The sequence below is a fragment of the Cellvibrio sp. UBA7671 genome (assembly GCA_002483145.1).
Classification (GTDB): Bacteria; Pseudomonadota; Gammaproteobacteria; order Pseudomonadales; family Cellvibrionaceae; genus Cellvibrio; species Cellvibrio fibrivorans.
In genome coordinates, this window is record DLHJ01000014.1 from 749,417 (window position 1) to 807,087 (window position 57,671).

60 protein-coding genes (1 of these 60 cut by a window edge) are annotated in these 57,671 nt (G+C 47.9%); 21 read left to right on the plus strand and 39 right to left on the minus strand.

What is annotated here, in order from left to right:
- The 3 genes in view from B4E62_RS15185 to trmA are tightly spaced (at most 57 nt apart) and all read left to right on the plus strand, a layout consistent with a single transcriptional unit that may run on beyond the window.
- Positions 1-1,183, plus strand: the 3' portion of a protein-coding gene (locus B4E62_RS15185; RefSeq protein ID WP_331352628.1) for a two-component system sensor histidine kinase NtrB. The gene continues 224 nt to the left of window position 1, outside the view; only the last 1,183 of its 1,407 coding nucleotides appear in the window; the start codon falls outside the window, past its left edge; its stop codon occupies positions 1,181-1,183.
- Between the two features lie 39 nt (positions 1,184-1,222).
- Positions 1,223-1,954, plus strand: coding sequence for a hypothetical protein (locus tag B4E62_RS15190; RefSeq protein ID WP_331352629.1), 732 nt, complete (start codon positions 1,223-1,225; stop codon positions 1,952-1,954).
- 57 nt (positions 1,955-2,011) lie between these two features.
- Entirely contained in the window at positions 2,012-3,100 is a 1,089-nt protein-coding gene (gene trmA, locus B4E62_RS15195; RefSeq protein WP_331352630.1) for a tRNA (uridine(54)-C5)-methyltransferase TrmA, read from the plus strand.
- Between the two features lie 9 nt (positions 3,101-3,109).
- On the opposite strand, the gene B4E62_RS15200 is transcribed toward trmA, so the two are convergent.
- The 3 genes from B4E62_RS15200 to rmuC are packed head-to-tail and all read right to left on the minus strand — an operon-like array spanning position 3,110 to position 5,667.
- On the minus strand, positions 3,110-3,622 hold the full coding sequence (locus B4E62_RS15200; RefSeq protein WP_331352631.1) for a GNAT family N-acetyltransferase: 513 nt from the start codon (positions 3,620-3,622) through the stop codon (positions 3,110-3,112).
- A gap of 12 nt (positions 3,623-3,634) precedes the next feature.
- On the minus strand, positions 3,635-4,108 hold the full coding sequence (locus B4E62_RS15205; protein WP_331352632.1) for a DUF2489 domain-containing protein: 474 nt from the start codon (positions 4,106-4,108) through the stop codon (positions 3,635-3,637).
- Positions 4,109-4,131: 23 nt separating this feature from the next.
- Entirely contained in the window at positions 4,132-5,667 is a 1,536-nt protein-coding gene (gene rmuC / locus B4E62_RS15210) for a DNA recombination protein RmuC (protein WP_331352633.1), read from the minus strand.
- Between the two features lie 126 nt (positions 5,668-5,793).
- On the opposite strand from rmuC, the gene murI reads away from it, so the two are divergent.
- Complete coding sequence (murI, locus tag B4E62_RS15215) at positions 5,794-6,621, plus strand: glutamate racemase (RefSeq protein ID WP_331352634.1); 828 nt, start codon at positions 5,794-5,796, stop codon at positions 6,619-6,621.
- Here murI and B4E62_RS15220 read toward each other — a convergent pair.
- On the minus strand, positions 6,618-7,130 hold the full coding sequence (locus B4E62_RS15220; RefSeq protein ID WP_331352635.1) for a CBS domain-containing protein: 513 nt from the start codon (positions 7,128-7,130) through the stop codon (positions 6,618-6,620). The two genes, murI and B4E62_RS15220, sit on opposite strands and share 4 nt — an antisense overlap.
- A gap of 241 nt (positions 7,131-7,371) precedes the next feature.
- On the minus strand, positions 7,372-8,736 hold the full coding sequence (locus B4E62_RS15225; RefSeq protein WP_331352636.1) for an MFS transporter: 1,365 nt from the start codon (positions 8,734-8,736) through the stop codon (positions 7,372-7,374).
- A 346-nt stretch (positions 8,737-9,082) separates the two neighbouring features.
- Between B4E62_RS15225 and B4E62_RS15230 the strand changes: the two genes are divergently transcribed.
- From B4E62_RS15230 to B4E62_RS15240, 3 genes are all read left to right on the plus strand, one after another.
- The gene (locus B4E62_RS15230) at positions 9,083-11,803 is read left to right on the plus strand and encodes a PD-(D/E)XK nuclease family protein (RefSeq protein ID WP_331352637.1); all 2,721 of its coding nucleotides are present in this window, start codon (positions 9,083-9,085) and stop codon (positions 11,801-11,803) included.
- Positions 11,803-15,318: a UvrD-helicase domain-containing protein gene (locus B4E62_RS15235; RefSeq protein ID WP_331352638.1), complete on the plus strand. Its 3,516-nt coding sequence runs from the start codon at positions 11,803-11,805 to the stop codon at positions 15,316-15,318. Before B4E62_RS15230 ends, B4E62_RS15235 begins: the two co-directional genes overlap by 1 nt.
- Positions 15,319-15,422: 104 nt before the next feature.
- Positions 15,423-15,725 (plus strand): hypothetical protein, encoded by a 303-nt coding sequence (locus tag B4E62_RS15240; RefSeq protein ID WP_310069610.1) that lies wholly within the window; start codon positions 15,423-15,425, stop codon positions 15,723-15,725.
- Positions 15,726-15,740: 15 nt separating this feature from the next.
- Here B4E62_RS15240 and B4E62_RS15245 read toward each other — a convergent pair whose 3' ends face one another.
- The 14 genes from B4E62_RS15245 to B4E62_RS15310 form a co-directional block, all read right to left on the minus strand.
- Positions 15,741-16,739, minus strand: a complete 999-nt coding sequence (locus tag B4E62_RS15245; protein WP_331352639.1) for an NAD(P)/FAD-dependent oxidoreductase — start codon at positions 16,737-16,739, stop codon at positions 15,741-15,743.
- Positions 16,723-17,808: an ADP-ribosylglycohydrolase family protein gene (locus B4E62_RS15250; RefSeq protein WP_331352640.1), complete on the minus strand. Its 1,086-nt coding sequence runs from the start codon at positions 17,806-17,808 to the stop codon at positions 16,723-16,725. Before B4E62_RS15250 ends, B4E62_RS15245 begins: the two co-directional genes overlap by 17 nt.
- Complete coding sequence (locus B4E62_RS15255; protein ID WP_331352641.1) at positions 17,805-18,272, minus strand: DUF3429 domain-containing protein; 468 nt, start codon at positions 18,270-18,272, stop codon at positions 17,805-17,807. The genes B4E62_RS15250 and B4E62_RS15255 overlap by 4 nt, the downstream gene beginning before the upstream one ends.
- 199 nt (positions 18,273-18,471) lie before the next feature.
- Positions 18,472-18,921 carry a DUF3592 domain-containing protein gene (locus B4E62_RS15260; RefSeq protein WP_331352642.1) on the minus strand — a complete coding sequence of 150 codons (450 nt, stop codon included), beginning with the start codon at positions 18,919-18,921 and terminating at the stop codon, positions 18,472-18,474.
- A gap of 66 nt (positions 18,922-18,987) precedes the next feature.
- Positions 18,988-19,611, minus strand: coding sequence for a DJ-1/PfpI family protein (locus tag B4E62_RS15265; RefSeq protein WP_331352643.1), 624 nt, complete (start codon positions 19,609-19,611; stop codon positions 18,988-18,990).
- Positions 19,612-19,829: 218 nt separating this feature from the next.
- Entirely contained in the window at positions 19,830-21,299 is a 1,470-nt protein-coding gene (locus B4E62_RS15270; protein ID WP_331352644.1) for an inorganic phosphate transporter, read from the minus strand.
- A gap of 299 nt (positions 21,300-21,598) precedes the next feature.
- Complete coding sequence (locus tag B4E62_RS15275) at positions 21,599-22,789, minus strand: hypothetical protein (protein ID WP_331352645.1); 1,191 nt, start codon at positions 22,787-22,789, stop codon at positions 21,599-21,601.
- Between the two features lie 28 nt (positions 22,790-22,817).
- The gene (locus tag B4E62_RS15280) at positions 22,818-22,949 is read right to left on the minus strand and encodes a DUF3106 domain-containing protein (RefSeq protein ID WP_331352646.1); all 132 of its coding nucleotides are present in this window, start codon (positions 22,947-22,949) and stop codon (positions 22,818-22,820) included.
- A gap of 37 nt (positions 22,950-22,986) precedes the next feature.
- Complete coding sequence (locus B4E62_RS15285; RefSeq protein WP_331352647.1) at positions 22,987-23,355, minus strand: DUF3106 domain-containing protein; 369 nt, start codon at positions 23,353-23,355, stop codon at positions 22,987-22,989.
- Positions 23,352-23,648 carry a hypothetical protein gene (locus B4E62_RS15290; RefSeq protein ID WP_331352648.1) on the minus strand — a complete coding sequence of 99 codons (297 nt, stop codon included), beginning with the start codon at positions 23,646-23,648 and terminating at the stop codon, positions 23,352-23,354. The genes B4E62_RS15285 and B4E62_RS15290 overlap by 4 nt, the downstream gene beginning before the upstream one ends.
- A complete protein-coding gene (locus B4E62_RS15295) occupies positions 23,638-23,997 on the minus strand; it encodes a DUF3619 family protein (protein ID WP_310069589.1) in 360 nt (119 codons plus the stop codon). The genes B4E62_RS15290 and B4E62_RS15295 overlap by 11 nt, the downstream gene beginning before the upstream one ends.
- 5 nt (positions 23,998-24,002) lie before the next feature.
- The gene (locus B4E62_RS15300; RefSeq protein ID WP_331352649.1) at positions 24,003-24,356 is read right to left on the minus strand and encodes a sigma factor-like helix-turn-helix DNA-binding protein; all 354 of its coding nucleotides are present in this window, start codon (positions 24,354-24,356) and stop codon (positions 24,003-24,005) included.
- Between the two features lie 31 nt (positions 24,357-24,387).
- Entirely contained in the window at positions 24,388-24,549 is a 162-nt protein-coding gene (locus tag B4E62_RS15305; protein WP_331352650.1) for a hypothetical protein, read from the minus strand.
- 210 nt (positions 24,550-24,759) lie between these two features.
- A complete protein-coding gene (locus tag B4E62_RS15310) occupies positions 24,760-24,966 on the minus strand; it encodes a cold-shock protein (RefSeq protein ID WP_039913407.1) in 207 nt (68 codons plus the stop codon).
- 533 nt (positions 24,967-25,499) lie between these two features.
- On the opposite strand from B4E62_RS15310, the gene B4E62_RS15315 reads away from it, so the two are divergent.
- The 5 genes from B4E62_RS15315 to B4E62_RS15335 all read left to right on the plus strand — a co-directional run bounded on the left by B4E62_RS15315 (position 25,500) and on the right by B4E62_RS15335 (position 31,724).
- A complete protein-coding gene (locus tag B4E62_RS15315) occupies positions 25,500-28,988 on the plus strand; it encodes an acyl-[ACP]--phospholipid O-acyltransferase (RefSeq protein WP_331352651.1) in 3,489 nt (1,162 codons plus the stop codon).
- Between the two features lie 151 nt (positions 28,989-29,139).
- Positions 29,140-29,898: a fumarate/nitrate reduction transcriptional regulator Fnr gene (gene fnr, locus B4E62_RS15320; RefSeq protein WP_310069575.1), complete on the plus strand. Its 759-nt coding sequence runs from the start codon at positions 29,140-29,142 to the stop codon at positions 29,896-29,898.
- 20 nt (positions 29,899-29,918) lie between these two features.
- On the plus strand, positions 29,919-30,512 hold the full coding sequence (locus B4E62_RS15325) for a DUF4202 domain-containing protein (protein ID WP_310069573.1): 594 nt from the start codon (positions 29,919-29,921) through the stop codon (positions 30,510-30,512).
- A 71-nt stretch (positions 30,513-30,583) separates the two neighbouring features.
- Entirely contained in the window at positions 30,584-30,961 is a 378-nt protein-coding gene (locus B4E62_RS15330) for a SirB2 family protein (protein ID WP_331352652.1), read from the plus strand.
- 244 nt (positions 30,962-31,205) lie between these two features.
- Positions 31,206-31,724, plus strand: a complete 519-nt coding sequence (locus tag B4E62_RS15335) for a hypothetical protein (protein ID WP_331352653.1) — start codon at positions 31,206-31,208, stop codon at positions 31,722-31,724.
- A 100-nt stretch (positions 31,725-31,824) separates the two neighbouring features.
- Here B4E62_RS15335 and B4E62_RS15340 read toward each other — a convergent pair whose 3' ends face one another.
- The 3 genes from B4E62_RS15340 to B4E62_RS15350 all read right to left on the minus strand — a co-directional run bounded on the left by B4E62_RS15340 (position 31,825) and on the right by B4E62_RS15350 (position 33,680).
- Positions 31,825-32,163, minus strand: a complete 339-nt coding sequence (locus B4E62_RS15340) for a hypothetical protein (protein WP_310069564.1) — start codon at positions 32,161-32,163, stop codon at positions 31,825-31,827.
- 65 nt (positions 32,164-32,228) lie between these two features.
- Positions 32,229-33,251, minus strand: coding sequence for a rhodanese-related sulfurtransferase (locus tag B4E62_RS15345; protein ID WP_310069563.1), 1,023 nt, complete (start codon positions 33,249-33,251; stop codon positions 32,229-32,231).
- A gap of 105 nt (positions 33,252-33,356) precedes the next feature.
- Entirely contained in the window at positions 33,357-33,680 is a 324-nt protein-coding gene (locus B4E62_RS15350) for a BolA family protein (protein WP_331352654.1), read from the minus strand.
- Between the two features lie 195 nt (positions 33,681-33,875).
- On the opposite strand from B4E62_RS15350, the gene B4E62_RS15355 reads away from it, so the two are divergent.
- Positions 33,876-34,079 (plus strand): hypothetical protein, encoded by a 204-nt coding sequence (locus B4E62_RS15355; protein WP_310069556.1) that lies wholly within the window; start codon positions 33,876-33,878, stop codon positions 34,077-34,079.
- Between the two features lie 98 nt (positions 34,080-34,177).
- Here the strand turns inward: B4E62_RS15355 and galK are convergent, their stop codons facing one another.
- The 3 genes from galK to B4E62_RS15370 form a co-directional block, all read right to left on the minus strand.
- Positions 34,178-35,329, minus strand: coding sequence for a galactokinase (gene galK / locus B4E62_RS15360; RefSeq protein ID WP_331352655.1), 1,152 nt, complete (start codon positions 35,327-35,329; stop codon positions 34,178-34,180).
- A 7-nt stretch (positions 35,330-35,336) separates the two neighbouring features.
- Positions 35,337-36,392, minus strand: coding sequence for a UDP-glucose--hexose-1-phosphate uridylyltransferase (locus B4E62_RS15365; protein ID WP_331352656.1), 1,056 nt, complete (start codon positions 36,390-36,392; stop codon positions 35,337-35,339).
- Positions 36,393-36,581: 189 nt separating this feature from the next.
- Complete coding sequence (locus B4E62_RS15370; protein WP_310069543.1) at positions 36,582-36,953, minus strand: diacylglycerol kinase; 372 nt, start codon at positions 36,951-36,953, stop codon at positions 36,582-36,584.
- 143 nt (positions 36,954-37,096) lie between these two features.
- On the opposite strand from B4E62_RS15370, the gene B4E62_RS15375 reads away from it, so the two are divergent.
- On the plus strand, positions 37,097-37,639 hold the full coding sequence (locus B4E62_RS15375) for a phosphatase PAP2 family protein (RefSeq protein ID WP_310069539.1): 543 nt from the start codon (positions 37,097-37,099) through the stop codon (positions 37,637-37,639).
- A 66-nt stretch (positions 37,640-37,705) separates the two neighbouring features.
- Positions 37,706-38,767, plus strand: a complete 1,062-nt coding sequence (locus tag B4E62_RS15380) for an MJ1255/VC2487 family glycosyltransferase (RefSeq protein ID WP_310069536.1) — start codon at positions 37,706-37,708, stop codon at positions 38,765-38,767.
- 19 nt (positions 38,768-38,786) lie between these two features.
- Here the strand turns inward: B4E62_RS15380 and arfB are convergent, their stop codons facing one another.
- The 5 genes from arfB to rpoE all read right to left on the minus strand — a co-directional run bounded on the left by arfB (position 38,787) and on the right by rpoE (position 42,332).
- On the minus strand, positions 38,787-39,203 hold the full coding sequence (arfB, locus tag B4E62_RS15385) for an alternative ribosome rescue aminoacyl-tRNA hydrolase ArfB (protein WP_310069533.1): 417 nt from the start codon (positions 39,201-39,203) through the stop codon (positions 38,787-38,789).
- A gap of 1 nt (position 39,204) precedes the next feature.
- Positions 39,205-39,678 carry a SoxR reducing system RseC family protein gene (locus B4E62_RS15390; RefSeq protein ID WP_331352657.1) on the minus strand — a complete coding sequence of 158 codons (474 nt, stop codon included), beginning with the start codon at positions 39,676-39,678 and terminating at the stop codon, positions 39,205-39,207.
- 42 nt (positions 39,679-39,720) lie between these two features.
- Positions 39,721-40,722 (minus strand): MucB/RseB C-terminal domain-containing protein, encoded by a 1,002-nt coding sequence (locus tag B4E62_RS15395; protein WP_331352658.1) that lies wholly within the window; start codon positions 40,720-40,722, stop codon positions 39,721-39,723.
- Positions 40,723-40,795: 73 nt separating this feature from the next.
- Complete coding sequence (locus tag B4E62_RS15400; protein ID WP_331352659.1) at positions 40,796-41,527, minus strand: sigma-E factor negative regulatory protein; 732 nt, start codon at positions 41,525-41,527, stop codon at positions 40,796-40,798.
- A 217-nt stretch (positions 41,528-41,744) separates the two neighbouring features.
- Positions 41,745-42,332 carry an RNA polymerase sigma factor RpoE gene (gene rpoE, locus B4E62_RS15405; protein WP_310069525.1) on the minus strand — a complete coding sequence of 196 codons (588 nt, stop codon included), beginning with the start codon at positions 42,330-42,332 and terminating at the stop codon, positions 41,745-41,747.
- A gap of 340 nt (positions 42,333-42,672) precedes the next feature.
- Between rpoE and nadB the strand changes: the two genes are divergently transcribed.
- Positions 42,673-44,298, plus strand: coding sequence for an L-aspartate oxidase (nadB, locus tag B4E62_RS15410; protein ID WP_310069523.1), 1,626 nt, complete (start codon positions 42,673-42,675; stop codon positions 44,296-44,298).
- A gap of 8 nt (positions 44,299-44,306) precedes the next feature.
- On the opposite strand, the gene B4E62_RS15415 is transcribed toward nadB, so the two are convergent.
- From B4E62_RS15415 to B4E62_RS15425, 3 genes are all read right to left on the minus strand, one after another.
- Positions 44,307-44,813, minus strand: a complete 507-nt coding sequence (locus B4E62_RS15415) for a protein YgfX (RefSeq protein ID WP_310069518.1) — start codon at positions 44,811-44,813, stop codon at positions 44,307-44,309.
- The gene (locus tag B4E62_RS15420) at positions 44,782-44,994 is read right to left on the minus strand and encodes a succinate dehydrogenase assembly factor 2 (RefSeq protein ID WP_310071304.1); all 213 of its coding nucleotides are present in this window, start codon (positions 44,992-44,994) and stop codon (positions 44,782-44,784) included. The genes B4E62_RS15415 and B4E62_RS15420 overlap by 32 nt, the downstream gene beginning before the upstream one ends.
- A gap of 93 nt (positions 44,995-45,087) precedes the next feature.
- Positions 45,088-46,395 (minus strand): GGDEF domain-containing protein, encoded by a 1,308-nt coding sequence (locus B4E62_RS15425; RefSeq protein ID WP_310069516.1) that lies wholly within the window; start codon positions 46,393-46,395, stop codon positions 45,088-45,090.
- 128 nt (positions 46,396-46,523) lie between these two features.
- Here B4E62_RS15425 and B4E62_RS15430 point away from each other — a divergent pair, with 128 nt between their 5' ends.
- Both B4E62_RS15430 and B4E62_RS15435 read left to right on the plus strand, forming a co-directional pair.
- Positions 46,524-47,486: a hypothetical protein gene (locus tag B4E62_RS15430; protein ID WP_310069513.1), complete on the plus strand. Its 963-nt coding sequence runs from the start codon at positions 46,524-46,526 to the stop codon at positions 47,484-47,486.
- Positions 47,487-47,505: 19 nt separating this feature from the next.
- Positions 47,506-48,342 (plus strand): HDOD domain-containing protein, encoded by an 837-nt coding sequence (locus tag B4E62_RS15435; RefSeq protein WP_331352660.1) that lies wholly within the window; start codon positions 47,506-47,508, stop codon positions 48,340-48,342.
- Positions 48,343-48,429: 87 nt separating this feature from the next.
- Here the strand turns inward: B4E62_RS15435 and B4E62_RS15440 are convergent, their stop codons facing one another.
- From B4E62_RS15440 to B4E62_RS15455, 4 genes are all read right to left on the minus strand, one after another.
- On the minus strand, positions 48,430-48,936 hold the full coding sequence (locus tag B4E62_RS15440; RefSeq protein ID WP_331352661.1) for a hypothetical protein: 507 nt from the start codon (positions 48,934-48,936) through the stop codon (positions 48,430-48,432).
- Between the two features lie 122 nt (positions 48,937-49,058).
- Positions 49,059-49,313, minus strand: coding sequence for a hypothetical protein (locus B4E62_RS15445; protein WP_331352662.1), 255 nt, complete (start codon positions 49,311-49,313; stop codon positions 49,059-49,061).
- Positions 49,297-49,770, minus strand: coding sequence for a hypothetical protein (locus B4E62_RS15450; protein WP_331352663.1), 474 nt, complete (start codon positions 49,768-49,770; stop codon positions 49,297-49,299). Before B4E62_RS15450 ends, B4E62_RS15445 begins: the two co-directional genes overlap by 17 nt.
- 141 nt (positions 49,771-49,911) lie before the next feature.
- Positions 49,912-50,427, minus strand: coding sequence for a hypothetical protein (locus B4E62_RS15455; RefSeq protein ID WP_331352664.1), 516 nt, complete (start codon positions 50,425-50,427; stop codon positions 49,912-49,914).
- On the opposite strand from B4E62_RS15455, the gene B4E62_RS15460 reads away from it, so the two are divergent.
- Positions 50,426-50,605 (plus strand): hypothetical protein, encoded by a 180-nt coding sequence (locus tag B4E62_RS15460; RefSeq protein WP_331352665.1) that lies wholly within the window; start codon positions 50,426-50,428, stop codon positions 50,603-50,605. The two genes, B4E62_RS15455 and B4E62_RS15460, sit on opposite strands and share 2 nt — an antisense overlap.
- Positions 50,606-50,623: 18 nt before the next feature.
- On the opposite strand, the gene B4E62_RS15465 is transcribed toward B4E62_RS15460, so the two are convergent.
- Together B4E62_RS15465 and B4E62_RS15470 are read right to left on the minus strand one after the other, a co-directional pair.
- Positions 50,624-50,902, minus strand: a complete 279-nt coding sequence (locus B4E62_RS15465) for a hypothetical protein (protein WP_331352666.1) — start codon at positions 50,900-50,902, stop codon at positions 50,624-50,626.
- Between the two features lie 390 nt (positions 50,903-51,292).
- Positions 51,293-53,218, minus strand: a complete 1,926-nt coding sequence (locus B4E62_RS15470) for a cellulase family glycosylhydrolase (RefSeq protein ID WP_331352667.1) — start codon at positions 53,216-53,218, stop codon at positions 51,293-51,295.
- A 767-nt stretch (positions 53,219-53,985) separates the two neighbouring features.
- Between B4E62_RS15470 and B4E62_RS15475 the strand changes: the two genes are divergently transcribed.
- A complete protein-coding gene (locus B4E62_RS15475; RefSeq protein WP_331352668.1) occupies positions 53,986-55,446 on the plus strand; it encodes a pectinesterase family protein in 1,461 nt (486 codons plus the stop codon).
- Positions 55,447-55,516: 70 nt separating this feature from the next.
- Positions 55,517-57,547 (plus strand): pectate lyase, encoded by a 2,031-nt coding sequence (gene pelA / locus B4E62_RS15480; RefSeq protein WP_331352669.1) that lies wholly within the window; start codon positions 55,517-55,519, stop codon positions 57,545-57,547.
- Positions 57,548-57,671 lie beyond the last annotated feature (124 nt).

Below are 57,671 nucleotides of genomic sequence, written 5' to 3' on the forward strand. Positions count from 1 at the left end.
ATTGATCGATGAAGTCGCGCGGCACGAGCAGACCGGACGCCAATTGCGCGAGACTAAACTTTATTTACAAAGCATGATCAACTCCATGCCGTCGATTATTATTGGTGTAACCGCAAATGGTGATGTAACCCATTGGAACGCAGCTGCCGAAAACACCTTTGAAATTTTTTCCAATGAAGCGCTCGACCGAAAAATAATGGATTTGTTACCGCTCTTCCCCGTCACACTTAACGCAATAAAAAATTCCATCCGCAGCGGAGAGCCTCACTCAATACAACACACACAGAACGATGAAGACGAAAAAAAACGTTACTTTGAAATTACCATTTATCCATTAATTTCCAGCACCCAACAAGGCGCCGTTATTCGTGTGGACGATGTGACCCTGAAAGTCACCATTGAAAACCTGATGATACAAAATGAGAAAATGTATTCACTGGGCGAGGTAGCAGCAGGCATCGCACACGAAATCAATAATCCACTCAGTGTGATTTTGCAAAACGTGCAAAATATTGCACGTCGAACAGACGCCAACTTTCCCGTCAATCAAACTCGCGCAACGGAATTAGGAATTGATTTTCCGCAAGTAAATACCTATCTACACGCACGCGAAATTCCCCAGATGCTAGACTCCATTCGCGAAGCGGGCGAACGCTCCGCCACTATCGTGCGCAATATGCTGGAGTTTTCCCACAATTCACAGCGTAAAACCAGCTTGGTCGATATCAAACATCTCATCGAACAAACTATCGCACTGAACCGCAGTAGCTACCCCAAGCCGCAAAGTGAGCATGCATTGCAGATCATCACTGAATTTGCCGACCCAATGCCGCCCCTGCATGCTTCTGCCCCCGAACTGCAGCAGGTATTGCTAAATCTGTTGCGCAATGCAAAACAAGCGCTCGCAAGCAGCGCGATAGAACAACCTTGTATTTGGATTAGGACCTATCCACAAAACCACCATCTTGTGATCGAGGTTCAGGACAACGGCCCCGGCATGGCCGATACTATTCGCCAACACATCTTTGAACCCTTTTTTACCACCAAGGAATTGGGTTCAGGAACAGGCTTGGGGTTATCTGTTTCTTATTTCATTATCACCGAGCGCCACCAGGGAACGATTGATGTAAAAACTGCGCCCGGCAAAGGCAGCAATTTTATTATCCAATTGCCTTTGCAGTAGCAATCCATCACACAACTTATCGTTTACCAGGAAATAATAATGATCAACGCACACTATTTTTACCTTGCAGCATTGAGTGCTGTATTCATGAGTGGCTGCGCAACCCCCCCCACAATCCCGGATGCCACCAGCATTGAAAAAGCAGCAACCCGTGTACTGAGCGAAACAGTTTATTTTTCTACACTGTTTTCCAGCTGCGCAGCCTTGGGGGGCGATACCGAGCTGGATGCAATCGACATTCAACAAAATTGGATAAACACAAACGCAAATTTGGTCGCTGCCGCCGATAGCTATTACAGCCAACAGCAAGCCAACAATACATTTACTTATGATGGCAAAACACTAGCGCCTGTCACTATTCGCCTTGTGATGGATGCGCGCAACCGTGCAACCAATGAATTAGCGTTAGCGCAACGCAGCCCGGTCAATAAACAAAAAACCTGCCAATTTCGCCTGGCGCAAATCAACGGCAACAAACTCCCATTGGCAAATGATCCACTGATCGCGCCCTACCAGGCCGAGCTGCTTACCCATGTACCGCTCGACCTCAATATTGCCGATGCACCACAACTTGCTGGCGGACTATCAGGCGCATCTCAAGGTGCAACTTATTTCACCATTGCCAAAGCGCATGAATCCAGCTGCACCGCCGCTTATACACTGAGCATTGCCAATCAATGGCCGAAGGAAGCTTATGCCAATTTCTGTGGTGAAAAAGCCGTGGACATCATCACCTGTGAATGGGGCAAATGTGAGACGAAGAAGTTATAATGGGCCATACCAAGCCGCAGCCACCTGCGGCTTGTTTCTTATTTTATGAGCCCCAGTATGACGCCCACAGATTTCTCCACCGCCAGCTACCAGCAGCAACTCGCCGAAAAACTTACAAAAATCCAGCAGGATTTTGCCGAATTCTCGCTCCCGGAAATCAGCGTTTTCAGCTCCCCCGAAAAACATTACCGCATGCGCGCAGAGTTTCGCGTATGGCATCAACAAGAACGCACCGAATATGTGATGTTCACCCAGGACGAATTCAAACGCCCCTACCCGATCCATGAATTTCCCGTTGGTTCTGCATTGATGAACCAATTAATGACGCGCGTATTGCAGGAAATTAATAGCGATGATTTGTTGCGCCGCAAACTCTACCAAGTCGATTTTTTAACTACCCAAAGTGGCGAAGCACTGGTGACTTTGATTTATCACAAACCGCTGGATGAAGCCTGGGTAGCCAAAGCACAATCACTGAAACAGTCGCTGGGAATCGATATTATCGGCCGCAGTCGTAAGCAGCGGTTATTGGTTGAACGCGACCATGTTATTGAACGTCTGAGCGTTGCAGGTCGCGAATATGCTTATCAACAAGTGGAGGCCAGTTTCACCCAGCCCAACGCAAAAATTTGCGAAGCTATGCTGACATGGGCGGTCGAAAATAGCAGAGGCTTGAGCGGGGATTTATTAGAGCTCTATTGCGGTAACGGCAACTTTACCTTGCCTCTTTCACAAAATTTCAGCAAGGTTTTGGCTACCGAAGTATCCAAAACTTCTGTGGAGTCAGCGCAATATAATATTGCTGCAAATCAGATCGACAACATCCAGATTGCCCGCATGTCGAGCGAGGAATTTTCCCAGGCGATGGATGGCGTGCGCGAGTTTAATCGCCTGCGCCATGTCAATTTAGCGGATTACAATTTTTCTACCATTTTTGTCGATCCACCACGCGCCGGGCTTGATCCACACACCACCAGTATTACCCAGCGCTTTGATAATATCCTGTATATTTCCTGCAACCCGGAAACACTGCGCGAAAATTTAAAAACAATTACTCAAACGCACAGCATCAAAGCCTTTGCAATTTTTGATCAGTTCCCCTACACACACCATGTGGAATGTGGTGTGGTGTTGCAGAAAAAATAATTGGAAAAATTAACCAGCAAGCTCGCGCGTCATATAAATTGCAGGACCAGAATAGGATGCAAGGTTGTGTTGCTGGATCTTATCCAGCTGATCGCATTCATTAAAACCTAATTTCTGCCAAAAGGATTTGGAGTTTTGCACCGATACCAAAGCCGCCGCGCGCAGTTCACGCTGCTGCGCCTCCTTCAAAGCATGATTCACCAACAGCGGCCCCAAGCCGCAACCTGCGGCCGATTTGCTAATGGCGAGGTCGTGCAAATACAACGCGGTTGATTCAGGCTTGTGCGCAAACTCACTCCCCCAAGGTGATACCTCACCCAGCGCTGAATGATAACCAACCAGATAACCACAGACTTCACCCGCGCGCTCGACGACCCAGGAAGTATCCGGTGTTTGCGCAAAGCGGGCGAGAATCACCTCGTCAGTTTCGAGAATTTCATCGATATAAGCTTCGGCCTGAATACGAATCACATCCGCAATATCGCTCAATCGCATAGCGCGACAAATAAATTCTACCGTCATGTTCAAATAGCCCTAAAAATCCCGCCCCTGAATGCGCTTGGCGGCATCCATCACAAAATCATTGAACGTGGCTTCGTGACGCAAACGTTCCAGATCAAATTTTTTCTGCTCAGAATCGGAAAGATTTTGCCAAGATTCCAAATAAGGAATGTGACTGGTTTTTTCACGCAACTGATAAAAAGCGGAAAATTCAATTTTTATATCGGCATTGACATCAAGTGAATCTAACAGACCGGAAATACGAATACTGGCTTCAGTCAGCGTCAATTCGTCTTTGTGAACTGCCTGTGCAAGAATTTGGATACTTTTATTGACCCATTCGCGCCGTTCAACTTGCGCTTTTTGATTGGCGGCTTCCAGCGCTTGTAGTTTCACTGCGCGGTCTTTTTTCTGAAGATATACTTTATAAACCAACCGGCCGGCGATGGCCGTCAAGACCAGAATAATTAACGCACCCAAAATAATTAATATCGACAACAGACTCATTGTTACTACGCTCTCAAAAAGTGTTAACGCCCACCTGCATCATCTGGGTGATCCATATCCAATAAAAGCTCTTCGGTCTCAATCTCAGCACCTGCATTTTCCAATAAATGGCCAGCAATGGATTTTTTGGTTTTTGCGCCCAAGCGGCGAATATCATCGACACGCTTTACCAGATTGCCGCGCCCGGTTTGTAAACGATCACGCGCTTTGCTGTAAGCCTCCTGGGTTTTATTGAGCGAGTTGCCAATCGCATCCAGAGATTCCAACAGCAATACAAATTGGTCATGCAAGGCGCCCGCTTCTTTAGCGATACGCTCGGCGTTTTTGTTTTGCTTTTCGTAGCGCCAAATATTCTCGACTGTGCGCAAAGTTGCCAATAACGTTGTCGGGCTTACTAAAATGATATGGCGGTCATAGGCCTCGCGGTATAAACCCGGCTCATGCTGCAAGGCAAACATAAACGCTGCCTCAATCGGGATAAAAATAAATACAAAGTCGAGCGCTTTAATACCGTCTAACTTTTCGTAATCCTTAATGCTTAAACTTTTGATATGGCTGCGCAACGAATTTACATGGGCATTCAGATAATATTTACGCTCGGTTTCATCATCAGAACTGCAGAATTTTTCATAATCAACCAGCGAGCACTTTGCATCGATAACAATGTCTTTATTTTCTGGCAAATGAATAATTACATCTGGCATCAAACGCGAGCCATCACTGCCAGTGAAATTTACTTGCGTGTCGTATTCGCGACCTTTTTGCAAACCGGATTCCTCCAGCAAACGCTCCAACACTACTTCACCCCAATTCCCCTGGGCTTTGCTATTGCCTTTGAGTGCTTGCGCCAGATTAACCGCGTCTTCGCCGATTTTTTGCGCCTGCTTTTGCAGCTCTACCACTTGCCCAGAAAGGCGATTACGCTCCGCATTTTCTTTTTCGTACACGTCCTCTACTTTTTTGCGGAACTCTGTGAGCTGTAGTTTCAGGGGATCGAGCGTATTGTCGAGCAGACTTTTGCTATTCAAATTAAATTGCTGCTGCTTGTTCTCAAAAATCTTGTTGGCAAGGTTTTCAAACTCTTTAGCCAATTCCACTTTGGCATTTTGCAAAAGCGCCAACTGCTCAGCGAAATTTTTGCGTTCCTGCTCCAAACGGGTTTTGAGTTCGGTGTTTTCTTTAGCAAGATGTGTAAGCTGCTCATCTTTACGCAGAGATTGTTGTTGCAGCTCATCAAAGTGACGGGTTTTCTCTCGCAGGCCGGCTGCATCCTGCTGGGAAACACCCAGAGATTGCTGTAATTCATTTGCATGTTGCAGGGTGGATTGCAACTGGGTTTTGATGTCTGCCACCTGCAATTTGAGCTGATTGCCCTCTTGTTGCAGTGCCGCTTCGCGCAGCGCATGGCTGTGCTGTAATTGCTGCAGGGCGGATTCAAGCTCGTGAGTTTTGGCAAACACGGCTTGATCGAGGCGACGACCAACAATCCAATACACAATAAGGGCGCCGATAGCCAAGCCAGCCAGGGCGGCAATAAGAGTTAATACCGATGGATTCACAAGAAAACTCCAGAATGTAAAACGCAGCTAGGCATTATCAGCCATGGCCGTTAAAATCGCGGCCATTTTAGCAACATATCGCCGTATTCAGGCCATTGATTTAACTCATCGCTGATTAACTCACTTATGACCAATTCCACCCAATCCTTTCAAGCTCCCCGCATTCTGGTATTCGATTCCGGTGTCGGCGGCTTGAGTGTCGCCCGCGAAATCCAGCAACGCTTGCCGCTGAATCCGCTGATCTACGCCTCGGATAATGCGTTTTTTCCTTACGGCACCAAAGGTGAAGCTGAACTGATTGAACGAGTGGATCTGGTTATCAACGAACTTTTGCTAGGCTGTCCGGCCGATATCCTCGTTATCGCCTGCAATACCGCCAGCACCCTCACCCTGCCCCATTTGCGCAGCAAGTTGAATGTGCCAATTGTCGGGGTTGTACCGGCAATCAAACCGGCGGCGCTGATGAGCAAAACCGGGGTGATCGGCCTACTCGCCACACCAGCAACAGTTGCGCGCCCCTACACCCATGAATTAATCCGCGAGTATGCGGCTAATTGCCAGGTAATTTCTTTGGGCAGTAGCGAACTGGTACAAATCGCCGAACAAAAATTGCGCGGCGAAGCGATTGATGTAAATGCTATTGGCAGGATCGCGCAGGAATTGATGCGCGCAGATCAAGCAGAACAAATGGATGTATTGGTACTAGCCTGCACCCATTTCCCGCTATTAAAAGATGAATTGGCGCAATACCTGCCCACGCAACTGAAGTTGATTGATTCAGGGGCAGCGATTGCAAGACGGGTAGAGTTTTTGCTCGCCGATGCTGCAGAGCCACCGGCAGATTATCTACCCGAACATCTTGCGGTATTTACCAAAGCTACCGAAGCAGCAGAACGTTTAGCGCCAGCGTTAACCGGTTTTGGAATTCGCCAACAGGCTTATCTCGATATCTAAACCACCAGACGCAACTCATGCCCGTCAGGCTGCAAGTTGCGCAAAATATCCATACTGGTAATCACGCCCAAGGCTATTTTCTTTTCCGTCACTACTACACGGTGAATATTGTTTTTCACCATCACCGCAGCAACTTCTGCCACAGAGGCCTCTGGACTCACGGTAATAATTTCGTGCTGCATAATCTGGTGCACCGTGCAGTTATATTCTGCGCGATTACTCCAGTCGCGCAGGCTGGCTTCATCCAAATCAATTTCACAACTTTCGCGGTAGTAATTGCGCAGCGCTTCGCGGCGGTTGTCTTCATTCATACTGCTGAATTTGAAAATATCCGAAACAGTCACCACACCAACCAATTCATGGTCCGATGCGATCACCGGAGCACCAGATATACCGTGTTTAATAAAAAATTCCGCGAGCCGGTGAATAGTCCAACCTTCATAAGCACTCAGCAGGGTTTTGCTCATAATGGCTTGGGCATTAAGGTTATTTTTATGGGTTATCGACATATCGGATTCCTCTTTTCGAGTTTCGTCTGCAGGTTTCAGGATTCTTTGCAGAAAATTGGAAATGCCCTTTAAGTATTAACGCAGGCGATAAATTCGACACCAATTGACGAGCAAAACTCGCGCATCAATTAGACTTTTTCTGCATTAAAACTATCGATTGATAAATATCGATGCATCTCAGACCAATAAAAAAGCCGCTGGATTTATCAATCCAGCGGCTTTCGTCAATCCAATCAATTTGTTATAGATCGGTAATTGGTTTGTACTTGGGCACGAGGGTTTTCATCACACCCCATGCAAGCAGATAAGCGACCGCACAGACTGCAAACATAATCGCGTAGCCAGTATGGATATTGCCTTGGGCACCGTAGTAGTCAAACAACCAGCCGCCGGTCTTAGACAAGAAAACACCGCCCAGACCGCCCGCCATTCCGCCGATACCTACCACTGAACCCACCGCTTTTTTGGGGAACATATCAGACACAGTGGTAAAGATATTTGCTGACCAAGCCTGATGCGCAGAGGCGCCTATACCAATCAGGATGACCGGCACCCAGAAACCGTAATGACCTAAAGGCTGCGCAAGCAATACCACCAATGGGAAGAGTGCAATTACAAACATAGCGCGCATGCGGCCGTCGTAAGCGTTGTAGCCTTTGTTCATAAAATAAGTTGGGAACCAGCCGCCACCGATACTGCCGAACATGGTCAAGCTATACAGCACGGTTAATGGCAGCATTAGCTGGGTGCCGGTCAATCCGTATTGTTCGCCCAAATATTTTGGCAACCAGAATAAGAAGAACCACCAAACACCGTCAGTCATAAACTTGCCGAACGCAAATGCCCAGGTTTGGCGATAGCCGAGCAATTTAAACCAGGAGGTTTTTAACTCTTCTTCAACAGGCACAACCGGCGCTTCACCCGGATTGGTATTGATGTAATCCAACTCTGCCTGACTCAGGCGTTTTTGTTTTGTCGGAATTTCGTAATAAATCTGCCAGAGCACCATCCACACAAAACCAATGGCGCCAATCACAATAAACGCGGTTTGCCAGCCCCAATTAACCGCAATCCAGGGCACAGTCAAAGGCGCAAGAATCGCACCTACGTTGGCACCCGAATTGAAAATACCCGTCGCAAAAGAACGCTCTTTTTTAGGGAAGTATTCAGCGGTGGCTTTGATCGCCGCAGGGAAGTTACCCGCCTCACCTATCGCCAGCACGGCGCGGGAAATCATAAAACCGATAATTGAAACCGGGATCGCAGCTATACCTGCAATCGCCAACACATTGTTAGTGAAGTGGCCGATAGGCACCGCATAGGCATGCATGATCGCGCCAATAGACCAGATCACAATCGCCACTATGTAGCCCAGCTTGGTACCCAGTTTGTCGATAACACGACCAGCGAAGAGCATGGAAATGGCGTATACGAATTGGAAAACCGCCGTGATATTGGCGTAGTCGCTGTTAGTCCAGCCGAACTCTTTGGATAGAGCGGGAGCTAAAAGGCTGAGAACCTGGCGGTCGAGATAGTTAACAGTGGTTGCAAAAAACAGGAGGGCACAAATCGTCCACCGGTAATTACCAATAGTTTGATGGTTCATAGGGTCACTTGTTTATAGTTATGGAATACAAAGGGAATCATAGACGCACTTTTGAATATCACTCAAAAAGTGGCAGCCTAACGAAACACTCACCTAATGTATTGACCTTATTTGCCTGTGTTCTTTTGCCTGAAGGCGCGCCCTTTGGGCTATTTTTAATTGTGGGCGGGAAAAGTAGCATGTTTCATCTGGCCAGACAAGCCAAGTAGCCCGCTAAACCCTTGTGCGACAAAGGTTTATAACCAAATCAGCACCTTAACTTTGATGCGCACAAGCACTGTTTCCGGTGCCATAATACCCAACACTTTTGACTGGCAACGATTACAAGGCAATTGCAGACATCATCATGGTTGATACCTGGTTCGATATAAAGCCCCACATTTCCGCTATCGAGAGCGGTGAATTGATCATCACCGCCAACAATCGCCTGCGCAACCATATGCTGCGCGCTTATGGCCAACGGCAGACAGATGCGGCCGGCGTTTGGGCGAGTCCGCGTATTTATTCATTAAGCCAATGGATTGAAATGAATTGGGATGTATTGCAGCGGCGCGCTTATGCCCCGGCGGCACAGCGGATTATCAATAACCTGCAACGCCAAACCCTGTGGGAAAAGATTATTGGCGAATCCTCTCTAGCCGCCGCTCTCTTGCAACCGGAACCCCTGGCACAAGCTGCCGATAGCGCACTGCGCAACCTTGAACTCTGGCAACTCAATGAAGAGCAAGTCAGTGCCGCCGAGCCACTGTTAAATGCGCAGAGCAATACTTACTGCTGGCTTACCTGGCTGGGTGAGTTTCGCGCGCGTTTGGCGCAGCTGGGATTTATTACACAAGAAAGTGCAAATCAAATATTGATCGATGCATTTAAAAATTTGCAGCTCGATCAAGAAGCCATTATCCATCTCACCGGATTTGACGATATTCCGCCCCAGCATCAGGATTTAATTAACAGCGCCTGTCACGAATTGCGCAATATCAAACTGGATAACCAACAGACTCAACTAATTCGTACCGAGACACAAAACAGCGAAGCAGAAATCCGCGCAGCGGCGCTCTGGAGCAAAATCCAGCTGGAGCAAAATCCGGCGGCGATGATTGGGATTATCGTGCCGAACCTCGGCCAATGCCGCGATCAAGTCGAGCGCATTTTTGTTGAAGTGTTTGAACCACTCGCCGCCCTGCCGTATCGCCCTCGTTACACATTGCCATTTAACTTTTCTGCCGGTACACCACTGGGCGCCACGCCCATTATTACGGCTACGCTGGATTTATTGGAGCTGCAAAAATCTTCCTGGGACTTGGAGGCGATTTGCAATTTATTGCTTTCACCTTTTTTTGGCGATGCCGATAGCGAATTAGTCTTGCGCACACATTTAATCCAAACACTGCGCAAACTCGGAAAATTTACTATCAGCTTGAGCGACTTGCGCTACCACTGCCAAAAACTGAAAAGCAAATTAGGTATCGCCGAAAGCGATAACAATCTGATTACACGGTTGGTGCAACTGGAAAACTATCGACGCCAGAGTTTTGGCAATCACAGCGCACAACACTGGTGTGATTTTTTTCAACAGCATTTGCAATTACTTGGCTGGCCGGGCACACGGCAGTTGGATAGTCAGGAGTACCAGCAACTCACCCTGTGGAACCAGGTGCTGGAAAACTTTTTGCAACTGGACGGCACCGGCATTCAATTTAATTATCCCGGTGCGATACAACAACTGCGCAGCATCGCCGGAAAAACACCCTTCCAGGCACAGACCCCCAATTCACCGATACAAATCCTCGGCGCACTCGAAGGTGCCGGTTTGCAATTCAGTCACTGCTGGGTGATGGGCTTGCACCATCGCCAATGGCCGCCAGTGCCGGCCCCCAATCCACTATTGCCAACCAACTTGCAGCGCACACAAAAAATGCCGCACGCAAGTGCAGAACGGGAATTGCAATTTGCACGCGCACTCACAGAACACTATCGCCAATGCGCGCCTGTAGTTGTATTCAGTTCAGCCCACAGCGATGACGACAGCGAACTCAGCCCAAGCGCATTGATTCGACATCTACCACTCACAGCAATTGACTCTTTAATGAGTAACGATCAAAGCATTAGCGCACAAAATTATCAGGCACTCGCAGCTGCCAGTCATTTGGAAATAGTTTCCACTGCGCAAGCACCGCAATTATTAATTGCGCAGGAGCCAGTGCGCGGCGGTGCCAGTTTATTTAAAGAACAAGCCGCCTGCCCGTTTAATGCGTTTGCACGATTACGTTTGGGCGCAACCAGTATCGATGAGCCGGTTGCCGGTTTATCTGCCATTGAACGCGGCAATCTATTGCACGATGCACTTGCGATTATTTGGAAACAACTGAAAGATCAAAACACTTTGCTTTCATTAGATGAAACAGCATTAACAACGCTAATCACTACAACAACTCAAACCGTGGTAGATGCGCTCAAACAAAAACGCGGCACCAGCATAGGTGTTTTTTATGCACAGCTGGAACAGGAACGGCTTGCTCAATTAATAGCAGACTGGCTCGCGCAGGAAAAAACGCGCCCCGCATTTTCTGTCGTCGCCATTGAAGAAGAGGTACAAATTGAATTTGCAGGTTTGCCACTGCGTTTACGCATTGACCGTATAGATCAACTCGCTAACGGCGATTTACTCCTGATCGATTACAAAACCGGCCAACCGAAATTACAAAGTTGGCAAGGCGAGCGCATGGATGAACCCCAGCTACCGCTCTATGCAGTTACTGCCACCAGTCCCGTTGCGGCTATCGCGTTTGCGCAGATTAATGCTAAAGCAATGAAGTGGATCGGCACGGGCGAATTAAACACGAATCACGATGGCATTTATCCAAGCAAACAGCCCTGGGGAGAACAATTGCAAGAGTGGCAAATGTATTTACAACAATTGGCTGCTGATTTTATCCAGGGCGATGTACGTGTCGATATGAAAAACCCCACCACTGCGCAATACGCGGAAGATTTGCTCCCACTTAATCGCCTGCAAGAACAGGATGCGCTTGATGCATTTATTCGCCGCATGCAGGGAGCTGTGTAATGTCTGAATTAATTGCAATACAACCTATCGATCAGCACGTCCGTATTGAAGCGCTTGATCCACAAACCTCTTTTGCTGTATCTGCACCAGCAGGCTCTGGTAAAACCGGTTTGCTAACGCAGCGCGTATTAACCCTGCTCGCTTATTGCGATGAGCCGGAAGAAGTATTGGCGATTACGTTTACGCGCAAAGCCGCCGGAGAAATGCAAGACCGGATTATGCATGCGCTCTGGCAAGCAGCCGATCAGCCGAAACCGCAAGACCCGCACGCGCAGCGCACCTGGCAACTTGCGCAAAATGTATTAGAGCGCGACCGCGAATTGCAATGGAATTTGTTGCAAAGCCCGCAGCGTTTGCGGGTGCAGACTATCGATAGTTTATGCCGCTCTATTACCAAACAATTACCGCTTGCCAGTGGCATAGGCGCGCAGCCAGATACACTGGAAGATGCCGAGCAAGCCTATCGTTTAGCCGTGCGTGAATTATTTAATCTGCTCGAACAGGAATCGCCTCTTCGCGACGATTTAACCCGCCTGCTGCGCCACTTGGATAACAACCTGCAAGCGGTGGAAGAATTATTAATTAGCCTACTCGCCAAACGTGAACAATGGCTCAGCGTGTTATTACAGGCACGTCATGAAGACGCACGCGCTTATCTTGAACAAGTCTTGCGCGATGTAATCTGCGAGCATTTGGATTTGGTTGAAGCCGCGTTATTAATTCACAGCAGCGAGTTATGCAGCATAGCCGACGCCGCCGCAACCAATTTGCAGGAGGAAGGCGAACGCAAAAATCGCATTCACGAATTGCTCGGTATCAGTGCGCTGCCCGACGCCGAACCCGAATCGCTTAATGAATGGCTGGCGATTGCCGATCTATTGCTAACTAACGGTGGCACCTGGCGCGCACGATTAACCAAAGCCGAAGGGTTTCCAGCGGGAAAAGAAAACGCTGAATTAAAAAATCGTTTTAGCGAATTAATCGCAGCGATTAGCGACACAGCGCCGGAAGCAGAACAACTACTCCAAGAACTCCGCTCACTGCCATCGGCCAATTACGCCGAGCACCAGTGGCAATTGCTCGACAGCCTGACCAGCATATTGCCGATACTCGTTGCGCAATTAACCATCGTATTTAAACAACAAAGCGCCACTGACTACACAGCGATTAGCCAAGCGGCATTGCTTGCGTTGGGTGATGAAGATTCGCCCACTGATTTGGCATTGCAGCTGGACTATCGCATCCGCCATATTCTCGTCGATGAATTCCAGGATACCGCCAGCCCGCAATTAGAGCTGCTGCGAAAACTCACCAGCGGTTGGCAGGCAGGCGATGGTCGCACGCTATTTATTGTGGGCGACGGCATGCAATCCTGTTACGGCTTCCGCAGTGCCAATGTGGGTTTATTTTTGGATGCACGCCAGCAAGGCATAGGTTCAGTCGATTTAACGGCGCTGGATCTGCGCGTCAATTTCCGCTCACAAGCGGGTGTAGTGCATTGGGTTAATAGTATTTTTCAAAACGCGTTTCCGGCACAAGATGATATAAGCCGCGGTGCGGTAAGTTATTCCCCGTCTGTCGCCTTTAAACCAGCAATTGATGGTGATGCGGTAAATTTTTATGCGTGCACTTACTCTACCGAAAAATCGGCAGAAAAAAATAATGATGGCGACGACGATGATGTTCCATCGCGCATACATGCCCAGCAACAAGAGGCCGAAAAAGTCGTTGAGTTAGTACAAAAAGCGCGCTATGACAATCCCAATGGTAGCGTTGCAATTCTGGTGCGCACGCGCAATCACCTCGCACGCATTTTACCTGCGCTGACAGCTGCCGGTTTGCACTATCAGGCCACTGAAATTGATCGCCTCGCCAGCCGCATGGCGATTATGGATTTACTCTCGCTCACCCGCGCACTGCTAAATCCAGCGGATCGCATTGCATGGTTATCAGTCTTGCGCGCGCCCTGGTGTGGCTTGGACAATAGCGACCTGCACAGCATCACCACGGCAAATCTCGCCGAACAAAACCCGCGCGTTAAAGAAACGGCATTTGCCGTGCTTTGGCCACAACTTGCATTGCATGAGCAGATTAGTGGAGTAAGCGAGAGTGGAAAAATAATTCTAGCAAGAGTGGTCCCAATTCTTAAACACGCATTGCAAGAGCGCTACCGCAAACCACTGCGCCAATGGGTTGAAGGAATCTGGTTTGCTTTAGGTGGACCTGCAACCTTGCTAGACGCCAATGACCGCGACAATATCAACAGCTTTTTTGCACTGCTCGACAAACATCAACAAGGCGGCAGCATTCGTGATTGGCAAGCGTTTAACAATGCGATCGAACGTTTATTTGCTGCACCGCGTGCCGATGCCGACCCCAAACTACAAGTGATGACCATCCACAAATCCAAGGGTTTGGAATTTGATACGGTTATTATTCCTGGCCTCGATCGCAGTGCGCGCAAAGACGACAAACAATTATTGCTCTGGCAAGAGCGCATTAACCATCACGGCGAGAAACAATTATTACTCGGCTCGCTTGCTGCCACCGGCAAAGAAGAAGACGGCCTCTACACGTTTATGCGCCGCGAGGCGGATAAACAGCAAGCATTTGAATCGACACGCCTGTTATATGTAGGCTGCACCCGTGCGATTAAACGTTTGCATTTACTCGCGTGCATCAATACCAAAGAAGATGAATTAGTCGCACCTGCCAAAGTATCGCTGCTGCACAGTATTTGGCCGTTTGTAGAAGACAACGCAATTAATGTATCCAGCAATAACGCTAACAATCGCAACAATTCATCTACTCTGGAAAATACCAAGCCAGGGTTACAACATATTTTGCGTTTACCCGCACATTGGCAAGCACCTGTACTAACCGATGTCACCTTGCTCAAAGATTATCGCGGCCACGAATTTAGCATGAGCGAAAGTGACAACCCGCTCAATATTCCTGAAGTTGAAACCACCGGTGCCCGCCTCGCTCGCCATACCGGCACGGTCATTCATAATGCTTTGCAAGCGCTGGTCGAAAACAAACTGGTCACCAATCGCGATTGCATCGCCGCCGATATTTTTATCAAGCAGCAACATACGTTCTGGAAAATCCAACTGCAACAACTCGGCTGGAGTGGCGACAATCTCAACCGTGCATTACAAAAAATCGCCACAGCGATCACTAATACATTAACCAGCGAAAAAGGCCGCTGGTTGCTTAACAGCGACCATGAACAAAGCGACTGTGAATTATCGCTCATGCAAAAAGACAAACAGGATGTGCGCGAACATATAATCGACCGCACATTTGTTGCCGATGGTGTGCGCTGGATTGTGGATTACAAAAGCAGCGAACCCGAAGCCGGACAAAGCTTGGAAGATTTAGTTACGCGAGAGTTTGTAACCTACAAGGAGCAGTTGCAGCGCTATGAGAAGGTGATGGGCGCAGTTGAATCCCTACCGATTAAAACGGCGTTGTATTTGGTAAGTGTTGCGCAATTAGTAGTAGCCAACTAAAAATTTACCACGTTCTGGCTCGGGTAAATTTTCAATAGATTGACGCATATCAACTCAGCAAAACTCACACCTGATTTAATGGTTCCACCCACAAGGAGCCAACTATGAGAGCGCGAATCTACAAAAAAATGGCCGGAACCTCCGCCGTATTTATCCCCGCCGATTTCAACCACGCATCCCCCGTTGAACGCGATGGCCTAACCTGGACAGATACCGAACTCAACATGCCGGAAACCCCACAAACCTTGCAGTGGAAACCACCACTCGATAGTTCATTAGCATTAGAAGGTCTAGAAGAATACGACCCACCTACTCCGGGTGATGCCCGCTACATAAACAAGCTGGGGATTGGATTTGTATATATTGGAAAAATTCGGGGATGGGTAGCGCTAACGGATTTTGTTTAAATAAACATAAAAAAATCACCTAAATTCAAGCAACGCAATCGCCGCCGCTACACCAGAGCAATAGGCACCTTCGATACGCGCATCGGTAAGCCAATCGCCTGCCAGCGCTAAACCTTGTTCAGGCCATACAGCAGCAGCGCGAGCATCATGCTCCGTAGCTCGCGCAAAACGCCAGCGATGCACATAGCGCACATGGACAGGCGGCAGTTGCTGACCGGGCAACCAATTTGAGAGCACGCGCATAAATTCTTCCAACATCATCGCTTGAACAATTTCCGGTGAAGCTTCCAGATGCGCGCGCGACCATTCAGCCGTGGCGTGCAGCACATAACATTCGCCCGTTTCGCGCTCGGGTTTGCGATTATTGTGAGCAATCCAACACAGGAATCCCTCATTCACAAACGCTGCAGCAAACGGCAAATTTAATGGGTACTCGACATCCAACAACATTGCCCAGCAAGGTTCCATAATCGCGCTGGCTGCGAGTGCGTGGGCAGCGCTACCCACTGGAAGTAACGCCTGACTTTGTGGCGCAGGTAATGCAAGAATGAGATTATGGGCTCGCCATTGCGAATGGTTTGTTTCGATTGCCCAACCAGACTCGCTGTACTGCACTTGCTTCACCTGGGTGTGATAAGAAACCTCAAGCCCCGCCGCTCTATGTACCAACGGCGATTTCATCTGCGGCACGCCGACATAGCGCTCGCGCGAGCGACTTACACTGAGCTGTTCTCCGTCCCACACTGCGATAGGTTCGCGCCAGGGTGCGACCAAACCTTCATCCAACCAATGTTGAACCTGCGCGCGAAATTCAGGTGAGCGAGCCGTAAAATATTGCGCACCGTGATCCCAACAGCCGTCTTCTTTTGTGCGCGTTGCCATACGCCCGCCTGGGCCGCCGGATTTTTCCAGCACACATACACGCTTGCCCAACGCACTGGCTCGCGCAGCTGCTGCCAGACCGGCCATGCCTGCACCGACAACAACCAGATCACACTCATTTATTGCTTTCAAACAAACACTCTCCACGAATTGCAGCCGCATCAGTCAGTTGTGCAAACACATTATCCAAACCATTGGCAGTAGCCAAACCCAGTATCACACCCAGCACCGCGCCCCTGTGACAATTATCGCCGCCAAGATTGGCATTGGCGATTAACCCTTGCTTTGGATCAGCACAATATTTCCACGCGAGATATAACACACCTGGCCAGGAATCTTCGATGTAACAAGCGCGCGAAAACTTGCCACCGACAACCCGATTATCATCGTGATATTGTTGCGCGAGCTTCTGCACATCAATACCCGCCGCTTGTTTTGCCGTTGCAGCAATCAACCCGCGCCCATCCTCTGTAGTACGAAATAAAAGCGCATCGATTAGCGCGACGTAAGCGTCGCAAATTTTTCCCAAGTGCTCATCGGGATGAGTGAAAAAGATATGCGTGCGACATAGATCTTGCACACGGCTTAACGAGCGGTCATGCAACAGTTCCGCAATCGCGATAGGCGCAACCGTCACCAACCCACCGACAGACGCGGTATCGTGAGTCACAGCACCGCATTTTTCCGCTGGGCGTCCTTTGGCAAAATTGGCAACAAATCCACGGTGATAGGATTCGGCGTAAGTATCCGGGTGCTGCGGTGTTTCAGCGGTCATAAAGGCGATGTAATCGCGCAAAAAAATCGCGGGATCATAGCGCCCTTGGTTATGCTGAATCCCCCGCATCACCATACGCATGCAATGCAGGTTAAGCGTATTCTCTCCCGCCGCCATACCGCGATGATAATGCTGATTGGCAACACCCCAATACTGGCGCTTGCCTTTCAAAATAATATCGCCCACCACTTGCGGGCCATTGCTCGCGTGCTGCGCACCGCGACCACCCGCATTGGTGGAATGCAAATTCATAATGGAGGAAGGATGAAACGCTGGAGCCGCTTCGAATCTGTTGATGCCACCGGGAAATGCGGCGTATATATCCTGAGGGTTGTAAAACCAATGCACTGGCATTGCTAGCGAATCAGCAATAAAACTGAGTTGGAACGCAGCGCTCACACGGGCGCTGATGAGCTGATGACTCATTCAAAAACTCCTGCAAACAACAATGCGGGAGCCGCGCCTACTGTAAGTACCACACGCAACTGCCAAAACCACCGCGCGATGAGCCGCACGCGCCACAAGAAAATAAAATCCAACAACAATTGCAGCACTAGCAGCGCCGCAAATCCTATCAATGCCATTTGCCGATCAAGCGTTAGTAGAAACCAGGCAAGCAAACAAGGCATCAGGCTCCAACCGAATAAAAAACCGCGCGAGGCTAAACCAACTAATCCTTGCGGCGCATTCAAGGCAATGCCCCACCAAATTGCGCCCACAAAGGCGAGTATTAGCGCGGCATAATTCACCAGATGCGCTAGCGCCGAGACAACCCAATCACCGGTCGCCCACAGCTCCGCAAACGCCAGCCCCCAAAAGGGCAAAAGCCCTAACAGGCCACCGATAACAGCGACAGGATTTGCACTCAATTGCGATTCGTTTGTATTCACTGCCCCACCTGGTATGCAAATTACATCAGTGCTTTATTCGAAGGGAGGCGGAATTGAGATCAGGTCAGGTGTAAAACAATGATGGGAGAGCTACTAAAGTGCAGAATTGATTACCATACCTGGTGCTCTTAATTTTTTTAATATCAAACACGTTTAACATCTTGGTAAATGGCAGAATTCGGAATTAAAAATAATAATGCTAAATCTTTCGCCAAAGATACAAACCCAGCACTACAAACCCGCAAGAAAATAACAATCCGAAAAAATGGCCTTTAGCAAAACCAACTGCTATTACAGAATTTGCGTAATTATCCGGATCAACATAGACAGTAACGCGATCGCCAATACGCAAAACTGACGCAGGTTTGTTGATGCCGTAACCGACGGTAGTATTGCGGTATTCGTTGCCGTTAATTTCGTATTTATATTCCAACCAACGGTTAGTGACGTTGTATGGTGTTGCCAAGACGCGGTTCATATCCTCACTGCCGTTGGTGACAATTCCCTGATGGGTTTCCCAACTGGCAGCGGCCACACTGCTAATGATATTTTTCATAGTGGTCAGCAAAAGTAAGGCAGCGGCGAGTATGCATAAACCGAAGAATAAATTGCGAAAGCGTTGATAGTTTTTTTCCATTTTATCGTTCATTAAAGAAGCCTTTTCTCATTACAAAAATGTGGATGTAACCAGTAACTACAAAACAGGGATAGCAACCTATTTACTCGATGCGACCACCCCGTCGCGCGTCCAATCAAATTCCATTTGCCGCGCAGTGCGTTCAGCAAGAGATAAACCCGCGATGCGTGAAACCAGATGGAGGCTCATATCAATACCCGCTGATATTCCTGCCGATGTCACTACAGATCCTTCATCCACCCAACGCACATTGCTGATCACATCCAGTGAGGGGAATGCATTTTTTAAATCATCTTGATCTTCCCAATGTGTTGTCGCTTTATGCGTAGTCAGCAAACACGCTTTGGCAAGCAGAAATGCGCCTGTGCATACAGAAGCAGTGACCTGGGTGCAACTTGCAGCGCGATTGATCCAGTCATGTACCTGAGGCTTTTCCAGCTCTGCGGTAACTACACCGCCGGGAATAATGAGCAAATCCAGTGATGGGTGTGAATTGAATTGAAAATCAGGAACAAACTTGAGCCCTGCCCTTGCACGCACAGGGTCAGGTTTTTCTGAAATGGTATACACATTGAAAACGGGGGGATCCACAATGTTTTCCCGCGCGGCAACACGGGTTGCAGTGGTAAACACTTCGTAAGGGCCAGCAAAGTCCAGCACTTCAATTTCCGGGAATAAAAAAATGCCGACGTTATAGTTCATTGCAAAATCCTCTTTTACAAACCAAGGCATTAAGAGTGCGCCACAAGAACTACGCAGTTTGCGCAATGCTGAATGTACCATAACGGGTTAAACAATCACCATCTGGTCACTGTTTTAGCAGAACAAGAAGTAAGGGGAGGGAAAATGCGAGAAACCCGCTCCCGCATTGTGCGGGAGCAAGCATTAAAGCAGAAGCGCCTTGTAGTAGCGCAATACAATTAAATAAACAGCGTACCTATGTAGAACAATCCGCCTGACAACAAAATGGTAGCAGGTAAGGTGAACAGCCATGCCAGCAGGATTGTGCGCACGGTTGAAAATTGCAAACCTGTGCGATTGGCAACCATTGTGCCGGCCACTGCCGATGAGAGTACATGCGTGGTAGATACCGGCATGCCCGTCACACTTGCGACCCCAATTGCTGTCGCAGCGGTAATTTGCGCTGACATTCCCTGTGAATAGGTCATACCACTTTTACCAATTTTTTCACCAACGGTGTACACAATGCGCTTCCAGCCCATCATAGTGCCAAGACCCAAGGCCAAGGCAACAGCGATAATTACCCACATAGGTGCATATTCAGTTGTCGCAGTCAGATCTTTGCGCAGGTTTTTCAGGTCGCCTTTTTTCTTGTCGGAAATCGTATCCAGCTTGGACACTTTTTTCGCGGTGTCATCAATACAGAGCAATAAACGACGCACACTGCGGCGCTGTTCCAAATTCAAATCAGAATAATGATTTACACCTTTTAATTGACTCTCCAGTGTGTTGATCACTACCAGCGATTCTTTGCCGTTACATTTGAAACTGTCAGCAACCACTTCACCTTCTTTTTTGGTGAAATCGACCAACCCATTCAAATTGTTTTCATTGGCATTATAAAAATTACGCAGGTGGGTTGCGGCATCGCGCGTGCGTTCAATTTGATAGGTACTGCTATCCAGATTCAGCACAAATTGCGCCGGGGTCAGGCCTATTAATACCAACATGATCAGGCCGATACCTTTTTGTCCGTCGTTGGAGCCATGCACAAAACTCACGCCCATCGCCGAGGCAACCAGGGTTACGCGTGTCCAAAATGGAGGGTGTTTTTTTCCGTCAATCTGCTCGCGCTCTTGCGGAGTTTTATGGATTTTGGGGCCGGTAAATATTTTTTTCAGCAGCAGCAATACCAGTGCCGCCACGCCAAAACCCACCAGTGGTGAAATCAATAGCGACAACATGATATCGATAGCTTTTTTGACATTCACACCTTCGCTAATCGGGATATCGGTAATCAATGCATTGGCAAGACATACACCCAAGAGCGAGCCGATCAAGGTGTGCGAGCTGGATGCCGGAATACCGAAATACCAAGTGCCGAGGTTCCATACGATCGCTGCCGTCAAGAGCGAGAAGACCAGCACCATACCGTGCACTGAGGTGATATTGAGCAGCATATCGACCGGCAATAAATGCACAATCGCATAGGCAACCCCCAAGCCACCCAGTATCACACCAAGGAAATTGAAGATACCTGAGGCGACAACCGCCATATGGGGCGACATGGCTTTGGTATAGATAACCGTGGCAACTGCGTTGGCGGTATCGTGAAAGCCATTGATGAACTCGTAGGCCAACACAAAAAGAACAGCAAAAAACAGGCTAAGACCCATCGCAAAACTGAGTCCAGTGAACATATCGATCATAGGTAATCCACTTGATTGACTAGAAAAGTAAATGCAACAGCATCGTCCTTGTCATTGCACAGAGCGAAATTTCCAGCAACGGCTTACAGCCTTACATCTGCCTGGATAACTCGCATGGGATACACAAAATAGAAGCGCCCCCGAGGGGGCGCCCTATGTGACAATTATATTTCAAAGAGAGTGGCGAGCGACAGCTAGACAAGCCAGGGGGAAATCTGCATCCAGGGGGATAACTGAACTATTTCTTCCAGTTTCGGATGGCAAGTGAGAAAACACCTTATTTGGCCGTCACAGCCAGCTCACATCTGTGCGATTCCGCTGCCCCATGCCTTGCGTAGCAACCGACCGCAGCCGACCGATTCCAACGCCGGACGTCCGATTACTGTCTCTTGACGGGCCACTATGCCGTAAAGGGATTTATCGGCGCTGATCCAGGGATAAAAACCGAAGGCACCGGGGCTGCTGAAGGCCCCATCACCTACGACAGGATCATCCTCCACCCAGTGACCGTAGGAGTAATGCCAATGCTCAGCGCTGTAATCGATGTCGCCGCTGCTACCGCTGATAGGCGTTGCTATAGCATCGCAGGTTTTATTGGTAGCTGCCGGATCAACCCAGGCACAGACAGGATCAGCCCCCAGATATCGACCTAACTCAAGATCCTGATTGAGCATCGCGCGCAAAAATTCTGCATAGGTGGTGGGCGACATATTTGCCCCGCCCGCCAACGATGGGAAATCATAGGTGAGCGTGGAAAAACGATTGGTAATGCGACGAATTTCATCGGCAAGAAAAATGCCGTTGAGCAAGCCGTCGTCATCGCGATATTCACCTAAACCAAGGTTGACGGCGTACGCCTGCATATGGCCGCCGTTATAGGAAAACTTATTGGCACTCGCGGGATTGTAGTTGGCAATGGAGCCAGTAAAACAGTCAGCGACTGTATGCTTCAAGCACAGCGGTGTTTCTTCCTGATCATAGCCACTGGTGAAATTTAAAAACTGTCTGCGCGCGATGCTGCGCCCACCAATATCGATACTACCCCCACTCAATACTGCATAACCGTCGCGCTGCATTGCATATGCACCGAATACCCATTTAGATGCAGAAGCAACCCCCATGGGAACATTGGGGCCAATGCCTTCCGCCGTCTCTGCTTGAGGATTTTGCGGTGCGTTGCGTCCACCCCACCCCGCTGCAAGGGCACCAGTTTTATCGCCGATTTGCCAATAAAATATATCGATACTCTTACAGATAGAATTATCAGCAACTGTTGTATTCACTGCGGTAACTCGCTGCTCCAGAGTCACTATTGAAACTGAACTAGTGGCGAGCGATGAAAAATTATTGGCTGAGGATGAATGATTAACTGAGGATGGATTGGAAATAAGTGACGCGCTGCTTGCTCCGGGCCCACCGCCACCAGATCCGCCTCCACACGCAATTAGTGCCGAACTGAATAGCACCGCAATAAAATTAGCAACACGCATAAAAACTCCTCATCTTACAGTCTGCTATTTACTCTTCATTTTGCTGGCGACGCATAAAACGTTCACGGGCTTTGGCGCGTTGCTCTGGTGTCATATTGCGGAAGCGGTCGCGCAATTTTTCACGCTGCTCAGGCGATAGTGATTGCCAACGTTCGCGCATGGCGGTGCGCTGCGCTTCCGGCAGATTATTAAACCACTCAACACGCTGTTTCAGTTTGGCTTTTTCTGCCGCAGGCAGCGCTTGATATTCGCGATAACGCGCGCAATTGCGCTTTTCTCTCAGGTGACAGATTTTGCCACCGATTAAACCGCTCTCTCAATACAGCCTGTTCCGCCGGCGTCATGTGTTTAAATTTCTCTGCCTGCGTGACTAATTTTTCACGCAGCTCGGGGCTGAGCTCAGGCCATTGGTCTTTCACATTTAACAATAGCGCCTGCTGTTCACTGGTTAAATCTGACCAGAGTTTATCCTTGGCAACACCAATCGATGGCATAGTGGCAAGCCAACCTAACAACAGAATCACTACTGATTTTTTTATCAAAAAACCACTTTTGATGTTACTCATGGTTGCACCTCATCAGCTTGAACTGCTGCTTTTTCGTCACGTAATTTATTTGCACTCACACCGTCAACCGATGTTGCTTTGGCAGATATTTTTTCCATTTCGGTTTCGGTAATCTCGCTAACGGTCATCAACATTTCTGGTTCCATCAACTCACCTTGCGCATCGCTAAATTCCACCAAATACTGCAACAACTCCGCCGACGGCGGTGTATTCTCTTCTGTTGCATGTGCGTCAAATGGCAAAATCAGCAGCAAACCAATGATCCACTGACGATGTAAACAGTTATGTTTCACTACTAGTGTCCTCAGTAGTTTCACCCAGCACTTGCAGCATTTCCATATCCTCCAACAATTGGGGATCAACACTTAAATAACTGAACTCATCACCAAACTCCAAAGCAGATTGATCATTCCAATATCCCGGCAACACCACCGCAGCAGCAATACTTGCCGCAGCCGCTATACCAGCCAGAGCATTCAGCGGTGTTGATATCGATCTCTTACTCGCCAACGCTTGTTGACGCGCCTGCAAAAGCGAAGCGTGCGCTTCAGCATCAAGTGATTGCAAACTCACATCCAAAGCATCTGCAATTTTTATTGCCAACTGCTCATCCGCATTGGGGATTTGATCTTCCGGTTTCATAGCAATCACTCACCGAGTAGTAATTGTGTACGCATAAATTGCAGCGCACGAAAATAATGGGTTTTTACACTTCCCTCGCTACAGGCCATCACACTAGCCGTAGACGCCACATCAAATCCTTCCCAAGCGCGCAATAAAAATACTTGCCGCTGGCGCAAAGGCATCATCGCCAACGCATCAAGCACGCGGTTAATATCTTGTGCGCGCGCAACAATCTCTGCAGGATTTTCATTCTTGTCATCGACAATTGTATCGATAACACTCTCGCTCTCGTCTTCTACAACATTTGCGGGCACCTGCCAAAACCAACGACGCTGTTTGGTTTGCGCGCGATGCCAATCCAATATTTTGTGCTGCAAAATGCGCTGGAATAAAAGCGGCCATTCAGCGCTATCGCGCGCGATAGGATTGCACCAGATGCAACATCGCCTCTTGCACTATATCCAGCGCATCAGCCGACTTTTTTGTCGTTAACAAAGCACTGCGATAGGCACGCGCCTCTACGCTCGCTAAAAATGCATCCAGTGCGCTCTCGGCTGGCGATGAACTCATAAGCGGAAGAATCTTGGCCGGCATCTAATGACTCAATAGGTCGATAGTGATAAACGTGTGTTCACTGGGTATAACGGCGAAGTGGAAAATTGGTTGACAGGATTATTCATTATTTTTTGGCATGGATCGCTCAAAAACGGCGGGCAATAAAAAAACCGCCACAGTTGCCTGGGCGGTTTTTCTATCACTACTGGTTTGACTACAACCAGATTAGAGACCAATTACGTTTTCAGCCTGTGGGCCTTTTTGGCCTGGCTTAACGTCGAACTCTACTTTTTGGCCTTCAGCCAGGGTTTTGAAACCTGAACCGGTGATAGCGCTGTAGTGAACGAATACGTCTTGACCTGCTTCACTCGCGATGAAACCAAAACCTTTAGATTCGTTGAACCATTTAACAGTACCAGTACTTCTAGCCATAATAAACCTCGATGCTCTTTGTAAATAATAAAATGAATACCCCAAGGTGGAGCTGTGCTGGCGGATTCAGATGTTACTTATGAAGAACAAAACGTGGTGCTAATAGATGTACTGCTAGAACAACGAGGTGACTTGCCATAAATAATGCTGTGAACAGACCAACAGGCCAAATATATTCTGCGTGTCGTTCGGTGTAAAGGCTTTGTTGCAAGGCGATATAGGTGATTTTTAGTTATAAGGGCTTTAGTGTGCGGCAATTTGCCACTCCCGTAAATGGAGGTCACTCGCTAAGATGACTCCATACCATCACCTCGTTGACATACCGTCTTTCACTTAACCGGGCAACTGGTTAATCTCCTTCGGGCTGGCTCGCCGGCCCATTTTTGTCTCCACCTCACTGCCCTATTTAACAGTACCAAGTCGCGCAAAATGCGACTTTCGGTAGAGTCTGCATACACCCTTACCAATCTAATTGCGTTTAGAATGCGCTCGGGCAAAGTAGCGCCACCAATAACAGGTAAAGGAAGCAATCCATGCAACAGGTTCATAGAGTCACCGGGGCTATCCCCTTTTTCATTGCCGTTTTTCTCAATGCGTTTGTCGATCTTGGCCATAAGATCGTTGTGCAAAATACCGTTTTCAAACTCTACAACGGCAATGAGCAAATTTTGCTCACCGCGGTAGTCAACGCCATGATGTTACTCCCCTTCATTCTGTTGCTTAGCCCTGCCGGTTTTTTATCGGATGTTATGCGTAAAACCCGCGTGATGCGCGCCATGGCCTGGTTTGCCCTGGCATTGACCCTGCTGATTACTGCCTTTTACTACCTGGGCTGGTTTTGGGCCGCGTTTGCAATGACGCTTTTACTCGCCGCTCAAGCCGCGATTTATTCACCCGCCAAATTTGGATACATCAAAGAATTATTTGGTAAAGAAAGCCTCGCGCAAGCGAACGGTGCCGTTGGTGCACTTTCGATGATTGCGATCCTTTCCGGTATCGCTGTGTTTTCGATTTTCTTTGAAATGTACTATCCGAAAGGTGCCGGTACAGAAAAAGACGTGATTCAAGCAATTGCTCCACTCGGCTGGTTACTGGTGTTAAGTGCAATCATCGAAGTGGTAATGATTTATCGCCTTCCCGAACAGCCCACACCGCAAACAACTGCCCACTTTTCAACCAAAGCTTACTTAACAGGAAAATTATTTGCGGAAGATATGGCGCCAGTAATGCGCCAACGAGTGATCCGTTTATCGGTTGTTGGCCTCGCAATTTTCTGGGGCGTAGGTCAAGTGATGCTTGCCGCCTTCCCCGCTTTCATCAAAGAAGAATTGCACATGGATAATGCCATGATCGTGCAAGGCATTCTCGCGTGCAGCGGTATTGGTATCGCACTGGGTTCGATTATCGCCGGGCGCTTCTCGCGTAATTATATTGAAACGGGTTTGCTGCCTTTAGGCGCATTGGGTTTTGCTCTGGGTTTATTGTGTTTGCCTCACTTGCATTCCTACACCGCATTTGTGATTGCTTTTTTGTTTATTGGTTTTAGTGGCGGTGTTTTTACTGTTCCACTGAATGCGCTGATCCAATTTCACGCCGGCGAGCACGAATTGGGCCGCACCCTCGCCGCCAACAATTGGGTACAGAATGTGGTGATGCTGGTTTTTCTCGGCGTAACCGTTGGTTTTTCTTTTGTAGGATTTAGCAGTAAAACCCTGCTGGAAATTATTGCGGTTATCACTTTGATCGGCTGTTGCTACACAATTTATGAATTGCCGCAAAGCCTGGTGCGCTTTGTTTTTTCGCGCGTTGTTTCGCAGCGCTACCGCGTATTAGTACAAGGGATGAAAAATATCCCTGCAAAAGGCGGTGTATTGTTGCTTGGCAACCATGTGAGTTGGATTGACTGGGCGGTATTACAACTCGCCAGCCCGCGCCCGGTTCGTTTTGTTATGTTGCGTGCGATTTACCAACGCTGGTATTTGAAGTGGTTTTTCGATTTATTTGGCTGCATCCCGATTGAATCCGGTGCACAGAGCCGCAACGCATTGGATACGGTTGCAGCAAGTTTAAACAACGGCGATGTGGTGTGTTTATTCCCTGAAGGTGCGATTAGCCGCACCGGTCATTTAGGTGAGTTCCGTCGCGGTTACGAACGTGCCTGTGAAAAAGCCAATGACGATGTCGTTATCGTGCCCTTTTATTTACGCGGTTTATGGGGCAGCCAATTTTCGCGTTCATCTGCCCACTTAAAAAATAAAAACCGCCCGTTACTAAAGCGCGATTTGATTGTCGCCTTTGGAAAGCCGCTGCCGAAAGAAACCAAAGCGGATGTGTTAAAGCGCCGCGTGTTGGATTTATCGATTCGCTCATGGCAAGAATATGTAGACAGTTTGGACACCATTGGCCGCTGCTGGATTGACGCTGCTAAAAAAATGGGTAACCAAATGGCAATTATCGACACCATGGGTACAGAGCTGAGCGCACATCGTGCGCTGGCCGGTGCCAGTGCCATCGCCAGCCGTATCGCCAAATTACCCGACCAGAATATCGGTGTACTTTTGCCGACCAGTGCTGCTGGTGTGCTCACCAACCTCGCGGTAATTCTGACCGGAAAAACCCTGATCAATTTAAATTACACAGCAAGTCAAAGTGCTTTTGCATCGGCACTTACGCAAGCAAATATAAAAACCGTATTTACCTCTGCACGCTTTTTGAAAAAACTGGAGGACAAAGGCATTCCTGCGCACAGTTTATTGCAAGGCGTTAATGTGGTTGCGATGGAAGATTTTGCAGGCAGCATTTCTACCGCCGAAAAAATTGCCCGTTTATTATTGATCAAAATACTACCTGCATTTGTGTTAAAAACACTCTGGGCGCGGAAACAAAAAGCAAATGATATCGCCGTTATTTTATTTTCCAGTGGTAGCGAAGGTATTCCCAAAGGTGTACAGATTAGCCACAAAAATATTATCGCCAACGTTAAACAAATTACCGATGTATTAAACGTAGAAGAAAAAGATGTAGTAATGGCAAACCTACCGCTGTTCCACGCATTTGGTCTAACAGTGACACAGTTTATGCCGCTGCTCGAGGCTGTACCTATGGTATGTCACGCTGACCCGACGGATGCATTGGGCAGCGCCAAAGCCATCGCACAAAACCGTGTAACCGTTTTATTCGGTACATCTACTTTCCTGCGTTTATATTGTCGCAACCACAAAATCCATCCACTCATGTTAGAGAGTTTGCGTTTGGTGGTTGCTGGTGCAGAAAAACTGCAAGAAGAAGTGCGCACCGCATTTAATCTGAAATTTAATTTGTCGATTTATGAAGGGTATGGCGCAACCGAAACCACCCCCGTCGCTAGCGTCAATCTGCCCGATAAAATCGATACCCATTACTGGCAAGTGCAAGCAGGCAACCGACCCGGTTCCGTGGGCATGCCCCTGCCCGGCTCCAGTTGTATGATTGTTGATCCGGTTACATTTAAGGAATTGCCCACCGGTGAAGCAGGCATGATTTTAATTGGTGGTGCGCAAGTGATGGTTGGCTATTTAAACAATCCAGAAAAAACGGCCAGTGCTATTAAAGAAATACAGGATATGCGCTGGTATGTAACGGGCGATAAAGGTGTGATTGACGAAGACGGCTTCTTGTTTATTCAGGATCGCTACTCGCGCTTTGCTAAAATCGGTGGCGAGATGGTCAGCCTCACTCTCGTTGAAAGTGCATTGAAAAAAGCCATCAACAACGATGCTATCGATGTGATTGTAGTTGCGATTGATGATGCCAAAAAAGGTGAACGCTTGATCGCCATCACCAACGCCGAAGTGGCAAAAGATGAAGTTCGCACTGAAGTATTGCAGCAAGGTCTAAATGCGCTCGCGATTCCCGGAGACTGGATGCAAGTAGAAGCAATGCCATTATTAGGCTCAGGCAAAACGGATTTCAGTTTGGCGAAGAAGATGGCGAGGGAGTGGAGTGAGGTAGGTACAGCGGCAGCTACCGAGACCACAGCGTAATTACTATTGGTGTGCTTGGGCGAACAATCGCTCAAGCACACATTCAAAATCAACTATTTACCGCCCCAACCAAAGCTGCAACAATCGCGTTATCAAGCCATCCCTGCACAAATCCTATCAGGGGTAACCGTTCCCTTGAGGTTCCCGCACCATGACCGTCAACCAAACCATTGTAAAAACACAGGATTCCAGTTGCCCTCACGATAAAAAAGTGAGCTGCGGTAACTGCCGATTGAATACCATCTGCCTGCCTATCAGTTTGCATATAGAGGATATTGATCGACTCAACAACATCATCCAACGCGGCAAACCGCTGCAAAAAGGCGATTATTTGTATCGTGCCAACGACCCCTTTGACTCTGTGTATGCCATTCGCTCAGGGGCGGTAAAAGCCATGACTCTCAGCGACAATGGCGAAGAACAAGTCACCGGGTTCTATTTACCGGGCGAAGTTGTGGGTATGGATGGCATTGCCGACAACCGCTATACCAACTCCGTTGTTGCACTGGAAACAGCATCAGTATGCGAAATCCCGTTTAATCGTATGGAAGAATTAAGCCTGCAAATTCCCAACCTGCAGCGCCATTTCTTCCAACTTATGAGCCGCGAGATTACCCAGGATCAGCAAGTTATTACGTTGCTTAGCAAAAGCAGTGCAGAAGAGCGGATTGCCGCGCTGTTGCTAAGTATCTCCAGCCGCAATAGCCGCCGCCAATTATCGGCTAATGCCTTTCGTTTACCCATGTCGCGTACTGATATCGGCAACTATTTAGGGTTGACCATAGAAACTGTCAGCCGCATTTTCACCCGTTTGCAAAAACAGGATGTCATCACTGTGGATAAAAAAGAAATACTCATTAAAAACATGGAACAGCTACGCAATATCGCCAATGGCGACACCGAAAACTAGAACATAACGAGCAACCATCGATGACCGACCAAAACCGACTGGAAAAAACCCTCGCTGCATTTGATGCGGCAAATTTACAAGACCCAAATACTGAAATAGTGGATGGCAAAGCCGTTGCCAAAGAATGGATTTACGCCCAGCGCATGAGCGCACAATTACATAAATTCTGTGCAGCCCCGTCAGAAGCATTGCAACTAGCAACACGCAGCCAGCACATATGCCGCTGGAAAAGCCCGCGTAGCGATTACCCTATGGATAGGAGCGGCTATAAAAAATGGCGGCTGGATCTGGCGCAACTGCACGGCGAAATTGCCGGTGACATCATGGCAGAACATGGGTATGACGAAAGCATGATTGCGCGGGTGAAAGATCTACTGCTGAAACGCAGCTTGAAACGCGACGATGAAGTACAGGCGCTAGAAGATGTGATCTGCCTGGTGTTTATTGAATTTTATTTGGAAGACTTTGCAAGCAAGCACGATGAAGAAAAACTCATCGATATTATTCGCAAAACCTGGAACAAAATGTCAGAAAAAGGCCACGCTGCCGCCCTAAAGCTACCTTTATCCGAATCCATGCTGGGTCTGGTCGGCAAGGCGTTAAGTGCAAGCTGATCGCAATTTAGCGTTTAATAACTATCCAACATCCACAACAGCAATCCCACATTGATAAAAAGGAACATACCGTGTATCTAGCTCTTAAACATCTTCATCTAACTTTTGTTGTGTTATCGCTGCTGGCTTTTTTCGTACGCGGCATCTGGTTGTTTATGAACTCCAGCATGCTTAGCAGAAAATGGGTAAAAATATTGCCACATATCATCAGCACCATTTTATTGGTAAGCGGGATAGTGCTGGCAGTGCACCTGAGCATGTCGCCCGGAAGCCAGACTTGGTTGATGGCTAAAATTATTGGTTTGGTCGCTTATATCGGTCTGGGTATTGCAGCATTCAAAGTGCCTAATCCTAATGCGCGCAAACTACTCTGGGTGAGCGCATTAATCGTATTCGCTTATATCGTCAGCGTTGCAATCAGTAGAAACCCGCTGGGCTTTTTTAGCTAACTACACAGCCTGATTCGTTGTTACCCAAGGCAGCCGAGCGCTGCCTTTTGTTTGCCCGCTTCGACCCGCCCCAAAAAATTGATTCTTCAACGTTTGCAATTTCGCAGTGAACTCCTAGGCTTAAAGCTAATAGCTATATTCAGGCTTAATTTTATTTACAATACTTGACGTTTTTTAAAAAGTGATTTATATCACAGTCCAGTTGTTCAGCTTTCATATAACTTTAATAATCGGTGAGCCTGCTATGAAAAAAATCCTACTAACCATCGCCCTGCTGTCGCTATCGCAATTCGGTTTCAGTTGCGATGAAGCCTGCAAACGCACCAAGGCAGAAGCTGCCAACAATATAAAATTTGCCAGTTATCTGAATGCCAAATACTGCAAATCGACTGGTCTTGATTTTTTGTTACAGGGGCGCAAAAGCCTGCAAGCCTATCGCGACAAACAACTCCCCACAGCTCATCGCGGCGGTGCCAAGAATATTCGCCACTTTATTATGCAACGCAAAGACTGGCTGCAAGAATGCGACAACTATTTGCAGCTGACTGAGCAGGGTAGAATTTTCCGTGATAAAGACAGCACCGATAAAATCATCTCGGCGATGACAGGCACTGCTGCAGAGCTGGAAAAAATTATGAAGCGCACCAAAGTCGAAGTTGAAAGCCTGGAGTTGGTGACGGCACCAGCAGCACAAAAATTTGATGATTTATTCAAGCTAGTTGATGCACATTATTTGGAACTGCAAAGACGCGGGTTACTTTGAGTTAGCGACCAACCGCGTGGATTCACTCCCATAAAAAAACCGGCGTTTTGATACGCCGGTTTTTTTATGAGATTCAATTTATATGGATACAATTTCAAGCTCAAGAATTCTTTTTCAACGACAGCACTGAACGCTGAGGTTTATCGGGCCGATCAGCAAAACGTTTGGCCAACTCTTCGCGCGCTTTGATAGCTTCTGTTTTTGCATCCTGCACGGGGCTGGATTGCCAGGATTTAGGTGCACTGCCACCTGCCTTCGCCAGAAACTCCAATCCAGAACGCAGCAGGCGCGCCTGATCAACAAAGCTCATCCCTTCCGGAAACTTACCGGGATACACCTCGGAAGGATCTTTTGGATTACCTTCAATACGAATAGTGAATCCGCTGGCATGAGTTGCCGTGCCTGTAGCCATGTCGGCTGTCCAATCGTCAAAATTCATAGATACCACAAGTATTTATTAACGGAAACGGCATTAAAGCATAAAGTAATTGTGTGACAAAATAGCTAAATACTATTTGATGATGGGCGCTTTGTTTCGCCCACTGCTTTTAACGACAACCGACGCTGCTCCTCGCGATGCTCCAGCTTTTGGGCGCGACGCAACTGACGCTCCGGGGGCAGAACCCCTATGTGGGCTTGATTGCGCTGCTTGGCCAATTCGATTTGTTTCTGGCGTTCGGCAAAACGTGTAGTTTGCTCTGGCGTCAACTTGTCAAAGCAGCGCGGGCAGCAGACACCCAACATGTAATGTGCAGAGTTTTTGTCTTCTTCAGTGATGGGATAACGGCAGCCATGGCATTGGTCGTAAACACCTTTTTCAAGTTTATGATTAACGGCCACGCGATTATCAAATACAAAACATTCGCCACGCCACAAACTTTCTTCTTCCGGGACCTCCTCCAAATATTTAAGAATCCCGCCCTCCAGGTGATACACCTCATTAAAGCCCTGCTCTTTTAAATAGGCAGTGGATTTTTCACAACGAATGCCACCGGTGCAAAACATCGCCACTTTTTTGTGTTTGGCAGGATCAAGGTTTTCTGCAACGTAAGCAGGAAACTCCCGGAAGGTTTCGGTTTTTGGATCAATAGCGCGCTCAAAAGTCCCTATCTCATACTCGTAAGAATTACGAGTATCGATCACCAGCACTTCAGGATCGCTAATCAGCGCGTTCCAATCGCGGGGTTTAACATAGGTACCCACAATTTGTTGCGGATCTATGCCGTTAACACCCATGGTGACGATTTCTTTTTTGAGCTTAACCTTCATGCGGTAAAAAGGCTGCTCATCGTAAAAAGATTCTTTGTAACTCAGGTTATCAAAGCGGCCATCGGCGCGTAAAAATGCAATCAAACTATCAATGCCTGCACGCGAGCCGGATACAGTTCCATTAATACCCTCCTCTGCCAACAGCAAGGTTCCCTTGATTCCCAACTGCTCACAAAGGTCTTTCAAGCGGGGCACCAGGGTTTCGTAATCAGGCAATTTAACGAACTTATACAGGGCGGCAACGACAATTTGGCTCATAAACATCACTTAACGGGTTAGCAGTAATCAGATCGAAGTATTCAAGGGCAAGCAGGATTGCGCAGGGCGCGTATTATAGGCGTTTAGTTTTTGCACAACCAGCACTTATTGTGGGTCGTGTTTACTGCCCCCCAGACATTGGGGAGATGCTGGAACCTGGCTGCTGGCCTGCCACTCCTCCGGGCTAAACGTGTGCAGCGCCAAGGCATGGACTCCGGATTGCAGCTCTTCAGCGAGACAAGCATAAATTGCCTGATGACGCTGCACTTGCCGCTTGCCGGCAAACTGCGCCGAGGCCAATACCACTTTAAAATGGGTTTCTGACCCGGGCGGCACAGAGTGCATATAGCTTTCGTTGATAACTTCCAGATGCACAGGCTGGAACCCGGTACCCAACTTGGTGTAGATACGACTTTCAACAGGATTCATAGGATTCACCCTTTTCCGCAAAGCAATAACAGCATCACACAGGGATAGACGATGGCTATCCAAACGGATCTGTTTATGCAAAAAAACTTGCCGCATTTTAGCGACAAAGATCTACACTGTGTTGACTTGGAGCAACCAGCACACATTTAAATCCAGGTAGATAACGATAAACAGACGAGAATAGAAGTATTCGCTATGAGTGACCACAAGATTTTTTTTGACCGCCGCAAAGGCAATGACCGCAGGCTGGATCGCGACCCCTGCAAGAACATGCCCCTGGATCTTTATCATCGCAAGCGCCGCAAATCTACCGAGCGCCGAACTGATGAACGCAGTATCGCCGATGACTATCTCGCCTTTTTAAGTGATGCAGATAACGCAGGCAAAACGCGGCATTGATCGCTGGTGTGATTGTAGGGGCGCCGCTTGCCGCGCCCAATCGACAGTAGAAATCAGGGCGCAGCAATCAGCGCCCCTACAGGGAAGGGAAGAGAGGATTAAGCGAAGGCACCCGCACTGGCTTTGGCGCGGATTAAGGTAGGAATACAGCCGGTTTGATCTTGATAATGCGCCTCAACGGCAGCCGCCAAGCGAGGAATAACCGCTGCCGGGGCCACCGCAACAACACAACCACCAAATCCTCCGCCCGTCATACGCGCACCGGCTTTACCCTCTCCCGCAACTGCCAGGATATTCACTAGCGTATCTATCGCGGGCACAGTGATATTAAAGTCATCACGCATAGATGCATGTGATTCAGCCATTACCTTAACTAAACTAGCCAGATTACCTTCTGCAAGCGCCTTGGCCGCATCCAGTGTGCGCTGGTTTTCAGTAAGTACATGGCGCGCGCGACGGAAGCTCAACTCATCAAGTTCAGCTTCGGCCGCTAGCAGCTGAGCCAACTCAACACCGCGCAAGGACGTTTGTCCAAAAAACGCGGCGGCCTGCTCGCACTGTTGGCGACGCTGGTTGTATTCGCTATCGACCAAACCGCGCTTGACGCCGCTGTGGACAATCAGGATTTCCCAATCTGCTGGAACTGGCACAGCACGGGTCGATAAATCCTGGCAATCGATAAGTAATGCTGCATGCTCCTGGCCGCGCGCTGAAATCAGCTGATCCATTATCCCGCAGTTGCAGCCAACAAAATTGTTCTCTGCCGCCTGCCCCATCAACGCGGCTTGTGTTGGCTCAATTTGCTCCTGACTGAGCGAAGTGAGCGCGCGGATCAACGCCATTTCCAGCGATGCTGAACTGCTTAAACCCGCACCGGAATAAAGATCACCGGCAATATACAAATCGCCACCAGCGAGTTTAAAACCCTGTTTACGCATCTCTTGCACGACACCGCGCACGTAGTTGCTCCATGACGCATTAGTGTCATGCACCTGAATTGCATCCAGATCAACAACGACAGATTCATTATCAAAGTTGTAAGCCACCAAACGCAGCTGGCGGTCACCGCGCAGTGCAAAGGCAATATAGGTGTGATAGTTGATTGCTGCGGGCAACACAAAACCGCCGTTGTAATCCGTGTGCTCACCAATCAGATTGACACGGCCGGGCGCTTTAACGATGCCAACCGGCGCTGTACCGAAATAGCTTTCAAATAATTCGCTCACACGAGCATTAGAGAGAGTCTTCATGCTCGTCTTACCTCAATCGAAAATGAACAGGACTTTGTTGACGCAAACGTTCAGCCGCTTGCTCGGGGGATAAATCGCGCTGGGGCTCAGCCAACATTTCGTAGCCCACCATAAATTTGCGTACGCTCGCACTGCGCAATAGCGGGGGATAAAAATGAGCGTGCAACTGCCAGTGTGCGGTGTCGTCAGCCATATCACCCGTCGCAAAAGGTGCGCCATGCCACCCCATTGAATAGGGAAATGAGCACTCAAACAGGTTATCGTAACGGGCGGTGATATCACGCAGTATCGCACCTAGACTCAGCTGTTGTGTGGGACTAAGTTCTGTAATGCGCGCAATTTTTTGCTTGGGCAGCAGCAGGGTCTCATAAGGCCAGGCAGCCCAAAATGGCACTACCACCAGCCAGTCCTCGTTCTCCACAACTACTCGCTCACCAACGGCAGACTCTTTCTGCGCATAGTCCAGCAGTAAAGGAATCGAATGTTGATTGTGGTATTCGCGCTGCTGCTCATCCTCTTTATTGACTAGTGTTGGCAGCTGCGATTGTGCCCAAATCTGGCCATGGGGATGAGGGTTGGAGCAGCCCATCACCGCGCCTTTGTTCTCAAAAATTTGCACGCTGGCGTAGTCTTTGCCCAGATCAGCCGCCTCGCTCATCCAGGTACTGATGACTGCACTGATCTCTTCATCGCTCAACAACGGCAGGGTTTTACTGTGATCGGCAGAAAAGCAAATCACCCTGCTGGTGCCGTGTTCGGCCTGGATTTGGAACAGCGAATCACTGGAAACCGGCGCTGCTGGTACTTGCGGCATCAACGCCGCAAAGTCATTGGTGAAGACAAACGTCGTTTTGTAGGGCGGATTCACTTCCCCCCCAGCGCGATGATTACCGGCACACAGATAGCAAGAAGGATCATGCGCCGGACTGTCTGGCCATTGATTCTGCTCTTGCTGCCCCTGCCAAGGGCGCTTGGTGCGATGAGGGGAAATTAGCAGCCATTCCCCCAGGAGAGGGTTGTAGCGGCGATGAGGGTGTTCATTAACTGAAAATTCTTCGTTCATAATTTTTCTTATGCTGGCTTCAATGACATATAAATATGATAATTAACCGATTTGTGTAATTTACCCTAAATGGGAGGGCACTGCAATCAACCCACCGCAGATTGATTAAAAGAAAATTTTCAGCAATGCAAAAACAAAAAGCCCCGACCCATAGGGCCGGGGCTTTAAAAATGATCGTTACTGCAGTAATCAGCTAAACCGATTGAAGGCAATGATTCCCCACACAATCGCCAGCAATACCAAACTGACAAACACCAATGCTGAACCTATATCTTTCGCGCGCCCGGAAAGCTCATGGCGCTCAGAGCCGGTGCGGTCCACCACCGCTTCAACGGATGAGTTGGCCAATTCCGCCATCAATACCCAGAAGACACTCGCAATCAACAAAATAAGTTCGACTGGAGTTTGTGCAAGCCAAAAGGCCGCCGGAATCAGAATGATCGCCAGTCCTACCTCTTGCCGGAATGCCGCCTCATATTTCCATACCGCGGCAAACCCCTTCATTGAATAACCAAACGCATCAATTATACGTGGAACACCGGTTTTACCTGGTTTGCTCATTCACTGTCTCCGCTCATTGTCATCTCAGGTTAATTACACATTCACACAATAGTCACACAGCAATGTTACTAATAGATGGACGCGGACGTAATTTATCCTGTTCGCGCGATTTCATCTGCAACTAGTTAAAAAGGCGGTGAATCATGAATACTTTTTTACAGCGCGTCCACCACTTGGATACTCTCGCATTTTTGTGGGTACATGTAACCAAAGGCTTCCAGTATCGTCGCTCTGTCAGATTTGTTTCCCAGACCGGAGACGGCCCTCTTTATTTAATTGTCGCATTGGGTTTGCTTGCACTTGAGCCTATCGCCGGTGCGCGTTTTTTCTGGGCGGGAATTATCGCCTACGTATTTGATGTCAGTTTGTACCTGCTTCTGAAAAATCTCATCAAACGCGATCGCCCTGCGGTAAAGATCACAAGCTATCAGGCGTGGATCACTCCCTCGGATCAATTCAGTTTTCCTTCGGGTCATACTGCTGCTGCATTTTTATTTGCCTGCCTGATTTTTAATTTTTATCCGCTTTTTGCAATCCCCTGTTTTATCTGGGCCTGTGCGATTGGCATGAGCCGCGTGCTGCTCGGCGTGCACTACCCGACTGATCTGGTCGCCGGAGCCCTGCTCGGTAGCGCCTGTGCATTTTGGGGAATTTACCTGCATTCGTTAATTGTTTCACTACACTAATTATTAACAGCGCAGCGACTTATTAACCGCCAATCCTGATTGGCATTGATTACCAAGTGAGAGCGCATGAAAATATTGTATGGGGTTCAAGGCACCGGCAATGGCCACACTACGCGTGCGCGCATTATGGCAAAAGCCTTTGCTGATGTTGGTGCACAGGTTGATTGGGTTTTTTCAGGCCGGGAGCGCGATAAATTTTTTGATATGGAAGCCTTTGGTGATTTCCAATCCTACCGCGGACTTACCTTCGCTACCCAAAACGGCAAAGTCCAGTTCGTAAAAACACTCTTCACATCCAATATTGCCCAGCTGTATCAAGACACGAAAAAAGTGGATGTCGAGGGCTACGACTTTATCATCAATGATTTTGAACCTGTGTCGGCTTGGGCAGCCAAACGCGCAGGGAAAAAAATTATCGGTATCTCTCACCAAAATGCCTTTTTTTACGACATACCCAAATTCGGTAATAATATTTTTGTCGATTGGTTTATGCATAATTTTGCACCAGTGACGCAACCTATTGGTTTGCACTGGCATCATTTCAACCAACCAATTCTTCCACCACTCGTAGAACCATCACAGTACCCTAACGTTTCCACCCCCAAACATTATTTAGTTTATCTACCTTTTGCGGGCTTAGAAGATATAGTGCCGCAGCTGCGCGAATTTCCGGATTATGATTTTTTTATCTATCAATCCGTTCCTGCCGCCTACGATGATGGTCACATCCATGTCCGCCCGTTTTCACGGGAAGGATTTCAAATAGACCTGCATCGCTGCGAAGGCGTGATTTGCAGTGCAGGCTTTGAGTTGCCGAGCGAAGCGATCCATCTAGGGAAAAAATTATTAGTGCAGCCAGTTGCCGGACAAGTTGAACAAAAATCCAATGCCATCGCCTTGGAACAACTCGGTTACGGGAGTACTGCTACACATTTTGATACAGAAACCTTAAGCCGTTGGCTGCCACTTAAACCACCCGCCCAACCGCGCCATTACCCGGATGTTGCCAAGGCACTGGTCAATTGGTTAATGAATGGTGGCAGTGACGACATCAGTGATTTGCAGCAACAATTATGGCGGGAAGCTATCGCGGGAAAGACACAACTAACCGGATTGTTAGCGAAATAAAACAATTCTTCGGTAAAGATTAATCAAACGACACTTTTTGCCGGGCAGATTTAATGGAGCCGCGCTGGGTTTTGGCATCCATGCGGCGCTGCTTGGATGAATAAGTCGGCTTGGTCGCACGGCGCATTTTTTCAATTTTTATTGCATCGAGAATGATTTCCTGCAGACGCGCCAAAGCATCTTCACGATTTTGTTCTTGCGTACGGAATCGCTGGGCTTTAATCACCAACACACCTTCGTTAGTGATGCGTTTATCGCCCAGCGCCAACAAACGCGCTTTGCAAAACTCACTCAACGATGAATTAGGGATATCAAAACGCAAATGTATCGCACTCGACACCTTGTTGACATTTTGTCCGCCCGCACCCTGAGCACGCATAGCGCTGCATTCAATTTCACTCAGGGGAATAACAACCGAGGCGTTCACCCGCAACATACTAATGCTGCTCTACGGCTTGGTAAAAATGCAGGGGTTTTCGGCCGTCCACCAACACTGGTTGCAGATCGCTATTTAAGCGGTTACGCCAGGAATGCCAGCGCACAATCAAGCCACCCAACAATAAACCAGCGAAACCACTGAGCGTAGTAATACCCTCATGGGCAAAGTGGTGATGGGCAAATACGGTGGCAAGCAACAGCGTTATTAGCGGCACCATATAAACCAGCAGCGCGCCTTTTGCGATAACTTCCTCGGGAATACCGATCTGGATTTCATCACCCAAGTGATAATCCGCAGGATTGCGCCCCTCCAATAGCACCCAAATATACGCGGTGTGACCATCCCATTTATTGATAAGGCTCTGCCCGCAACCTTTTTCGGCCTTACATGAACCGCAGGCGGATTTCCGGATGGTCTCCACCCAGACACCTTCGGTTTCTATTACCATTATGCGGCCGGTTTCGAGAATCATGTGCCTTACCTGTGATGGACTGCCAGAATGGAAAAGGGAGGATTAAATCCCCCCTATATTCTGCGCAATTTTTTGGGCGGTGACGACAGGTATTTCGCCCACGACGGTTATCCGGTAACTCGTGCCCTGATAGCTCAAGGAATCCATTACCGCCAAGGTTGCACCGCGCGAGGCAACCCCTTCAGGTATCGCACCGGTCGCCGCTTCGATAAACACAGAAAAGGTGGTCAAACCATCGGTATACATCAACATATCAATCTGGTTGCGCACCTGGCGCTGACCAACAAACGCAAAGCCGGGCGGCACCCACGCCAAGCGCCAATGCTCGGATTGCTTTAGCTCAGACGGATTACACTCGCTGAGTTTGGAGGTCGCCGATCGCTGTAATTTAGCCGCCGGCTGTTGTTGGATACTCTTCAAATCCGGGCTTAGGTTAAGATCAATAAATTGATAGCGCTCCAGTGGCCGCGCCGATTCATCGACCAACCAGGATTTAAGGACCAAGCCGGTCTCGTTATCAATGGTCAGCAACGAACTGTGGCGGTAAGCATCCAGTGGCAGTGCAAGCAGTGCCGTGGCTTCGCGCCCGGCGACACGCTCGGGGCCGCGAATCTCAAAGCGATACAACTCATCCATACGCGCGAGATTCGCGCCGAGCTGGCTGATCTTGCCCTGCAATAATTGATCGCCCAAGGATTCACAACCTATCGCCTTACCCGAGCGCACAAACTCACGCTCGGTGCCATTCAAGTGCTGCAAGCGCTCATGCTCTACCCCATTCTCTACCCAATGGAGAATCCGGAAGCTTTGCAGCGATGGATTGTCTTTATGCTGGTAAGTGAATGACCCTTGGTAATTCAGGGTATGGGGGACACTCGCCATTTTTTGTAACAATCTGGCTACTTCAGGTGATTGGTTAACACCAGCAGAAAACTGCGACGAAACCTCAGGAGCTGATGAGTTTGAATCCTGGCCGTACAGATTGGGGGATAACAACAATGGGGAGATGAGTAAAAGGTTACGTATAGAAAAGAGAGTTAACATTCTGAACTCGTGGGAGAGTGGATCAAGGGAGCAGCATAACTGCTCCACCTGTTAATGCAACGGATCGGAGGAGCTATTCCTCCTCAGTCAGAATAACGCGGGTATAAGGCAACATACCTTGGCCACTGTTGGTGGAGGCATTGTCAGTATGCTCCTGAATTAGCTGGTTCACGTAAATGCTGACATCTTCGTTGTAGATGGGCGCCGCTTGCTGACGCGGTACAAACATCACACGACGATTTTCTTGCGGACGCGATTCATAACCACTTTGCACTGCAACAGTACGCGCCGACAGCGCGGGAGCATTGATACCAGAAGGCAAATTCGCCGCCTTGGTTTCATTATTCACTGCCGCAGGTGTGGTAACAGGAGTGTTATCCGCAAACTCTACCGTTTGTGGCGCAACTGCTTGATACTGTTGCACTCCGACAATCAAGGCACCTGCAACCGATGCAGCTACAGCGACACGACCGGCTTGCTGCCACCAGCGCAGCGGCATAGCAATCACATTACCCCCAGTACCCCGATTAACAACTTCTTGCGCAGCAGGCTGCGATTGATCAGAGTAAGTTTCTTCAGCATCAATTGCAGCGCTAATCCGCGCAGCAAAACCACTGGATGCCATCATCGACAGATCTTTTTTGAGGCCAGCGCTGGCGATTTGATAGCGGGACCAAGTGGCTTTGAGTTCAGGATCTGCATCAAGTGCTTTGAGCAGACGTTGGATTTCCAACTCAGACGCCTGGTTATCCATAAGTGCTGACAAGGATTCAGCTAGCACTGGTGGTTGGATTTGCTCTGTCATTCTCGCTGGTGCCTCGTTTAAAAGTGCTCGCTAGAGTACAAAAACTATTATTAAAAGGTACGTTTGGGTGGCCAGAAGTCTGAATACTTAACCGTTCTGGCCCAACTGCTTTGTATGACTAGACGCTAGCCAATTGGTTCATGAAATTACAAAAAATTGTGCAAGTTTTTCAAGAGGGTTGCAATTTCTCCGCGACCAACCCGGTCGCTCAGCCACACTAATCCTCAATCAACGGTTTGATACGTTTATCAATCGCCTCGCGAGCGCGGAAAATACGCGAACGCACGGTGCCAACCGGGCATTCCATCACCTCGGCGATCTCTTCATAACTCAAGCCATCAATCTCGCGCAAAGTCACTGCGGTGCGCAGATCATCGGGCAGATCCTGAAATGCTTGCGCAATCGTATCCTGTAACTCGTCGCACAGGATATTGTGCTCAGGCGTATTTAATTCATGCATGCCATCATTACCATCGAAGAATTCGGCATCTTCGATCTCCACATCGCTGGTCGGTGGACGACGGTTGCGAGCTACTATGTGGTTCTTAGCCGTATTGATGGCGATGCGGTAAATCCAGGTATAAAACGCACTGTCTCCACGAAAATTGGGCAGCGCGCGATACGCTTTAATAAATGCTTCTTGAGCCACATCCTGAGCTTCGGCGTGATCGCGAATAAAACGGCTAATCACTGCCAACACTTTGTGTTGGTACTTAATCACTAGCAAATCAAACGCGCGTTTATCGCCTTTTTGAACTCGCTCGACCAGTTGCTGATCAACATCAGGCGCTAGTTGCGCTGTCATTCTTTAACCCCCAAGCGCCTCAACCTAACGGTTGCACGGCAAATCTGCGTCAGTATTCCAGAGCCAGTAGACTCATGCGAATCTAACCTCACTAAACCAACTTTTAGCCTGCTACCCGATCTCTATACCGAGATACGGATGCTGGTCTTATACAAAACAAGCCTATTAAAGCTGGCCGGCTCATAGACAAAACCATGCCTGAAAAGTTCAGGGGCGATTATACGGGGTTATTACCCTTATGGCTGTTTACTTCGTATAAACCAACACGGGCTTGATATACTGCGCCCATTGTCGCCGTCTTATCTCACGGCGCCCCTCGTACGAACCGGGTTCTATTTGCATGAAAAAACACTATCAATACGACGTTCTGGTTATTGGCTCAGGCGCAGCTGGCCTCACTCTGGCGCTAAGTCTAGCCCAACAGGCGCGAGTTGCCGTGCTTAGTAAAAATGAAATCAACCAAGGCTCTACCTGGTTTGCACAGGGCGGTATAGCCGCTGTATTGGATGACCAAGACTCTATTGATGCCCATGTTGCGGATACGTTGATTGCCGGCGCCGGACTCTGCCATGAAGACGCGGTGCGGTTCACTGTCGAGCGCAGTAAAGATGCGATCCAATGGCTTATCGCCCAAGGCGTCAACTTTACCAAAGAAAATAGCAATGGCGATTATCACCTCACCAAAGAAGGTGGCCACAGCCATAGACGCATCATCCACAGCGCCGATGCCACCGGCCAAGCGGTACATTCAACACTGATTGAACAAGTCCAGCAGCAGACCAATATCGATATTTTTGAACACCATGTCGCGGTGAACTTAATTTCCCAGGCAGATGCGGACTCACGCAAGCTGCGCTGCACGGGCGCTTATGTGTTGGACAGCAAGCACGATGCAGTCCATGTGTTCCAAGCGAAAGTCGTGGTACTGGCTACGGGTGGTGCGAGCAAGGTGTACCTTTACAGCAGCAACCCTGACAGCGCCAGTGGTGATGGTATCGCCATGGCATGGCGAGCCGGTTGCCGTGTGGCCAATATGGAATTCAACCAATTCCACCCCACCTGTTTATATCACCCGCGCGCGAAAAACTTTTTGATTACGGAAGCCCTGCGTGGCGAAGGGGCTTATTTGCGCTTGCCGAGTGGCGAACGTTTTATGCCGCGCTTTGATGAACGCGAAGAATTGGCACCGCGCGATATAGTTGCCCGCGCCATCGATCATGAAATTAAACGTCTCGGTTGCGATTGTGTGTATCTGGATATCAGCCATAAATCCGAAGAGTTTATCAGCGAGCACTTCCCTACAGTAAAAGCACGCTGTTTGGAGTTTGGAATCGATATAACAAAAGAAGCCATTCCAGTTGTACCCGCAGCACATTACACCTGTGGCGGTGTTGTCGTGGATAAAAATGGGCAAACCGATTTGCAGCATCTTTATGCTATCGGCGAAACCTCGTTTACCGGATTGCACGGCGCCAACCGCATGGCGAGTAACTCGTTACTCGAATGTATCGTTTACGCGCAATCGGCAGCGGAGCATATTTTGGCGAAACTCAACAATATCCATACGCCCGAATTGTCGGCGCAGTGGGACGAATCGCGCGTAAGAGACTCTGATGAAGACGTTGTGATTTCGCACAACTGGGACGAGTTACGCCGTTTCATGTGGGATTACGTGGGCATTGTACGTACACATAAACGCCTGGAGCGCGCGACCCACCGTATCAAATTGTTGCAAAAAGAAATCGCCGAGTATTACAGCAACTACAAAATCAGCAGCGATTTGATCGAACTGCGCAATTTGGCGATTGTTGCCGAGTTAATTATTCGCTCAGCACATGAGCGCAAAGAAAGCCGCGGCCTGCACTTCTCGCCCGATTATCCGGAGAAGTCGCCAATCGCACGCGATACCATTCTGGTGCCGACAAATTTTGCCGGGCAGGATGTGATTGTGAGTAAGGAAATCTAAAACCGGAATTATGCCTTGGGTGTTAAACACGCGCGCAACCAACGGCGCAAGCGGGCATTATCATCTTTGTTTAATGCATCACCAAAAATCAATATCCACCGGATTTTACCGCTCGCTATTTCACGTAAGGGCAAAATAATCAGCCAAGGCCAACACAGCACGTCGCCTGCCAGCGTCAACTGGTAGGTGCTGCCATCTTGCTCAAGCAACCAATGATCACCGGAGTAGCTGAGCGCCCCTGTAACGCAACGCCTACTTTCCCGACGATACACCAACCACACCCCACCCCAACACAGCGTTAACCCAAACAACCACAGCGGTTGCTCACTGATAAAAGGATAAAACACCAGCAGCAGGCTCAACGCAAACACAGCATAGCTGCAGCGATAAAGCAGGACACCAAAGCGGGAGTGATTGATATAAACCGCTGCCAGCATGGGCAGCGGTTTCAGAACAGATGAGTCAGCAGTTATAACGTCAGTATCAACTGCTTTTTTGAAGGCCGGTGTTTGCACGAATAATATCCACAATCCGTTGTAGCTCAGGGTTAGCAGGATCAGTCCTGCGCATAAACCAGGCAAATAAATCCTGATCCTGCTCTTCCAATAATAACCAGTAACGTTCTTTGTCCGCCTGCTCCAATGTCGGGTAGACATTTTCCAGAAAAGGCATCAACACCAAATCCAGTTCCAGCATTCCGCGCCGGCTACCCCAAAACAAACGATTAATATCCACATCACTACCTATATTGATCACGCGAGATGTACGGCATTATAAACGAGCCACTGACTAAACGCTTGCTTTGATCACCCTGTTCCGCCCCTGCGCTTTGGCTTGATAGAGTGCAGTATCCACGCTTCGGAATAATTGATGAAAGGGGATTTTACCGTCGCTGGTGCCTACACCCAAGCTAATGGTCACGTGCAATTGCGGGAATTGGTCAAAGTTGGCAGCTGCGATTAAGGCGCGCATTTTTTCTGCGATAGCAAATGCGCCCTCCGAATGCGTATCAGGCAATACCAGCACGAATTCTTCACCTCCCCAGCGGGCCACTTGATCACTTTGGCGCGTATGGGATTTTATTAATTCTGTCACTCGCTTGAGCACCAAATCGCCACCATCGTGCCCTAATGAATCATTAATTTTTTTAAAATGATCAATATCCACTATCACCATAGACACCAGGCGTGCGCTATCCATTGGAAAATATTGTTCGATATATTCAGAAAGCCCCTGACGATTCAACAAGCCGGTTAGTGGGTCAACCATCGACAGCTTTTTATATTTGTCTGTCTCCTGCGCGAGCAGTGAATTTTGATTTGCCAACCGCTCAAGGCGCTGATGTTCAAGGCGAATTTCTTTAGTGAGCTTCGCCAGACTGATACCACCCCCGAACATAATGGCACTTAACCAAAATACCAATATCCCCAAATACCAATCCTCACGCGACACCCATTCGCCAACAAACTCGAGCTTGTTGAGCTTAAAACCGTGCTTCCCAACCGGACCGGGATAGCTGACATCAATTCCAAATGCAATAACATGGTCAAAACGTGGCAATGAATGTTCACGCGGTGCCTTGTATTGGGTGACCCACCATTCAGCCACTGAGAACTCCGATAAACTCAGCACCAAACTCTCATCAACGTAGTTGATCGGCACATGTACATTATTAAACTTGGATGTCTGCATATCGTTGATATCAGAAAATCCGGGTTCATAATTGCGCAGATAAAATCGCAGGCGCTGATCATTGCCAACATAATCCAAATCAATATTGATTGTTTTATAGCTGCTCAAATTGATTCCCTCGGAGCCTTGCCCTCCACCGAGATAAACATTAAACCCACAGCCATGGGCTTTGCCATCATTCTCGATATTGCACTCCCAGGCGAGGCCGTCAAAATCGGTCCAATACACCATAGGCTCTCCTGCCGAATTCATATCGGCATAGATGTAATGGGGAATATTGGCGGAAGGAACGACCAGCATTTTTTTCGCTGGCAACAACTCATAGGCATACATCACTGCCACAGTAATCAGGCAGCAGAGGAAAAGTTTATAGAAACCACTTTGGCGAAGTCTGGAATTCTGCATTGGCTATATATAGTCCAGATCGGAATAACTGCCAATGAGCAGATCGTCAAAACACGGTATGATGCAATTCAATTTTGCCACTTTTATAGCAACACCAAGATTCTCCTACAGTAGCGGTATTGGTAGTTATGACCCAAGATAAACCCACAACCAACCAGACAACACGACTGGTAAAACTTCATCAAACCCGACTGCTTCTGGTCAAAGGGCCGGATGCCAGTAAGTTTCTCCAAGGCCAGGTCACTTGTGACTTGCGCGAGCTAAGTGCACCCGTCACGCGCACAGGCGCGCAATGCAATCCCAAAGGGCGAATACTGCTCAGCTTCCGCGCCCTGCAACTGGATGCAGAGACCATCGCCCTGCGCATACCCGCGTCCATGCTGAACAAAGCCAAGAGCTCGCTCGGTAAATATATCGTCTTCTCCAAAGCAAAATTGCACGATGACAGCGGCTACCATTTGTATGGAATCCATGGTGATAGCGCACAACACACCGCCAAAACCATTTTTACTACACTGCCCACCGATAATGATGGCTGGGCAGAAAAAGACGGTAACTTCCTGATTCAACTAGCGCAGGATCGTTTTGAATGCTGGATAAAGTCTGCCGATGCAGCTGCATTTGAACAGCAACTCGCTAACCTCACGGTTAACGGAGACCTGAATGATTGGGAGCTGCTGAATATTCGAGCAGGTGTTGCCGATATTTATCCCGAAACCATCGAGCTGTTTACCCCACAGGAAATCAATTACCAATTGATCAACGGTATTAACTTCCGCAAAGGCTGCTACACCGGTCAAGAAATTGTGGCGCGCCTGCATTATCGCGGCAAATTAAAACGGCATATGTACCGCTTTAAACTTAGCGGCAATCAACTCCCCGCACCCGGCACCGCGCTGGTAAACGCAACAACCCGCAATGCCTGCGGGCACTTGGTCACTGCTGCATTTACATCCAGCAACCAGATCGAAATTCTAGCCTCATTGCTGGATGAGCAATTGGATCAGGTAACTCTGGAAACCAGCACGGAAATTTTAAAACAGCTACCACTTCCCTATGCTATACCTACAGCAGATGAAACCACCGAATAGCGCTGTAATAGGATCACTAATGAACCCCATTGCTGAAAAAGTTCGCACCGAAATTATCACCGCGATCAACAATGACCAACTCGTTCTCCCCACTCTGCCCGAAGTCGCATTAAAAGTACGGGAAGTCGCCGACGATCCGGATGCTGACATCGATAAACTAAATCAGGTCATCAGTGGCGACGCAGCACTCAGCGCCCGCATTATCCGCGTAGCCAACAGCCCGCTCTTGCGCGCCAGCCGCGCCATAGAAGATCTACGAACCGCGCTAATGCGCCTCGGTATCCAATACACCTGCAATATCGCTACTGGCCTCGCTATGGAACAAATGTTCCAAGCTACCTCTGACCTTGTCGATATGCGCATGCGCGAAGTTTGGAGTCGCTCCAGCGAAGTCGCCGGCATCAGCCATGTATTGTGCAAACACTACACCCGCCTGCGCCCAGACCAGGCAACTCTCGCCGGTCTCATCCACAAAATCGGTGTACTACCCATTCTCACCTACGCCGAAGACCACCCCGCACTTCTCAAAGACAGCTTCACCCTCGACGCCGTCATCGAGGAGTTACACGGCCCGATTGGCGACCTTATTTTAAAAACTTGGGGCTTCCCCGAAGAACTCGCGCACATCCCCACGCAACACATCAACTTTGCCCGTCAAAGCCCCAAAGCCGATTACGGCGATATAGTCACCGTCGCCATGTTGCAAAGCTACCTTGGCACCGACTCACCCATGGCAAAAATAGATTGCTCCCAAGTAAAAGCCTTCGAACGTTTAGGCCTCGACCCGGAAATGCAGATTGCTGAATCAGAAGATTTGAGCGCAGAAATGGAAGCGGCTATGTCGCTGTTGCTTTAGGGTGATGGCGATGGCAACTGAAAATTGATGGGTGGGTAGAATTGAACAGTCGAAATGTATAAATGTATTTTTTACCACAGTCGCTTGTTAGGCTTTTTTAGCTCGTTCAATTCTTCTTAATACTGCTGATTTCATCAATGCCCAACTAGAATTTAGCATTTCCGTTGCTTGCTCATAACCACCGGCAGAAGAAGAAATTAAAAAGCTCTCAGCTTTTTCAAGATACTCAGTACTATATTCTTGCATTGCTCGGGCATGATACTCAATAAACAATGAATATTCACTCTCGTGATTTCCGGCTGAGGTTCCAGCTTCAATACTTGCAACGTATTCAGCATGCGCTTCAAGTGCAAGGCCTACATAGTCACGGATTCCTGTCTTAACTAATGAGAAGTGGTCAATTAAAGAAAGTGCCATGCTGCCAAATTTTGACTCTGCTACTTCAGGGCTTGACTCTTTTAATTCTGCAAGATCTATGAACGCGCCATCAAATTCTTTAGCCCTAACTTCAAGCATTTCGTGAGAAGAGACTGTATAAAAAACAATTTTTTGTAAGTCCTCGTCATAGTGTAAAAGTAAATCTCTTTTTTCCATGGTAATTACTTCGCTATGGTGAGCCTAACGCGATAAACGGTGGTTTTTAAGTTGCACTTTTCCATAAAATGGAGAGATGCGGAATTAAAAAAATGCAACTTAAAAATCCATTTGATTGCTTTTTAGGCTGGCATTTCGTATTTAAGAAATTTATATTTTGGGTATTTGACTTTGGCAAATTCAATAATAGCTTTTAGCATTAAGGGCAAGCTTTGATTGCTTAAAGTGATCATGGTTTCTGCGCCTTCGATGCCTTGTATAGCTCCATAGTATATTCGGTCACCCAGTATTCCCTGAACTGCTTCAGGAGATAAGGTTTTTCCATTTAAATCCGCAGTTGCAATCGCAGGCATTACTTCTTTAATAAAAAAACTCATTCCTAAAACTCAAGGATGACATTGTTTGGTGAAAGCACTCTTGTTGCGTAGTTAACTCAAATATAAGACTTGGATTATCTGACTCAAGGATAAAACTCAAACCCTCAAAATCGTGATACAGATCCTGATATGGAGGCGAAACCAGCGCCTGCATATTAAAGGCTTTCTTATAGATGCCAGAATGTTTTTCAATTTCTAGATTAAGCTGATGCACTGCATTCAATTGACGAATAAGAATAAATATTGCCTTGTTAAGTGATTCACGACGATTTTGGTGTAACTGAAGATACTCTTTCCTTTCGGTTAATCGAAAAGCAAAAGTTGCACCAAAGAAGGTGCCGACGAGAGCTAAGGCGCTAGCTGCAATATCCTTCATTTCAATAATGTTAGATGTGTAAGAGAAATAAACACATAAAATTAATGCTATTGAAGCCAGAATGTAAATTGATAGTCTCATCGTGCTCCCTAAGGCCTAAAGCCAAGCTCAGCCGCAGTCTGCAAGTTGCATTTTTGTGAAATACTTTTGCGCAGCAAAACCACAAAGCCGCGACTTAAATTCTGTCCAGTGGGCCGAAGCGGAACCATGTTTGACCGCTTGTTAGTTGCGATCAATACCGAGCCATACAGTTTGCACTTGATCTGTTATTGCATTTCTAAATGCAAATGAACCTAATAAACCTGTGCCATTATTAATTAGCTTCATAAACATAGAGGCTTGACTAAATGCTCTTTTGTTCCTTGACTTGCAATATAGACATAAATAGCCTTCCCAATACTCACCGGAAATTTCGTAATCTATATTGAATTCTTTAGACTCGCCGTCATACGAAAACTGCATTGTTCCAGTTACATAGTGAGCTTTCTGCTTTAAAAGCACCGAAAACGTGCTTACACCTATTACTTGGTTTTGCGCGGTTTCAGCGCCATTTTGCTCAATCGCTTTAATTTCATTAATTTTTGCATGCCAACTTCCGGATATGTCAGCGCCCTGATAGCGTAAGGCGGTATACCAAGGAGATATTGTTTTTTTCCATAATTCGGTTGCGCCAAAAATAAGAATTGCAGTGAAAATACCTGCAACTACGCCTGTAATTATTTCTATTGGTAATTGCATGACTCTCCTTCAACTAACGTTCGGTTCAACCGCAGTTTGTAAGCGGCGCATTTACGATAAACTTCGCGCAGCGATTCGCCAAATGCGCTGCTTACAAACTGTCGAGCGTAAGCGCGAAGCGCTGGAGCGGCGTTGCAACCGCTTGTTAGGTTTGCCGTTTAAAAGCACTTATTCATAAGCGTTGAAAATGCTGAGCCTAATAATACCTTGTGGTGACACCACACTCTTTTACAATTTGATGGAGCAACTCTAGCTTCCCTGTAGGAAAGCTGATTTTCGACTCATAAATTATGTATAAAAGATGCTCTATAGCAAGATTTTGTTCATTGTGATGAATGTAGCCTTCCACTGTTTCTTGCCCACAAATTATTCCACCTTGATCAAAAGTTTCGTCATGGGGATTTTGACTATATAGCTGATCAATTAACGATTGGGCTATTTGACTCAGCGCTATAATTTCCTTGTTGCGATCCATAATGGGCTCAAAAGTATTTGTTTCGAGATTTCAACCTAACAGTTTATTCCACTGCCCAAACCGCATATCCACGGGCACATTAATAGTGTCCTCTTAAAAACAGACCGATATAACAACACCTTTACGATAAATGCAAATAAAGTTGGAAATACACGGTTTAATAAATCTGGAGTTATACGGCGAACATTAGCTCACAATGATAATTTAGACAAAGCTCCCTACTTTTATCCACCTAGTAAAGACTATTACGGTTTATGAACGGCAGGAATTACGGGATATTACGAGCAGATTATTGATAGATAAATGATAGGCAGGATCAACGACACAAAAAAAGGCGGCCTTTTGGCCGCCTTGAAGTTATTGCATTAATACAATTAAAAAATTTCCCGATCAGTCATCCGCCTTCACAATCGCCTGAATCAGATTTGGGTATAGCTGCGCTCCAGATGCGCGGTCGAACAGCGCCATGCCGCCGTTGCCGCCGAAGCCGTTATCCCAATACACCGGGACCAATCCGCGCGTGTACGCCGATTTGGTGATGTACTCATTCCAGTAGTTGCGATAGGTTTCGTGATCCGCAATATTCGTGCGCGATACCACGCCGTATTCGCCGAGGATTACGCCGATGCCTTTATCCACAAAATTCACTTTCATTTTTTGGAATTGCGCATCGGTGTATGACTCGTTCGCCCAGGTTTCAGTGGCACTTGGGTTAGTGGCGATTGAGCCCCACTGGGTGATATTGCTGCTGGTGTTCAGTGTGAAGTTGTAAGGATCGTAATAATGCACTTCCATCATCAAACGATTGCTTACGGTATCGGTTGGGATTTTTGCAAAATTTACGGTGTGATCGATATTGGTATTGAAGCCCTGCACGACCAAATGACGCGTCGCATTTTTTCCACCGGTTGCACGTACCGCAGTTACGAAGGTTTGGTTAAAGCTATTTTGCACTGTGTAGTATTCGGCAGTTGGCGTACCGTAATCACCGTCCACCATCACTTCATTGGTACCTGCAAATAACAGGCGATCATCGTAATTGCCGAAACGGGTGGCGATTTGTGTCCACATAATTTTCAAACGATTATTGACGTAAGTTTGTTGCGCATTAGTTGGCTGCATCCAACCGCCATCCCAGTGGATATTCATGACGACGTACATATCGGCATTCAGTGCGTAATTCACTACTTGTTCAACGCGATCCATCCATGCACTTTGAATGACAAAATTGGATTCGTCCGAGAATTTACTCCAGGCAACAGGCAAGCGAATGGTTTTAAAACCTGCAGCTTTAACGGAATTAATTAATTGCTGAGTAATTAGTGGGTTGCCCCAATTGGTTTCACCGCCGATTGCATCAAGCGAGTTACCAACGTTCCAACCTATTCCCATGCGTTTTGTCAGCTCAACACTGGTAATGCCACCTGAGCTTACTGAACTCGACGAGCGCGAACTGGCGCTGGATGAACTTCTCGGGCAGAGAGTCGGGCCAACTTGCGCGCAGTATGCATCGCTCCAGGTAGTGTAAGGGCAATCGGGCCAGCTATTACCTTGGGGGCAGCTTAAAGAGGAGCGACTGGAAGAAATACTGGAACGAATACTTGACGAGCTCAGCGAAGAAATAGATGAACTTGATGGAACACAAGCCCCGCCTGTTACACCGAAAGGTGAAGGCTGGCTGGTACAGGTTGCGCGTGAAATACAGCTTTTATTGTTCTCATATCCCCAACCGCTCTGGGTATTCACACACAACGGATAGAGCGTGCCGTACCAGTTGCACTGCTGAACACCGGTACAAGCTGATGTCGATGAGCTGCTGCTAACGGACGAAGGTATAAGACTTGATGACGATGAACGGCTTGAAGGAGCAGTCGAAGAAGAGCTGGATCTGCTGGTTGTTACAGACGAAGTGCTGTAACTATTGGTGCAAATGGAACCATACACAGTGGGTGCTTCAATTGAGCCGTTACCATTAACTTGCACACCGATTGAAATGGTTTGGCTTGGCTGGATGCTAGCATTCCAACTCAAATTGGTAGCAGTGTAAGGATTGCTGCCAGTAACAGCGGCATTCCAACTACCGGTAACGCGGTTATTGACATAATTCCAATTCACGCTCCAACCATTGATTACCGTTGATCTTATATTGGTAATTTCGATACTCGCCGTTGCACCACTTCCCCATGAGTTATTCACTACATATTTACAGTTGGCGATTGGCGCGATGGAACTTAACGCGAGTGAACCATGCGATGCGAATAGGCCTGCGCTTAGTAGCACAGCCGTTGCCATTTTTTTGAGCCGCGACATATTCATAAAGTATTTCTCCTATCGTTATTGTGAGTTATCAGAGCGAAAAGAGGATCTGCCTTGGACTAGTTACAGCGGTCGCTATACAACATCTTCGAGGGGGAAATATCGAGAAAGAGCTTGTGACCAAAATAGTCAAGAGGACTACATACTAATCACTAATGCGATAAATAAGACTTGAAAAGCCAGACCTACAGATGCTTTTGATGACACAAAATTGATTATGCGATGCAATTCACAAATGGAACTATGTTCATATATAAAAATATAATGCTTTATTATTTACTGGATAAAAAGCGACTCTGGATGCATGCCCCCACAGCAGGCAAGTTATTTTTTGGTGAGAATTACAACTCATGAGGAAGGAAAAATCGCTAATGAAAATAGCAAAATACGCTTGTCGAAAAACGTAAAACTGCAGCACAAAAAACGTAAAATCACGCCAAAATCCATCATTTTATATGTTAATTATCTTTCATACTTAATAAAGCGGCATTAAACTAACAAACATAGTCACATAGACTATTTAAAGGCTTGATCGCAAAGCTACTGATAATAAAGCAAGCATTCGGCAAAAAAATTGGCGTTTACATTTTAGCGTCCACGTCACTGCTCCCAGTACAGACGCCGCTGATAAAACCCAATCATTTCTCTCAATACCTACCGTTGTGATCCTCAGGATCCGGTATTTGGTCGCATCACTTCCCCAGTTTTTCAACAGTTGGGGAACGTGCATCTCTACGTCAAAAAAACATAACTAGCGGGAACTAAAAATGAAAAAACTTTTTTGCAAATCGCAATTGCAGCTCGTTAAATCCTGTACACATTCGCTGATAGCTGCCGGTGTAATATTGGCGCTGGCACCCCAGGCTTGGGCGGCAGAAAGCAGTTGGATTTTTGAAGAAAGTGCAGTGGGATTTTGTGGCAACTCTGGCGTGATCGACACCAAACATGCCGGCTACACAGGTACAGGTTTTATCGATACAGAAAATGTGATTGGCGCATCCATCACCTGGAGCATCAGCGCTGCCAGCACAAAAACCTACGCAGCAAAAATTCGCTTCAGCAACGGTGGCACAGGGGCAAGACGTGCAAACTTTCTGGTAAATGGTAACCAGGTTAAAACGCTGGATTTCCCATCCAATAGCAATTGGGCGCAGTGGCAGACCGTTAATGTAGATGTCCCACTCAACGCGGGAACCAACAGCATTAAACTCGTTGCAACAACGGCGAATGGCTTGGCGAATATCGATAATATCAGCGTGACCGGCGACGGCATAACACCAGCAGCCTGCCCTACTACACCCACCACTGCCGATTGCAACAGCATTACCAACCAACCAATCTTACGCGTCGCTGCAGATGGCTCCGGCCAATACAAAACAGTGCAAGCCGCGTTAAATACTTTGTCCAATTCCAACACCACGCCGACACAAATTCGCATCAAGCCGGGTACTTATCGCGAGAAATTATTGATCACAAAACCGTTTGTAACTTTTTGTGGTGAAACAGGAAAAACAACATCGACGATTCTTACCTACAACGATGGCGCCAGCACATTAAAAGCCGACGGCACTGCGATTGGCACATCCGGCAGCGCGAGCGTCACGCTCAAAGCCAACGATGTCTCCATGGAAAATATCACCATCGAAAACTCATTCGGTGTTGGTTCGCAGGCAGTTGCTTTATTAGCCCAAGGTCAACGCTTACAGTTCCGCAATTGCCGTTTGCTCGGCAATCAGGACACGCTCTATACCCACAGCGGCACGCAGTATTACCGCAACTGCCACATCCAAGGCACTGTCGATTTTATTTTTGGTGCAGCGACAGCAGTGTTTGATAACAACACGATTCACAGCGTTGGCGGCGGTTCAGCATTAACTGCACCGAGCACCGAGCAAACTGTTCCTCATGGTTTGGTTTTTCTGGGCGGAAAAGTGACTGCAACCTCGAGTGTGGCCAAAGGCTCTGTTGCACTGGGTCGCAATTGGAGACCTTACGGTGCGGCTACCTATATCCGTACCGAACTGGGTCAACACATCTCTGCGGTCGGCTGGGTGAAGATGAGTGAAAACACACTCGATACTGCGCGCTTTTCTGAATACTTAACCACTGGTGCAGGTGCAAATACATCGGCACGCGCACCGCAATCCAAACAATTAACCGCAGCACAAGCAGCGACTTATACCATCAGCAATATTTTTGGTGCATGGACACCCAGTTACAGTAAATAAAACCTGTTTCAATAAATAGAAAAGACGTTTTAACCACTACTTAAAAATGAATAACTATTCTGAGGACATTATGAAAAGTTCATCAATAATTTTTACTAAATACGCAAAGACATCGTTTGCGATAAGCGCATTGGCTTATGTAATAGCATCACCCACCTGGGCCGCATGCACCTACAAAGTCACCAACAATTGGGGCTCAGGCTTTACCGGAGAAATTACCGTCACCAACGACACTACCTCCACCGTGAATGGGTGGTCAGTATCCTGGCAAGAATCTGGCGTGAGTGTAACCAATGCGTGGAATGCGACGCTGAGTGGAGCAAATCCCTACACTGCAAGTGCATTGGGTTGGAACGCAACGCTTGCACCTAAGGCATCGGCTAGTTTTGGTTTTCAAGCAAACGGCACAGCGGGCGCACCTAAAGTGAGTGGCAGTTTGTGTGGTGCAACTACATCATCAATAGCTAGCAGTAAAACGAGCACGAGTGTTGTGAGCTCCAGTATCGCAAGCTCACGCGCTGTTAGCTCAAGTAAAGCGAGCGTAACTAGCAGTTCAAAATCATCAAGCTCTGCTGCAACATCCAGTGTTCCGAAATCGAACAGCAGCTCAAGCCTGCCCACAACATCATCATTCACTATTCAAGAAGAACAAGCCGGATTCTGCCGTGTCGATGGTATCGCCACCGAAAATACCAATACTGGTTATACCGGCAATGGTTATACCAATAGCAACAACGCGCAGGGTTCTGCAATTGTATGGGCCGTTGATGCAACCACCAGCAGCCGTCACACACTAACCTTCCGTTTTGCTAACGGTGGAACAACAAACAGAAATGGCTCACTGTTAATTAACGGCGGTAGCAACGGCAATTACACTGTGCAATTACCTGCAACCGGCAGCTGGACCACTTGGCAAACCGCGAGCATCGAAATTGATTTGGTGCAAGGTAATAATAATGTGCAGTTATCATCACTCACTGCGGATGGTTTGGCCAATATCGATTCATTAAAAATTGAAGGCGCACAAACCAAAGCTGGTGCGTGTAGCAATGTTGCAAGCAGCAGTTCTTCGTCGGTTTCTTCAGTCGCTAAGTCCAGCTCAAGTTCATCCAGTAGTTCTCTATCAAACACGGGAACTTTGCTGACACTCGACGGTAATCCTGCTGCAAGCTGGTTGACAAAATCACGAACCAAGTGGAATGCAAGCAGAGCCGATATTGTTCTCTCTTATCAACAAACCAACGGCGGTTGGCCAAAAAATCTGGATTACAACAGCGTGAGCGCCGGTAGCGGCGGCAGCGACAGCGGTACTATCGATAACGGCGCAACCATTACCGAAATGGTATATCTAGCTGAAATTTACAAAACTGGCAGCAACACCAAGTACCGCGATGCAGTGCGTAGAGCCGCTAACTTTTTGGTCAGTTCACAATACAGCACCGGTGCATTGCCGCAATTTTATCCGTTAAAAGGCGGCTATGCAGACCATGCAACCTTTAACGATAACGGCATGGCTTACGCTCTCACCGTGTTGGATTTTGCTGCAAACAAACGCGCGCCTTTTGATACGGATGTATTTAATGATACAGATCGTGCAAAATTTAAAACTGCTGTAAGCAAAGGCACTGCGTATATTCTCAAAGCCCAATGGAAACAAAATGGGGTATTAACTGTGTGGTGCGCTCAACATGGTGCGACGGATTATCTGCCGAAAAAAGCACGCGCCTATGAATTGGAATCACTCAGTGGTAGTGAATCAGTGGGCGTGCTTGCATTCCTGATGACCCAACCACAAACTGCTGAAATTGAAAAAGCAGTAAGGGCGGGCGTTGCCTGGTTCAATAGCCCCAATACTTATCTTGATGGCTACACCTATGATTCATCGCTGGCGGCGACAAACCCTATCGTTAAAAAAGCAGGCAGCAAAATGTGGTATCGCTTTTACGATTTAAATACCAACCGCGGATTTTTCAGCGATCGCGACGGCAGCAAATTCTATGATATTACCCAAATGTCGGAAGAGCGCCGCACAGGTTATAGCTGGGGCGGGTCTTACGGGAATTCGATTATTCCATTCGCGCAAAAGGTGGGATATCTATAAAAAATATATTGATCATTAAAGTAGCAACCTGCTAAGGAACATCCGTAGGTATGCAGAAAAATGCCAGAAAGTTTTCTGGCATTTTTTTTGCCTGATTACACTCAAAAACGATACTCTACTCGGC

Bases quoted from the DNA above. Each gene is read 5' to 3' on its own strand.
- B4E62_RS15190 (WP_331352629.1), top strand. From the start codon at position 1,223: ATGATCAACGCACACTATTTTTACCTTGCAGCATTGAGTGCTGTATTC.
- trmA (WP_331352630.1), top strand. From the start codon at position 2,012: ATGACGCCCACAGATTTCTCCACCGCCAGCTACCAGCAGCAACTCGCC.
- B4E62_RS15200 (WP_331352631.1), bottom strand. From the start codon at position 3,622: ATGACGGTAGAATTTATTTGTCGCGCTATGCGATTGAGCGATATTGCG.
- B4E62_RS15205 (WP_331352632.1), bottom strand. From the start codon at position 4,108: ATGAGTCTGTTGTCGATATTAATTATTTTGGGTGCGTTAATTATTCTG.
- murI (WP_331352634.1), top strand. From the start codon at position 5,794: ATGACCAATTCCACCCAATCCTTTCAAGCTCCCCGCATTCTGGTATTC.
- B4E62_RS15220 (WP_331352635.1), bottom strand. From the start codon at position 7,130: ATGTCGATAACCCATAAAAATAACCTTAATGCCCAAGCCATTATGAGC.
- B4E62_RS15225 (WP_331352636.1), bottom strand. From the start codon at position 8,736: ATGAACCATCAAACTATTGGTAATTACCGGTGGACGATTTGTGCCCTC.
- B4E62_RS15230 (WP_331352637.1), top strand. From the start codon at position 9,083: ATGGTTGATACCTGGTTCGATATAAAGCCCCACATTTCCGCTATCGAG.
- B4E62_RS15235 (WP_331352638.1), top strand. From the start codon at position 11,803: ATGTCTGAATTAATTGCAATACAACCTATCGATCAGCACGTCCGTATT.
- B4E62_RS15240 (WP_310069610.1), top strand. From the start codon at position 15,423: ATGAGAGCGCGAATCTACAAAAAAATGGCCGGAACCTCCGCCGTATTT.
- B4E62_RS15250 (WP_331352640.1), bottom strand. From the start codon at position 17,808: ATGAGTCATCAGCTCATCAGCGCCCGTGTGAGCGCTGCGTTCCAACTC.
- B4E62_RS15260 (WP_331352642.1), bottom strand. From the start codon at position 18,921: ATGAACGATAAAATGGAAAAAAACTATCAACGCTTTCGCAATTTATTC.
- B4E62_RS15265 (WP_331352643.1), bottom strand. From the start codon at position 19,611: ATGAACTATAACGTCGGCATTTTTTTATTCCCGGAAATTGAAGTGCTG.
- B4E62_RS15270 (WP_331352644.1), bottom strand. From the start codon at position 21,299: ATGATCGATATGTTCACTGGACTCAGTTTTGCGATGGGTCTTAGCCTG.
- B4E62_RS15275 (WP_331352645.1), bottom strand. From the start codon at position 22,789: ATGCGTGTTGCTAATTTTATTGCGGTGCTATTCAGTTCGGCACTAATT.
- B4E62_RS15280 (WP_331352646.1), bottom strand. From the start codon at position 22,949: ATGCGCGAACGTTGGCAATCACTATCGCCTGAGCAGCGTGAAAAATTG.
- B4E62_RS15285 (WP_331352647.1), bottom strand. From the start codon at position 23,355: ATGAGTAACATCAAAAGTGGTTTTTTGATAAAAAAATCAGTAGTGATT.
- B4E62_RS15295 (WP_310069589.1), bottom strand. From the start codon at position 23,997: ATGAAACCGGAAGATCAAATCCCCAATGCGGATGAGCAGTTGGCAATA.
- B4E62_RS15305 (WP_331352650.1), bottom strand. From the start codon at position 24,549: ATGAGTTCATCGCCAGCCGAGAGCGCACTGGATGCATTTTTAGCGAGC.
- B4E62_RS15310 (WP_039913407.1), bottom strand. From the start codon at position 24,966: ATGGCTAGAAGTACTGGTACTGTTAAATGGTTCAACGAATCTAAAGGT.
- B4E62_RS15315 (WP_331352651.1), top strand. From the start codon at position 25,500: ATGCAACAGGTTCATAGAGTCACCGGGGCTATCCCCTTTTTCATTGCC.
- fnr (WP_310069575.1), top strand. From the start codon at position 29,140: ATGACCGTCAACCAAACCATTGTAAAAACACAGGATTCCAGTTGCCCT.
- B4E62_RS15325 (WP_310069573.1), top strand. From the start codon at position 29,919: ATGACCGACCAAAACCGACTGGAAAAAACCCTCGCTGCATTTGATGCG.
- B4E62_RS15335 (WP_331352653.1), top strand. From the start codon at position 31,206: ATGAAAAAAATCCTACTAACCATCGCCCTGCTGTCGCTATCGCAATTC.
- B4E62_RS15340 (WP_310069564.1), bottom strand. From the start codon at position 32,163: ATGAATTTTGACGATTGGACAGCCGACATGGCTACAGGCACGGCAACT.
- B4E62_RS15345 (WP_310069563.1), bottom strand. From the start codon at position 33,251: ATGAGCCAAATTGTCGTTGCCGCCCTGTATAAGTTCGTTAAATTGCCT.
- B4E62_RS15350 (WP_331352654.1), bottom strand. From the start codon at position 33,680: ATGAATCCTGTTGAAAGTCGTATCTACACCAAGTTGGGTACCGGGTTC.
- B4E62_RS15355 (WP_310069556.1), top strand. From the start codon at position 33,876: ATGAGTGACCACAAGATTTTTTTTGACCGCCGCAAAGGCAATGACCGC.
- galK (WP_331352655.1), bottom strand. From the start codon at position 35,329: ATGAAGACTCTCTCTAATGCTCGTGTGAGCGAATTATTTGAAAGCTAT.
- B4E62_RS15365 (WP_331352656.1), bottom strand. From the start codon at position 36,392: ATGAACGAAGAATTTTCAGTTAATGAACACCCTCATCGCCGCTACAAC.
- B4E62_RS15370 (WP_310069543.1), bottom strand. From the start codon at position 36,953: ATGAGCAAACCAGGTAAAACCGGTGTTCCACGTATAATTGATGCGTTT.
- B4E62_RS15375 (WP_310069539.1), top strand. From the start codon at position 37,097: ATGAATACTTTTTTACAGCGCGTCCACCACTTGGATACTCTCGCATTT.
- B4E62_RS15380 (WP_310069536.1), top strand. From the start codon at position 37,706: ATGAAAATATTGTATGGGGTTCAAGGCACCGGCAATGGCCACACTACG.
- arfB (WP_310069533.1), bottom strand. From the start codon at position 39,203: ATGTTGCGGGTGAACGCCTCGGTTGTTATTCCCCTGAGTGAAATTGAA.
- B4E62_RS15390 (WP_331352657.1), bottom strand. From the start codon at position 39,678: ATGATTCTCGAAACCGGCCGCATAATGGTAATAGAAACCGAAGGTGTC.
- B4E62_RS15395 (WP_331352658.1), bottom strand. From the start codon at position 40,722: ATGTTAACTCTCTTTTCTATACGTAACCTTTTACTCATCTCCCCATTG.
- B4E62_RS15400 (WP_331352659.1), bottom strand. From the start codon at position 41,527: ATGACAGAGCAAATCCAACCACCAGTGCTAGCTGAATCCTTGTCAGCA.
- rpoE (WP_310069525.1), bottom strand. From the start codon at position 42,332: ATGACAGCGCAACTAGCGCCTGATGTTGATCAGCAACTGGTCGAGCGA.
- nadB (WP_310069523.1), top strand. From the start codon at position 42,673: ATGAAAAAACACTATCAATACGACGTTCTGGTTATTGGCTCAGGCGCA.
- B4E62_RS15420 (WP_310071304.1), bottom strand. From the start codon at position 44,994: ATGCTGGAACTGGATTTGGTGTTGATGCCTTTTCTGGAAAATGTCTAC.
- B4E62_RS15425 (WP_310069516.1), bottom strand. From the start codon at position 46,395: ATGCAGAATTCCAGACTTCGCCAAAGTGGTTTCTATAAACTTTTCCTC.
- B4E62_RS15430 (WP_310069513.1), top strand. From the start codon at position 46,524: ATGACCCAAGATAAACCCACAACCAACCAGACAACACGACTGGTAAAA.
- B4E62_RS15435 (WP_331352660.1), top strand. From the start codon at position 47,506: ATGAACCCCATTGCTGAAAAAGTTCGCACCGAAATTATCACCGCGATC.
- B4E62_RS15440 (WP_331352661.1), bottom strand. From the start codon at position 48,936: ATGGAAAAAAGAGATTTACTTTTACACTATGACGAGGACTTACAAAAA.
- B4E62_RS15445 (WP_331352662.1), bottom strand. From the start codon at position 49,313: ATGAGTTTTTTTATTAAAGAAGTAATGCCTGCGATTGCAACTGCGGAT.
- B4E62_RS15450 (WP_331352663.1), bottom strand. From the start codon at position 49,770: ATGAGACTATCAATTTACATTCTGGCTTCAATAGCATTAATTTTATGT.
- B4E62_RS15460 (WP_331352665.1), top strand. From the start codon at position 50,426: ATGACTCTCCTTCAACTAACGTTCGGTTCAACCGCAGTTTGTAAGCGG.
- B4E62_RS15455 (WP_331352664.1), bottom strand. From the start codon at position 50,427: ATGCAATTACCAATAGAAATAATTACAGGCGTAGTTGCAGGTATTTTC.
- B4E62_RS15465 (WP_331352666.1), bottom strand. From the start codon at position 50,902: ATGGATCGCAACAAGGAAATTATAGCGCTGAGTCAAATAGCCCAATCG.
- B4E62_RS15470 (WP_331352667.1), bottom strand. From the start codon at position 53,218: ATGAATATGTCGCGGCTCAAAAAAATGGCAACGGCTGTGCTACTAAGC.
- B4E62_RS15475 (WP_331352668.1), top strand. From the start codon at position 53,986: ATGAAAAAACTTTTTTGCAAATCGCAATTGCAGCTCGTTAAATCCTGT.
- pelA (WP_331352669.1), top strand. From the start codon at position 55,517: ATGAAAAGTTCATCAATAATTTTTACTAAATACGCAAAGACATCGTTT.